The 56131-nt window shown below is 73.7% G+C and carries 49 protein-coding genes and 3 pseudogenes (1 of these 52 cut by a window edge); 22 read left to right on the top strand and 30 right to left on the bottom strand.

Features of this window, described 5'->3' with window-relative positions; genetic code table 11:
• Window positions 1-177, top strand: partial view of a MurR/RpiR family transcriptional regulator gene (locus tag ABD841_RS17375; RefSeq protein ID WP_344972627.1) — the 3' portion only. 723 nt of this gene lie to the left of the window's left edge; 177 of the gene's 900 nt are visible here — the last part of the coding sequence; its start codon lies off the left edge, out of view; it ends in the stop codon at window positions 175-177.
• Between the two features lie 152 nt (window positions 178-329).
• On the opposite strand, the gene ABD841_RS17370 is transcribed toward ABD841_RS17375, so the two are convergent.
• Window positions 330-1721: a nitronate monooxygenase gene (locus tag ABD841_RS17370; protein ID WP_344972625.1), complete on the bottom strand. Its 1392-nt coding sequence runs from the start codon at window positions 1719-1721 to the stop codon at window positions 330-332.
• Window positions 1722-1993: 272 nt separating this feature from the next.
• On the bottom strand, window positions 1994-2491 hold the full coding sequence (locus tag ABD841_RS17365; protein ID WP_344972624.1) for a hypothetical protein: 498 nt from the start codon (window positions 2489-2491) through the stop codon (window positions 1994-1996).
• Window positions 2492-2798: 307 nt separating this feature from the next.
• Between ABD841_RS17365 and ABD841_RS17360 the strand changes: the two genes are divergently transcribed.
• The 3 genes from ABD841_RS17360 to ABD841_RS17350 all read left to right on the top strand — a co-directional run bounded on the left by ABD841_RS17360 (window position 2799) and on the right by ABD841_RS17350 (window position 6464).
• A complete protein-coding gene (locus ABD841_RS17360) occupies window positions 2799-3287 on the top strand; it encodes a hemerythrin domain-containing protein (RefSeq protein ID WP_344972622.1) in 489 nt (162 codons plus the stop codon).
• Between the two features lie 169 nt (window positions 3288-3456).
• Window positions 3457-6030, top strand: coding sequence for a multicopper oxidase domain-containing protein (locus tag ABD841_RS17355; RefSeq protein ID WP_344972620.1), 2574 nt, complete (start codon window positions 3457-3459; stop codon window positions 6028-6030).
• Window positions 6027-6464, top strand: coding sequence for a hypothetical protein (locus ABD841_RS17350; protein ID WP_344972618.1), 438 nt, complete (start codon window positions 6027-6029; stop codon window positions 6462-6464). Before ABD841_RS17355 ends, ABD841_RS17350 begins: the two co-directional genes overlap by 4 nt.
• Before the next feature lie 38 nt (window positions 6465-6502).
• Here the strand turns inward: ABD841_RS17350 and ABD841_RS17345 are convergent, their stop codons facing one another.
• From ABD841_RS17345 to ABD841_RS17300, 10 genes and pseudogenes are all read right to left on the bottom strand, one after another.
• The gene (locus ABD841_RS17345; protein ID WP_344972616.1) at window positions 6503-7636 is read right to left on the bottom strand and encodes a serine hydrolase domain-containing protein; all 1134 of its coding nucleotides are present in this window, start codon (window positions 7634-7636) and stop codon (window positions 6503-6505) included.
• Entirely contained in the window at window positions 7629-8549 is a 921-nt protein-coding gene (murQ, locus tag ABD841_RS17340) for an N-acetylmuramic acid 6-phosphate etherase (protein ID WP_344972615.1), read from the bottom strand. Before murQ ends, ABD841_RS17345 begins: the two co-directional genes overlap by 8 nt.
• Window positions 8550-8657: 108 nt before the next feature.
• Window positions 8658-9536, bottom strand: coding sequence for a GNAT family N-acetyltransferase (locus ABD841_RS17335; RefSeq protein ID WP_344972613.1), 879 nt, complete (start codon window positions 9534-9536; stop codon window positions 8658-8660).
• The gene (locus ABD841_RS17330) at window positions 9533-9997 is read right to left on the bottom strand and encodes an oligopeptide/dipeptide ABC transporter ATP-binding protein (protein ID WP_344972747.1); all 465 of its coding nucleotides are present in this window, start codon (window positions 9995-9997) and stop codon (window positions 9533-9535) included. The genes ABD841_RS17335 and ABD841_RS17330 overlap by 4 nt, the downstream gene beginning before the upstream one ends.
• A gap of 15 nt (window positions 9998-10012) precedes the next feature.
• A pseudogene (locus tag ABD841_RS17325) lies at window positions 10013-10456 on the bottom strand (ATP-binding cassette domain-containing protein); the annotation flags it as partial.
• Between the two features lie 83 nt (window positions 10457-10539).
• Window positions 10540-10938 carry an oligopeptide/dipeptide ABC transporter ATP-binding protein gene (locus ABD841_RS17320; protein WP_344972745.1) on the bottom strand — a complete coding sequence of 133 codons (399 nt, stop codon included), beginning with the start codon at window positions 10936-10938 and terminating at the stop codon, window positions 10540-10542.
• A 196-nt stretch (window positions 10939-11134) separates the two neighbouring features.
• Window positions 11135-11665, bottom strand: a pseudogene (locus ABD841_RS17315) (ATP-binding cassette domain-containing protein); the annotation flags it as partial.
• A 33-nt stretch (window positions 11666-11698) separates the two neighbouring features.
• Window positions 11699-12601 carry an ABC transporter permease gene (locus ABD841_RS17310; protein WP_344972611.1) on the bottom strand — a complete coding sequence of 301 codons (903 nt, stop codon included), beginning with the start codon at window positions 12599-12601 and terminating at the stop codon, window positions 11699-11701.
• A gap of 64 nt (window positions 12602-12665) precedes the next feature.
• Window positions 12666-13673 (bottom strand): ABC transporter permease, encoded by a 1008-nt coding sequence (locus ABD841_RS17305; RefSeq protein WP_344972609.1) that lies wholly within the window; start codon window positions 13671-13673, stop codon window positions 12666-12668.
• A 6-nt stretch (window positions 13674-13679) separates the two neighbouring features.
• Window positions 13680-15491, bottom strand: a complete 1812-nt coding sequence (locus ABD841_RS17300; RefSeq protein WP_344972607.1) for an ABC transporter substrate-binding protein — start codon at window positions 15489-15491, stop codon at window positions 13680-13682.
• A 358-nt stretch (window positions 15492-15849) separates the two neighbouring features.
• Here ABD841_RS17300 and ABD841_RS17295 point away from each other — a divergent pair, with 358 nt between their 5' ends.
• The 3 genes from ABD841_RS17295 (at window position 15850) to menC (ending at window position 19059) form a co-directional block, all read left to right on the top strand.
• Complete coding sequence (locus tag ABD841_RS17295) at window positions 15850-17064, top strand: M20 family metallopeptidase (protein WP_344972605.1); 1215 nt, start codon at window positions 15850-15852, stop codon at window positions 17062-17064.
• Window positions 17065-17069: 5 nt separating this feature from the next.
• The gene (locus ABD841_RS17290; RefSeq protein WP_344972744.1) at window positions 17070-17840 is read left to right on the top strand and encodes a GNAT family N-acetyltransferase; all 771 of its coding nucleotides are present in this window, start codon (window positions 17070-17072) and stop codon (window positions 17838-17840) included.
• A 118-nt stretch (window positions 17841-17958) separates the two neighbouring features.
• A complete protein-coding gene (gene menC / locus ABD841_RS17285) occupies window positions 17959-19059 on the top strand; it encodes an o-succinylbenzoate synthase (RefSeq protein ID WP_344972603.1) in 1101 nt (366 codons plus the stop codon).
• A 174-nt stretch (window positions 19060-19233) separates the two neighbouring features.
• Here the strand turns inward: menC and ABD841_RS17280 are convergent, their stop codons facing one another.
• From ABD841_RS17280 to ABD841_RS17240, 9 genes and pseudogenes are all read right to left on the bottom strand, one after another.
• Window positions 19234-19926, bottom strand: a complete 693-nt coding sequence (locus tag ABD841_RS17280) for an ABC transporter ATP-binding protein (protein WP_344972601.1) — start codon at window positions 19924-19926, stop codon at window positions 19234-19236.
• Window positions 19923-21761, bottom strand: coding sequence for a dipeptide/oligopeptide/nickel ABC transporter permease/ATP-binding protein (locus ABD841_RS17275; RefSeq protein ID WP_344972742.1), 1839 nt, complete (start codon window positions 21759-21761; stop codon window positions 19923-19925). Before ABD841_RS17275 ends, ABD841_RS17280 begins: the two co-directional genes overlap by 4 nt.
• A complete protein-coding gene (locus tag ABD841_RS17270; protein WP_344972599.1) occupies window positions 21761-22687 on the bottom strand; it encodes an ABC transporter permease in 927 nt (308 codons plus the stop codon). Before ABD841_RS17270 ends, ABD841_RS17275 begins: the two co-directional genes overlap by 1 nt.
• A 111-nt stretch (window positions 22688-22798) precedes the next feature.
• Window positions 22799-23371: an ABC transporter substrate-binding protein gene (locus tag ABD841_RS17265; RefSeq protein WP_344972597.1), complete on the bottom strand. Its 573-nt coding sequence runs from the start codon at window positions 23369-23371 to the stop codon at window positions 22799-22801.
• A 73-nt stretch (window positions 23372-23444) separates the two neighbouring features.
• Window positions 23445-24413: pseudogene (locus ABD841_RS17260) on the bottom strand (ABC transporter substrate-binding protein); the annotation flags it as partial.
• A 139-nt stretch (window positions 24414-24552) separates the two neighbouring features.
• Window positions 24553-26136, bottom strand: a complete 1584-nt coding sequence (locus ABD841_RS17255; RefSeq protein WP_344972595.1) for a PucR family transcriptional regulator — start codon at window positions 26134-26136, stop codon at window positions 24553-24555.
• Between the two features lie 172 nt (window positions 26137-26308).
• The gene (locus ABD841_RS17250; protein ID WP_344972593.1) at window positions 26309-27634 is read right to left on the bottom strand and encodes a serine hydrolase; all 1326 of its coding nucleotides are present in this window, start codon (window positions 27632-27634) and stop codon (window positions 26309-26311) included.
• Window positions 27583-27921 (bottom strand): hypothetical protein, encoded by a 339-nt coding sequence (locus tag ABD841_RS17245; RefSeq protein WP_344972591.1) that lies wholly within the window; start codon window positions 27919-27921, stop codon window positions 27583-27585. The genes ABD841_RS17250 and ABD841_RS17245 overlap by 52 nt, the downstream gene beginning before the upstream one ends.
• Window positions 27922-28093: 172 nt before the next feature.
• Window positions 28094-28666, bottom strand: coding sequence for a ferritin-like domain-containing protein (locus ABD841_RS17240; RefSeq protein ID WP_344972590.1), 573 nt, complete (start codon window positions 28664-28666; stop codon window positions 28094-28096).
• A 70-nt stretch (window positions 28667-28736) separates the two neighbouring features.
• Here ABD841_RS17240 and ABD841_RS17235 point away from each other — a divergent pair, with 70 nt between their 5' ends.
• Together ABD841_RS17235 and ABD841_RS17230 are read left to right on the top strand one after the other, a co-directional pair.
• A complete protein-coding gene (locus ABD841_RS17235; protein WP_344972589.1) occupies window positions 28737-29849 on the top strand; it encodes a YihY/virulence factor BrkB family protein in 1113 nt (370 codons plus the stop codon).
• Window positions 29850-30057: 208 nt separating this feature from the next.
• Window positions 30058-32142 (top strand): hypothetical protein, encoded by a 2085-nt coding sequence (locus ABD841_RS17230; protein ID WP_344972588.1) that lies wholly within the window; start codon window positions 30058-30060, stop codon window positions 32140-32142.
• Between the two features lie 95 nt (window positions 32143-32237).
• Here ABD841_RS17230 and ABD841_RS17225 read toward each other — a convergent pair whose 3' ends face one another.
• Together ABD841_RS17225 and ABD841_RS17220 are read right to left on the bottom strand one after the other, a co-directional pair.
• Window positions 32238-33116, bottom strand: a complete 879-nt coding sequence (locus tag ABD841_RS17225; protein WP_344972586.1) for a hypothetical protein — start codon at window positions 33114-33116, stop codon at window positions 32238-32240.
• A gap of 154 nt (window positions 33117-33270) precedes the next feature.
• On the bottom strand, window positions 33271-35589 hold the full coding sequence (locus tag ABD841_RS17220) for a xanthine dehydrogenase family protein molybdopterin-binding subunit (protein ID WP_344972584.1): 2319 nt from the start codon (window positions 35587-35589) through the stop codon (window positions 33271-33273).
• A gap of 400 nt (window positions 35590-35989) precedes the next feature.
• Here ABD841_RS17220 and ABD841_RS17215 point away from each other — a divergent pair, with 400 nt between their 5' ends.
• Both ABD841_RS17215 and ABD841_RS17210 read left to right on the top strand, forming a co-directional pair.
• On the top strand, window positions 35990-36685 hold the full coding sequence (locus ABD841_RS17215; RefSeq protein WP_344972582.1) for a neutral zinc metallopeptidase: 696 nt from the start codon (window positions 35990-35992) through the stop codon (window positions 36683-36685).
• Window positions 36682-37137 carry a hypothetical protein gene (locus tag ABD841_RS17210; protein WP_344972580.1) on the top strand — a complete coding sequence of 152 codons (456 nt, stop codon included), beginning with the start codon at window positions 36682-36684 and terminating at the stop codon, window positions 37135-37137. Before ABD841_RS17215 ends, ABD841_RS17210 begins: the two co-directional genes overlap by 4 nt.
• A 67-nt stretch (window positions 37138-37204) precedes the next feature.
• On the opposite strand, the gene ABD841_RS17205 is transcribed toward ABD841_RS17210, so the two are convergent.
• Window positions 37205-39178, bottom strand: coding sequence for an AfsR/SARP family transcriptional regulator (locus tag ABD841_RS17205; RefSeq protein WP_344972578.1), 1974 nt, complete (start codon window positions 39176-39178; stop codon window positions 37205-37207).
• 120 nt (window positions 39179-39298) lie between these two features.
• Here ABD841_RS17205 and ABD841_RS17200 point away from each other — a divergent pair, with 120 nt between their 5' ends.
• The gene (locus ABD841_RS17200; RefSeq protein WP_344972576.1) at window positions 39299-40198 is read left to right on the top strand and encodes an alpha/beta fold hydrolase; all 900 of its coding nucleotides are present in this window, start codon (window positions 39299-39301) and stop codon (window positions 40196-40198) included.
• Window positions 40199-40281: 83 nt separating this feature from the next.
• Here the strand turns inward: ABD841_RS17200 and ABD841_RS17195 are convergent, their stop codons facing one another.
• The 3 genes from ABD841_RS17195 to ABD841_RS17185 all read right to left on the bottom strand — a co-directional run bounded on the left by ABD841_RS17195 (window position 40282) and on the right by ABD841_RS17185 (window position 41530).
• Complete coding sequence (locus ABD841_RS17195; protein ID WP_344972574.1) at window positions 40282-40710, bottom strand: hypothetical protein; 429 nt, start codon at window positions 40708-40710, stop codon at window positions 40282-40284.
• Window positions 40707-40943, bottom strand: a complete 237-nt coding sequence (locus tag ABD841_RS17190; protein ID WP_344972572.1) for a hypothetical protein — start codon at window positions 40941-40943, stop codon at window positions 40707-40709. The genes ABD841_RS17195 and ABD841_RS17190 overlap by 4 nt, the downstream gene beginning before the upstream one ends.
• A 269-nt stretch (window positions 40944-41212) precedes the next feature.
• Window positions 41213-41530 (bottom strand): L-rhamnose mutarotase, encoded by a 318-nt coding sequence (locus ABD841_RS17185; RefSeq protein WP_344972570.1) that lies wholly within the window; start codon window positions 41528-41530, stop codon window positions 41213-41215.
• 421 nt (window positions 41531-41951) lie between these two features.
• On the opposite strand from ABD841_RS17185, the gene ABD841_RS17180 reads away from it, so the two are divergent.
• From ABD841_RS17180 to ABD841_RS40855, 5 genes are all read left to right on the top strand, one after another.
• Complete coding sequence (locus ABD841_RS17180) at window positions 41952-42602, top strand: ArsR/SmtB family transcription factor (protein WP_344972568.1); 651 nt, start codon at window positions 41952-41954, stop codon at window positions 42600-42602.
• Window positions 42599-43966: an MFS transporter gene (locus ABD841_RS17175; protein ID WP_344972566.1), complete on the top strand. Its 1368-nt coding sequence runs from the start codon at window positions 42599-42601 to the stop codon at window positions 43964-43966. Before ABD841_RS17180 ends, ABD841_RS17175 begins: the two co-directional genes overlap by 4 nt.
• A 445-nt stretch (window positions 43967-44411) precedes the next feature.
• Window positions 44412-45521 carry a hypothetical protein gene (locus tag ABD841_RS17170; RefSeq protein ID WP_344972564.1) on the top strand — a complete coding sequence of 370 codons (1110 nt, stop codon included), beginning with the start codon at window positions 44412-44414 and terminating at the stop codon, window positions 45519-45521.
• A 92-nt stretch (window positions 45522-45613) separates the two neighbouring features.
• The gene (locus ABD841_RS17165) at window positions 45614-46234 is read left to right on the top strand and encodes an FG-GAP repeat domain-containing protein (protein ID WP_344972562.1); all 621 of its coding nucleotides are present in this window, start codon (window positions 45614-45616) and stop codon (window positions 46232-46234) included.
• 11 nt (window positions 46235-46245) lie between these two features.
• Window positions 46246-46671 carry an SMI1/KNR4 family protein gene (locus ABD841_RS40855; RefSeq protein WP_425581994.1) on the top strand — a complete coding sequence of 142 codons (426 nt, stop codon included), beginning with the start codon at window positions 46246-46248 and terminating at the stop codon, window positions 46669-46671.
• Here ABD841_RS40855 and ABD841_RS17160 read toward each other — a convergent pair.
• A complete protein-coding gene (locus ABD841_RS17160) occupies window positions 46574-47476 on the bottom strand; it encodes a serine hydrolase (RefSeq protein WP_344972560.1) in 903 nt (300 codons plus the stop codon). The genes ABD841_RS40855 and ABD841_RS17160 overlap by 98 nt on opposite strands.
• A gap of 328 nt (window positions 47477-47804) precedes the next feature.
• Here ABD841_RS17160 and ABD841_RS17155 point away from each other — a divergent pair, with 328 nt between their 5' ends.
• Window positions 47805-48809: a P1 family peptidase gene (locus tag ABD841_RS17155; RefSeq protein ID WP_344972558.1), complete on the top strand. Its 1005-nt coding sequence runs from the start codon at window positions 47805-47807 to the stop codon at window positions 48807-48809.
• Window positions 48806-49516, top strand: coding sequence for a cysteate racemase (cuyB, locus tag ABD841_RS17150; protein ID WP_344972556.1), 711 nt, complete (start codon window positions 48806-48808; stop codon window positions 49514-49516). Before ABD841_RS17155 ends, cuyB begins: the two co-directional genes overlap by 4 nt.
• On the opposite strand, the gene ABD841_RS17145 is transcribed toward cuyB, so the two are convergent.
• Window positions 49500-51137 carry a PucR family transcriptional regulator gene (locus ABD841_RS17145; RefSeq protein WP_344972554.1) on the bottom strand — a complete coding sequence of 546 codons (1638 nt, stop codon included), beginning with the start codon at window positions 51135-51137 and terminating at the stop codon, window positions 49500-49502. The genes cuyB and ABD841_RS17145 overlap by 17 nt on opposite strands.
• 598 nt (window positions 51138-51735) lie before the next feature.
• Window positions 51736-52320, bottom strand: coding sequence for a helix-turn-helix domain-containing protein (locus ABD841_RS17140; protein ID WP_344972553.1), 585 nt, complete (start codon window positions 52318-52320; stop codon window positions 51736-51738).
• 406 nt (window positions 52321-52726) lie between these two features.
• Between ABD841_RS17140 and aguA the strand changes: the two genes are divergently transcribed.
• The 3 genes from aguA to ABD841_RS17125 all read left to right on the top strand — a co-directional run.
• Window positions 52727-53836, top strand: a complete 1110-nt coding sequence (gene aguA, locus ABD841_RS17135; protein ID WP_344972551.1) for an agmatine deiminase — start codon at window positions 52727-52729, stop codon at window positions 53834-53836.
• Entirely contained in the window at window positions 53836-55452 is a 1617-nt protein-coding gene (locus ABD841_RS17130) for an ABC transporter substrate-binding protein (RefSeq protein ID WP_344972549.1), read from the top strand. The genes aguA and ABD841_RS17130 overlap by 1 nt, the downstream gene beginning before the upstream one ends.
• 3 nt (window positions 55453-55455) lie before the next feature.
• Window positions 55456-56131 (top strand): alpha/beta fold hydrolase (locus ABD841_RS17125; protein ID WP_344972547.1); only part of this gene is annotated, 676 nt, incomplete at its 3' end.

The raw sequence follows: 56131 nt of genomic DNA, 5'->3' as shown, positions 1-56131 counted from the left end.
ACGGCCTTCCGTCCCGGCGCGCTGGCCAGCCGAATCAGCCAGCTCCTGATCGTCGACTGCATCTTCGTCGGCATCGCCCAGCGCACCTTCGACACGTCCGACGCCGCCCTGCGGGCGACCCGCTCCGCCCTCGACGACTTCCTCGGCGAGGCCCGCCGCCGCCCCAAGTCGTCATGACACGGTGACCGCCCGCCGGTCACGCGCGGGCGGCCACCGGTCCTGCGGCGCCGGGAGCCCCCGCCCCCTCGAGAGCCGAGGTCCGGCCGGATGCGCGGTCCCGGTGCCGGGTCGTGAGCGCGTCCGGGGCGGGGCGTCCGCGCGACCGCGGGTCAGGGCGTCCGCGCGACCGCGGAGAGAAGGTGGTCGACGACGTCCGCCGCGGAGTAGTCGTCCGGCAGCCCGTCGAGGAACCCGAGGTCCTGGCCGAGGGTGAGCAGCGGGGGTTCCCGGTAGCCGTCCGGGCGGTGCTGCCCGAGACCGATGGCGGCGAGCAGCCCGTTGCACAGGCAGCGGCGCCCCAGGGTCTCCTCGGCGGGACGGCCCTTGCGGACGTAGGTGCCGACCGGCTCGGCGGGGCAGCGGTAGCCGACCGTCCCGTCGTCCTTGCGGTACGGCGTGCGCAGGTGGCCCAGGTCGCACAGGCGGGGGCGGTCGGCGTGGACGTCCGGATCCGACAGGGTGCCGGACAGGTCAGCGATCTTGAAGGGGAAGCCGGCCGGGGAGGCGTGCGGGTCGTTGCGGACCACCAGGGCGCCGCCGGCGGCGCGCGCGAGAAGGCGGCGCCTGAGCGTGGCGTCCAGTCCCGACTCCCGGCACAGCGCGAAGGCCGACCCGACCTGGATCCCGGCCGCCCCGGCCGCCCGCGCCCGCGCCAGCCCTTCCGGGGTGCCGTACCCCCCGGCCAGCCAGAACGGCAGGCCGAGCGCCGCGACCTTGCCGGTGTCGGCCTGGTCGCGCGGTCCGTAAACCGGCTCGCCGGCGGGGTCGAGACGCATCCTGCCCCTGGGCGGCGCGCTGTGCCCGCCCGCCGTCGGCGACTCCAGCACGAACCCGTCCGGCCGGGTCTCCGGGGAACGGGCGAGGTAGGCGGCCAGGACGTGGGAGGAGACGATGGCCAGCAGCCGGGGCCGCCGGAGCGGGCCGGGCGTACGGCCGAGCAGCGCCACCGGGTCGACGCCGACGGTGTGGCGGTCTCCGGCGGCGGCCTCGGCCACCGTGACCGATATCTCCGCCGGCCGGTGCGCCGCGAGCGCGTCGAGCAGCCGGGGGATCTCCGAGGGGATGCCCGCGCCCATCAGCACGTAGTCGACCCCGGCGAGCATCGCCCCGTAGACGGCGGCGGGCGTGGCCATCTGGATCTTCTCCAGGTAGTTGACCCCGATCGGACCGTCGTGCCCTTCCCGGGCGAGGAACACCTCGGCGAAGTTGGCGACCACGGTGAGCTCGTCCCGGGCGCGGTGCGGGCGCAGGCCGAGCCGGGGCACCGGCCGGTACGGCAGGCCGGGGCCGGCACCCCCGGGCACGAAGAACCGGGCCAGGACCCGCTCGGCGACCTCGGGGACCGGGAAGTGCGCCAGCGCCCGGCGCAGGTGGCCACCCGGGTCACCGTGCTGCAACCGCCTGGCCAGCACGAGGTCCAGCGCCGTCCCGGACACCACGCCGAGTTGTCCGGTCCGGGCGACGGCCCGCGCCAGCCGCCACCCGGACACGCCGACTCCCATCCCACCCTGGATGAGGAACGGGAGCCCGGCCTCAGACACGTCGGCCCCGGACCGTGCCGGCCCGGACGGGCAGGTCGCGGGTCTCCCCGCGCTCCTCGCGGAAGACGCAGGTGAACTCATCGGGGATCGCCAAGGAAACACCCTCCTGGGCCGTGGAGCGCCGGGGCTCCGTCGGGATCTGAACGCCTATGGGATTCAAGTGACCGGAGATCCGCGGTATCCAGTGACCAAAGTCCCGAACAGGAGGGTCTTACGGCCACGTCCCGGCACTGTCACCGGTCGTCGCCGGAGGCGAGCGCCGCGCCGGCGGCGACGAAGGCGGCCCCCGCCCCCGTCAGCAGCGCGCCCAGGCCGATGACGAGCGAGGTGAGCTGCCATGCCTGGTAGGAACCCATCAGCGAGGCGCGCAGCGTCTCGCCCATGAAGGCGGTCTGGCGCAGCGCCGCCAGGTTCTCGTCCTCGCCGCCCGCGGCCATGAACTCGGCGCTGATCTCGGAGTAGGTCCGCCCTCCCGTGGCCTGCCGCACGTTGTCGCCGATCACCTGGGCGTACGCTCTGGCCTGCGGCCCGGTCGTCACCGGCCGGCCTGCGTACGGGGTGAGCCCGGCGGGCAGCCCCTTGTCCGGAAAGGTGATCGTCTGGCGGCGAAGCTCGTCCCGGATCTCGTCCCGGCCCTCCTTGCCGCGGACCACCATGACGGGACCGGCCGCCAGCATGGCGACGCCGACCGCGCCCAGCAGCGCCACGGTCAGCCCGCGCATGTCACTCATCTGTCCTCCTCTGACGGGAAAAGGCCCGCTCGCTCGGGCCTCCGGTCGAGCCTGGGATCCGCGGCCGGGCACCGCACAGGGTCCCTCGTCCCCGGTGTCCGGGCTGAAAGTCCTCACCGCTCCCTCGCGGTGGCGCGGTCGCGTCCCCCGGCACCGGTGTCCCGCCCCCGGAAAGAGAAGCCCCGGAAGAGAAGCCCGGGACGGGGAGCCCGGGAAAGCGTCGGCTCCCCGGAAGGGGCCGGCTCCCGGGAAGGGACCAACGGCCCTATCCCGCCAAGCACCTGGACCCTGTCGCGCGGAGTCTCCGGTGACGATCCTGGAGCCCCATGTCGGCGTCGAGGAGTCGTGGATGTGCAACTACTGCGGGTGCCGGGAGTTCCCGTTGATCGGCCGGCTCACCGAGGAGCACGGCGAGATCGAGGAGACGGCCGGTTCGCTCCGCCGCGCCATCGGTGAGGGCCGGTACGGCGACGCCGTGCCGCTCCTGGAGGAGCTCCTCGCCCTGCTGGTCCCGCACACCGCCACCGAGGAGAGCGGGCTCTTCGCCGAACTGCGCGCCGAGGGGTCGCTGGCCGAGGAGGTGGACCGGCTCTGCGCCGAGCACGGCGACATCCACGGGGTGCTCGGCACGGTCGACCGCGCGGCGCCGGACTGGCCCGCCGTGCTGGCGGCGCTGCGGCGGCTGCGCCGGCACATCGACAAGGAAGAGCACGGGCTGTTCCCGGCGGCGGCCGTCATGCTGCCGATCCCCGCCTGGGACCGCATCACGCCGGAGCGACGGGCGGCCGGACGGTAGGAACCGGGCAGGAGCCGGAACCATCATCCCCGGCGCACGCCGAAGCCGCCCGGCCGATGCCCGACGGTGCGCGTCCGCCCAGACAGGCCGGACAAGTCACACGGACCGCACAGGCCGGACAGTCCAGGAAGCTGCACAAGCCGTACAAACCGATAGGAAGGTGACCCCGATGCCCCCGGTCGAGGTGACGATCGGTCCCCGGCCGCAGGCGAAGCCGTCCGGCGCGCCGCCCCGCCGCCGCGCGCGATGGCACCTGCGGGCGAACGCGGTCGTGGTGGGCTGGCTGGTCCTGACGGTCCTGGCCGCGCTCGCCCAGGGCGAGCTGCCCGCGCCCCGATGGTTGCTGATCCACGTCTTCCTGCTCGGCGCCGTCACCACCGCCGTCCTGATCTGGAGTGAGCACTTCGCCGTGGCGCTGCTGCGGGCGCCGGCCCCCGAGCCGCGCTGGAGCGTCACCCGGCTCGCGCTGCTCAACGCCGGAGCGGTGGCCGCGTTGTACGGCGTGGCCGCGGGGCCGTGGTGGATCGCGGCGGCCGGGGCGGGGACGGTCGTGGCGGCGGTCGTCTGGCACGCGGCCGTCCTGGTCCGGCTGGCCCGGCGGGCGCTGCCGGGCCGGTTCGGCCACGTCGTCCCCTGGTACGTCGCCGCGGTCGACGCGCTCGCGGTCGGCGGCGTCGTCGCCGGCCTGGCCGCCGCCCCCGCCGTCTCCGCCCCCGTGCACGAGCGCCTGCACGCCGCGCACGCCGAGGTGAACCTGCTCGGCTGGGTGGGCCTGACCGTACTCGGCACGCTGTTCACGCTGTGGCCGACGGTCCTGCGGACCCGGGTGTCCGCTCTGACCCGCCGGGCCTCCCTGGTGGCGCTGCGGCTGGCGGTGCCCGGACTCGCCCTGGCCGTGCTCGGCCTGCTGCTGGCCCTGCGCGCGCCGGCCGCCGGCGGGCTGGTGGTCTACGCGGCCGCCGTGGCCGTGGCGCTGGCGCCGCTGGCCGAGACGCTGCGCCGCCGCCGCCCGCGCACCGGGGCGGCCTGGATGCTCGGAGCGGGTGTCGTCTGGTTCGAGGTCGCGCTCGTCGCCGATGTGGTGATCGTGATCACCCGCCCGCCGGGGGAGGTCGGCCACGCGCTGGAGCCGTTGCTGCCGCTGCTGCTCGTCGGCTTCGTCGGGCAGGTGCTGCTCGGCTCGCTGTCGCATCTGCTGCCCGCGGTGCTGGGCGGCGGCCCCGCCCGGTTCAAGGAGAACACGGCGCTGCTCGGACGCGGCTGGCCGGTCCGGCTCGCGGCGGTCAACCTCGGGGTGCCGCTGCTGGCCCTGCCGGTGCCGGCGCCGCTCGGCCTGCTGGGCTGGGTCCTCGTCCTGGCCGCGGCGGCGGCGTTCGTCGTCCTGGCCGCGGCCCTCCTGCTCCGGGCGCGCCCGATGTCGCCCGCGCTCACCGGGACGGCCGCGGGCTGCCTGCTCACCGCCGCGGCGGTCGCGGTCGCGATGTCCGGCGGCCCGGGGTCCGCCCCGGCCGTCGTCGCCTCGGGCGCCCGGCAGACGGTGGAGGTGACCCTGACCGGGATGACGATCCGGCCCGGCGTGATCGAGGCGGCCCCGGGCACGGTCCTGACGCTCCGCGTCGTCAACAAGGACGCCCAGCGGCACGACCTGCGGCTCTCGACCGGCGAGCGCACCCCGCCGCTCGGCCCGGGTGAGAGCGCCACGCTGGAACTCGGCCCGCTCGGCGAGGCGGTCGACGGCTGGTGCACCGTGGCCGGGCACCGGGCCGCGGGCATGACGATGCGCGTCGTGCCCGCGGGGACGGGCGCGGGGGCCGGGACGGAGGCGGCGGCCCGGCCGGACGCGGGCGCGCACAGCTCCGGAGGTCCCGCCCGGCTGGATGTCGCCGCGCCGATGTCACCGGGGTGGAAGCCGTATGACGCGACGCTGCGCCCGGCTCCCGGCGGCACGGAGCACCGGATCGAGATCCGGGCGGCCGAGGTGGACCTGGAGGTGGCCCCCGGTGTGCGGCAGCGCATGTGGACGTTCAACGGGACCGTGCCCGGGCCGACGCTGCGCGGCAGGGTGGGCGACGTGTTCACGGTGACGTTCGTCAACACCGGCACGATGGGGCACGGCCTCGACTTCCACGCCGGCGCGGTGGCGCCCGACGGGCCGATGCGCACGATCGGACCCGGTGAACGGCTGACCTACCGGTTCCGGGCGGACTTCGCGGGGGCGTGGCTGTACCACTGCTCGACGATGCCGATGACCCAGCACATCGCGAACGGCATGTACGGCGCGGTGGTCGTCGATCCGCCGGACCTGCCGCGGGTGGACCGGGAGTACCTGCTGGTGCAGGGCGAGCTCCACCTCGGGCGGCCCGGCGACGAGGCCCAGGTCGCCAAGATCCGCGAGGGCCGCCCGGACGGGTGGATGTTCAACGGCACCGCGGCGGGCTATGATCACGCCCCGTTGACGGCCCGGACCGGCGAGCGGGTACGGATCTGGGCGGTGGCCGCCGGGCCGAGTTCGGGAACGGCGCTCCACGTGGTGGGTGTCCCGTTCGACACGGTCTACAAGGAGGGTGCCTACATGCTGAGGAAGGGCGGCCCCGGCGGCGCGCAGGTGCTGGACCTGGCCCCCGCCCAGGGCGGCTTCGCCGAGCTGGAGTTCCCCGAGCCGGGCCGTTACCCCCTGGTGGACCACGCCATGCGCCGCGCCGAGGCCGGCGCCCACGGGATCTTCGTGGTGGGCGCGCGATGACCTGGTGGTCGGTGGTCCGTTTCCTGCACGTGCTCTCGGCGGCGCTGTGGGTCGGCGGGCAGCTCACGGTCTCGCTGGTGGTGCTGCCGGCGGCCCGCCGCCTGCTGGGCGCCGGACGCCGCGCCCCGAGGGCGCGCGGGGGGGGCCGCCGGTTCGGCGTGTTCACCGGAGCGGTGTTCCTGCCGGTCCAGCTCGGCACCGGCGTGGCCATCGCCTGGCACAAGGGCGTCACCTGGGCCTCGCTGGCCGAGCCCGGCTACGGCCGCGTCCTCGCCGCCAAGCTCGGGCTGTTCTGCGCGGTCATGGCCGCCGCGGGCCTGCACGGATGGGCGACGGGCCGCGGCCGCCCGGCCTTCGCGCGGGCGATGGCGGTGGCCTCCCTCGTCGGCTCGGTCGGGATCGTCCTCCTCGCCGCCGCGCTGCCCGCCACCTGAGCCGCCCCGCTCCCCCCCGGGCGCGGGGCCGTACCCGGTCAGGACAGGCGCAGGGCCTCGGCGGCGACGGCGTGGCGGAGGTCGCGGATGCCCGGGCGGCCGCGCAGGGGGTGGACGTTGTTGGTCAGCAGGACGACGGTGAGGGCGCGTCCGGGGTCGACGACGAGCGAGGTGCCGGTGAAGCCGGAGTGGCCGTAGGCGTCGGCGAGCGGGCCGACGATCGCCGGGTCGCCGATGCGCACGCCCAGGCCGTGGCGGAAGGCGGCGCCCCGGACGCCGTGGTCGCGGGTGAGCTCGGCGACCGTGCCGGGCCGCAGGATCGGGGCGCCTCCGGTGCGCAGAGCCTCCGCGAAGCGGACCAGGTCGTCGGCGGTGGCGAAGATTCCGGCGTGCCCGGCGACCCCGCCCAGGCCGTGCGCGGTCTCGTCGTGGACCTCGCCGCGGACGCACCCGGTCCCCGGGCGCTCGGGCTTGTGCTCGGTCGCGACGATCCGCGGCAGCAGGGACGGGCCGGGGCGGTAGCCGGTGGCGGACAGGCCGAGCGGGGCGGTGACACGGGCGCGGACAAGCTCGTCCAGGGGCGCCTGCCCGGCGATCTCCGCCACCCGGCCCGCCGTGATCAGCCCGACGTCCGAGTAGAGGTAGCGCTCCCCGGCGGGGCCGAGCGGCGGGGTGGAGAGGATCCGCTCCAGGCGCGCCGCGTGGACGGCGGGGCCGTCCCCGGGGATCTCCTCGTGGGCCCTGCGGCCGGGGGGCAGGCCCGCGGTGTGGGTGAGCAGGTGCCGCAGGGTGGCCTCGGGGGCGCCACCGTAGCAGGCGGGCAGCCGGGCGGCGACGGGCTCGTCCAGTTCGAGGCGCCCCTCCTCGGCGAGTGACAGGATGACGACGGTCGTGAAGAGCTTGGTGACCGAGGCGAGGTCGAAGATCGAGTCGCGGGTCGCCGGCGGCCGGTCCTCGGCCGGTTCCTCCGGGGCCGCCGCGTAGCGCACGGCCTCCCCCACCGCCGCGGCGGCCACCGTGGTCCCGCCCGCCGAGATCACGGCGACCGCCGCCGAGCACACGCGCGGCACCGCCGCCGCCAGGATTCCCGCGAGGCGGGACCCGCCCCCGTCCCCCGGGCGCGGATCCGGATCGCGTACGGGGCCGGGGACGGCGCCGGGGGGTTCAGGCACCGGGGACTCTCCCCGCCGCCGCCAGGGCCGCCTCCAGGCGGTCGCCGTGGCGTTCCAGCAGGGCCCGCGCGCCGTCCGCGTCGAGGCCGCGCTCGACCATCAGCACGGCGACCTTCACCTGCCACCCGGCGGCCTCCAGCGCGGGGCGGGCGACGGAGAGGTCGGTGCCGGTGATGTCGCTGACCATCCGGGCGGCCCGGTCGGCCAGCTTGGAGTTCATCGCCGACACCTCGATCATGGCGTTGCCGTAGGTCCGGCCCAGCCTGACCATGGCGATCGTGGAGATCATGTTGAGGACCAGCTTCTGCGCGGTGCCCGCCTTCAGCCTGGTGGAGCCGGTCACCACCTCGGGACCGACGATCACCTCGATCGGGTGCAGCACCGCCGCCGAGAGCGGGGTGCCGGCGTTGCACGACAGCCCCACGGTCAAGGCGTCGCGGCGGCTGGCCTCGGTGAGCGCGCCGAGCACGAACGGCGCCCGGCCGCTGGCGGAGACGCCCACCACCGCGTCGCGGGCGCCCACCCCCCGCTCGGCCATGGCGGCGGCTCCCCCGGGGCGGTCGTCCTCGGCGCCCTCCACCGAGCGGGTCAGCGCGGGCTCCCCGCCCGCGATGACGCCCTGCACCAGTTCGGGGTCGGTGCCGAACGTCGGCGGGCACTCGGACGCGTCCAGCACCGCCAGCCGTCCCGACGTGCCGGCTCCCACGTAGATCAGGCGGCCGCCCGCCCTCATCCGTGCGACGACGGCGTCGACCGCGGCCGAGATCTCCGGGATCGCCCTGGCCACCGCCCCCGGAACCGTGGCGTCCGCCGCGTTCATCAGCCGGGCCACCTGCTCGGTCGAGAGCCGGTCGATCTGGCTGTAGCGGGGGTCGCTCTGCTCCGTGGACAGGCCGGCGAGTGGATCAATCATGTCGCCCCATGTCGCTAATCTTCATATCTCTTATCTGAAAAGTAAATAATCTTCTTATATCGGGGGGCCGCGCGTCCCGGTCGCCCGGACGGCCGCCCGTCCGGGCCGTCATGTGAGGCCGCGGCGGTAGAGCCAGAAGACCCGCTCGGCGCGCGCCCCCACGGCCCGGGAGTAGAAGCGCAGCGGCCCCACCCAGCCGATCTGCGCGCTCGTCATGCCCGCGGCCCGCTGCTCGGACAGGCAGCGGCGCAGGAGCACCCGGCCGACGCCCAGGCCCCGGGCGGCCGGCGCGGTGCCCATCGGGCCGAACCAGGCGGGTCGCGCGCCCCACGCGGCGAAGCCGAGGATCTCCCCCTCCCGGAGGGCGTACTGGCAGCCGGTCGCCTGTTCCGCCTCCCACGCCCAGTTGCCGTTCCAGTGCTCCCTGATGAAGGGCAGCAGGGCGCCGCGCTCTCCAGGACCGGCCGCGTGCACGGTGACGCCCGACCGGGCCAGCCGCGCGACGTCCGCGCCGGTGGACAGATCGCCGGTGAGGTCGGCGGTCATGTTCCAGGCGACGTCGTAACGCTCGTAGCCCAGGCTCTCGACCAGGCAGGCCGCCGGGGTGGCGCGCACGTCGACGCCGGGCCAGGCGTAACAGGGCGGGTTGCCGGCGAAACGCGCCTCGGTGGCCCCCCGGCCGCGCAGCCACTCCTCGGCCGCGGCGACCAGCGAGGGGCCGAGTCCCGCGCCCCGGGCCGTGGGATGGACCGCGAGCAGGTCGACGTGGCCCACGGACGGGTCGCGCGCCGACAGGGAGGCGAACGCCACGCCGTCGAGATCGCCCGTCACGAGCGCGGTCCAGCGCCGCTCCCCCGGCGGCCCGGCGAGCCGGGCGACCAGGTCCGGCGCCTCGGCCGCGTCCAGGGTGAGCGCGGCCCGCGCCAGCCCGGCGAGGGCCGGCCCGTCGGCCGCGGCGGCCTCGCGGATCCCGGCCCGCGGGTTCACGGCGCCCCCATCGGGGTGGCGACGACGCTGCGGCGTTCGGGGTGGAAGCAGGCGTGCTCCTGGGGCGTCTCCCCGGCGTGGCCGAGAACGGGGCGCTCCGACTCGCACCGGCCGGTGCGGAACGGGCAGCGCCGCGCGAACAGGCAGCCGTCGTCGGGGCGGCTCTCGTCGAGCGCCTCGGTCGGCACCACCCGCTGCTCGCCGGGCCGCTCCAGCCCGTGCAGCACGGGGATGGCCGAGAGCAGCGCCTGGGTGTAGGGGTGGACCGGCGCCGAGATGACCGTCTCCACCGGACCACGTTCGACGACCTGGCCCCGGTAGATGACGTACAGCTCGCCGTCGCCGCCGATGTACCGGGCGGTGGCCACGTCGTGGGTGATGAACAGCACGCCCACGCCGAGCCGCTCGCGCAGATCCTTCAGCAGGGACAGGATCCCCAGCCGGAGCGATACGTCGATCATGGAGACGGCCTCGTCCGCGACGAGCATCTCGGGGTCGACGGTGAGCGCGCGGGCGATGACGACCCGCTGGCGCATGCCGCCGGAGAGCTGGTGCGGGTAGCGGGGCAGCACGTAGCCGGGGTCGAGCCCGACCAGGCCGAGCAGTTCCTCGGCACGCTCGTCGGTCCACGACCGCGGGCGGCCGGTCTGCCGGGCCCGCAGCGCCAGCGGCGCGTCGAGCGTCTGGTGGATCGTGCGGGTCGGGTTGAGCGCCGAGTACGGGTCCTGGTGGATGAGCTGGATCCGGCGGAAGTACGGCCGGCGCCGCCGCGGGCGCAGCGACGACATGGGGACGCCGTCGATGGTGATCTCCCCGGAGTCGTGGCTCTCCAGCCCCGCGGCGATCCGCCCCAGCGTCGTCTTGCCGCAGCCCGACTCGCCGATGAACGAGACCGCCCCGCCCTTCGGGACGGCGAAGTCGACGCCGCGCAGTGCCGTGACCTCCCGCCCGCCGAGCACGCCGCCCCGCTGCCGGAAGGTCTTCGTGATTGCCTGCCCCGTGATCACGCCCGTTCCTCCCCCATGTCCTCTACCCCGGCGGGCCCGTGTCCTCCCGGTACGGCCGCGACCGGATGCCCCGGCCGCGCGGTCCCGGCCGGCCCGGGGTCCGGGCCGGCCGGCGGGCCGTCGGCGTGGCAGGCCACGATCCGCCCGCCGCGGGAGACGGCCGGCGGCTCCTCCGCCTCGCACACGTCCATGCGCAGGTCGCAGCGCTCCGCGAAGACGCATCCCCGCGCCGGGATCGTCCCGAGCGTCGGCGGGCGGCCGGGCAGCGCCCGGGTCTCGCCGAGGTCGCCGACCAGGCGCGGGATGGCCCGGATCAGGCCCCGGGTGTAGGGGTGGCGGGGCGCGCCGAGCACCTCGGCGGTCGGCCCCTGCTCCAGCACCCGCCCGGCGTACATGACGGCGACCCGGTCGGCGGGCGGCCTCGGCGACCACGCCGAGGTCGTGGGTGATGACGAGCGTGGTGAGCCCGCGCTCCCGGTGGACCTCGCGGACGATCCGGAGGATCGTGGCCTGGGTGATCATGTCGAGCGCGGTCGTCGGCTCGTCCAGCACGACGAGGTGGGCGTTGAGGACGAGCGCGAGCATGATGCCCACCCGCTGGCGCATGCCACCCGACAGCTCGTGCTGGTAGGAGTCGAGCACCCGGGCGCCGTCCAGGCCCATCCGGCCGAGCAGGTCCCTGGCCTCCCCGACCAGGGCGCGCAGGTCCCTGACCTGGTGGGAGCGGCCGAGGTCGAGCAGCTGCTTGCCGACCGTCTTGAGGGGGTTGAGGGAGTTCTGCGCGGCCTGGAAGACGTATCCGATGTGCCGTCCCCGCGCCCGGCGCAGCTCCTCGCCGCCCAGCTTCACGACGTCGCCGAGACCGTCGACCTCGACGCTGCCCGCGCTGATCCTGCCGGGCGGCTGCACCGCGTTGAGCAGTGACAGCGCCAGGGTGGACTTGCCGGAACCGGACTCGCCGACCAGACCGGTGATCGTCCCGGCCGGGAGCTCCAGATCGATCCCGGAGACGGCGGGAAGCTCTCCGGCGGGCGTGCGATAGACGACGGTCAGCCCGCTGACGCGTACGCCCGGTGCCCGGCGTTCCGCCGCGGGCGTCGTGTCCGGGAACTCCGGAGACACGGAATCGGGGGATCCAGGGGATACGGACACCCGTCACTCCTCCCGCAGCCGGGGGTTGAAGATCTCGTCCATGGCGTCGACGACGAGGACGATGCCCAGGGTGAGCAGCATGATCGCCAGGAGCGGGGCCATCATGTACGGCAGCGCGGCGGTCGTCGTCAGCGCGCCGCCGCCGAACACGGCGAGGTTGAGCATCACGCCCCAGTTGTTGGCGTCGAACGGCAGGACGCCCAGGAAGAACAGGCCCACCTGCGCGTAGACCGCGCCGGTCACCGCGATGAGCATGTTCATCGCGATGAAGGGGGCCATGCCGGGCAGCAGTTCCCTGCCGACGATGTGGGTGGTGGACAGGCCGAGCCCTCTGGCCGCCTCGATGAAGCCGCGCTCGCGCAGCGAGAGGGTCTGCGCCCGGACGGCGCGTGCCACGCCGCCCCAGCCCAGGAGCCCGAGCACGAGCCCCATCTCGAACGCGCCGGTGAACGTCCAGACGGTCGACAGGACCAGCAGCAACGGCAGACCGGGGATGGTCAGCTTCATGTCGGTGATCCGCATGAGGACGGTGTCCCAGCGCCCGCGCCTGAACCCGGCGAGCAGCCCGACGCCGGTGCCGAGGACGACCGTGATGACGGCGGTGACCAGGGCGGTCAGCAGGACGTACCGGGAACCGGTGATCACCAGGGCGAGCACGTCGGTGCCCTCGAAGTCGGTGCCGAAGGGGTGCTCCCAGCTCGGCGGGGCGTAGAGCGCGTCGTCGTCGCGCGGCAGCCGCTCGGGGTAGAGCAGCGGCCCGACGGCGCCCATGACCGCGAAACCGGCCAGGATGACCACGCCCAGCATCCGGCTGGGCTTGCGGCGCAGGACCCGCCAGACGCCGCGCCAGAAGTTGCGTCGCAGCGTCGCGCGGGTCCCGCCCGCGGCGACCACCGGCTCGCTCATGTGACCTCCTTCGCCGGCCGCGTGACCGGGGTGCCGTGCCCGCCGATCCCTCCGCTTCGCCCGGTCACGGCGCCTCCTCTCCGGAGCGGACCCGGGGGTCGATCACGGTGTAGAGCATGTCCGCGGCGATGTTGGCGACCACGATCGCCGCGGTGATCAGCAGGAAGGCCCCGCCCATCAGCGCGTAGTCGCGGTCGGCGATGCTGTTGAAGAGCAGCAGGCCCAGCCCCGGGTAGGTGAAGATCCGCTCGATGAAGATCGCGCCGCCGAAGAGCAGGCCCAGCGAGAGCGCCAGGATGGTGAAGAGCGGCAGGATCGCGTTGCGGGCCACATAGCGGAAGATGATCCCGCGCGTGAGGCCGCGCAGCTCGGCGGCCAGGATGAAGTCGTCGCCCAGCACGGTCACCACGCTCGACTTCATGGCCAGGATCCAGCCCCCGTAGCCCGCCAGCGCGTAGGTCAGCACCGGCAGCGTGGCGTACTCGATCAGCGAGCCGATGTAGGCGGCGCCGAAGCCCGGCTCGATCATGATGTCGGCGGTGCCGCTCCCCGGGAAGATCGGTAGCAGGGTGGCGAACGTCGCGCTCAGCAGCAGCGCGAGGACGTACTGCGGCAGGCCGTGCAGGAGCGAGCCCGAGATGGCCAGCAGGTCGCCCAGCGGGCCGGACCGCCTGATGGCGGCGTAGACGCCCATGATGACGCCGGCCAGGAAGCTGAGCAGGGTGCCGGCCAGGACGGGCAGGACCGTCCAGGTGGCCGCCGAGGCGAGCAGGGTGGTGACCGGGGTGCCGGGGGTGCTCGACGACTGGCCGAGGTCGAGGCGGAACAGGCCGGTCATGTAGTCGGCGTACTGCTCCCACAGGGTGCCGCTGGGCATGAAGCCGTACAGCGCCGCGGTGGCGCGCTCGGCCTGGTCGGGCGCCATGCCCTGCTCGACCAGCTTCTCGTAGCGGGCGAGCAGGGGGTCGCCGGGGACGTTCCTGATGATCACGAAACTGATCGTGGTCACCACGAGGATCATGACGAGCCCGCGGGCCAGGTGGCCCGCGAGCCGCCGTGCGATGAGCGCCATGGGCCGCTACTTCTTCTTGACCATGCCGAGCTGGATCCAGACGCCGGAGGTCAGGCGCAGCGCGTCGCTCTCGTTCTCCGGGAAGCCGGTGAATCGCGAGGTGTTGACGAACTGGGTGTTGACGTAGTCCCAGAGCTGGATGACCGGCAGGTCCTTGTTGGCGGCCTTGGCGAGGGTGGCGATGATCTCCTTCTGCTCCGCCTCGGGAGCGGAGTTGAGCTTGACCGTCAGCTCACCGGGGTTGACCTTGCCGACGCCCTCCACCTCGATGGTCTCGGCGCCGCCCATCCAGTTGCCCTCCTTGCCGGGGGCGACGTGCTTGAGCTTGCCGCCGAAGAGCTGCCAGCCGTTCGGGGTGCCGTACAGGCGCTGGTAGATGTTGTACGGCGCGGGGCCGAGCGCGACCAGCCAGAACCCTGCGTCGTACTTGCCGGCCGCCAGCTCCTCCAGGTAGAGGGGGTAGTCGGCGGTGGTGACGACCTCGGCGTCGATGCCGGCGTCGTTGAGCTGGCTGGTGATCGCCTTGGCGCCGGCGAGCCAGTCGGAGAACGGCGCGGGCACGTGGATGGTCATCTTCCAGGGCGAGCCGTCGGGCATCGCCCAGGTGCCGCCCTCCTTCCTCATGCCGGCGGCCTTCAGCTCCTCCTCGGCCTTGGCGGCGTCGACCCCGTAGGGCTCCAGGGCGGTGAAGTCGTCGCCCAGCCACGCCGCGGCGGCCTTCTGGTGCAGGCCGGAGGTGGTGACCGAGGCGGTGCCGCCCTCCGGTGAGGCGATCTTGGTGACCTGCTCACGGTCGATGAGGTGGGCCAGCGCCCGGCGGACGTGCACGTTGTCGTAGGGCTTCCTGGACTGGTTGAACGCCAGCGCGTTGCCGACCGGCGAGTAGCCCCTGACGACGGCGTTGCCGGGGGTCCGGGTGATGCGCTTCATCACGTCGGCCGGGACCGCGGTGAACGGCGCGTTGTCCAGCCTGCCGGCGATCAGGTAGTTCCAGATCTGCTCGTTGCCGGTGTAGTTGAGGATGCGCACCTGGTCGGGGGCGACGTTGGCGGCGTTGTGGAAGTGCTTGTTCTTGACCAGCAGCGCCTCGCCGGGGTTGACGCGTTCCAGGACGAACGGCCCGGCGGAGACGTCCTTGGGCGGGGAGAAGGCGATGACCTTCCCGGCGAGGCCGGTGATCTCGGCCCGCGCCGCCTCGGCCTCCGGGGCGTCGCTCCGCGCCACCTTGACCTTCTCCCAGAAGTCCGCGGGCAGCACGCCGGTCCAGACGTGCGCCGGGACGACGAAGGTCTCCATCACGCCGCGGACGAAGGTGACGCTCGGGTTCTCCGCCGCCTGGGTGATCTTGATGGTCCTGTCGTCCACGATCTCGATGTCGGAGGCCGCGCCGGCCGCCGCGGGGTCGAGGGCGTAGGCGGTGCCGCCCTGGGTGTAGGCCAGGCCGATGGAGAACTTCACGTCCTCGGCGGTGATCGGCCTGCCGTCGGACCACTTGCCGTCCGGGTGCAGCCTGATGGTGATCGAGGACTGGTCGGGGGCGATCTCCCAGCTCTCCGCGACGCCCGGGTAGAACTGGTTGGGGTCGGTGAGGTGGTTCTTGGTCCACCCGAGCCACTGGGCGTTGAACCCCCGGAAGGCGTTGCCCTTGGGGTTGTACGGGTTGATCGGCGCGTTCACGTCGATGCCCGGTTTGATCGCGTCGACCGTGGTGTAGACGCCACCGCCGCCGCCCGAGGCGGACCTGCCTCCCGTACCGCTGCTGCACGCCGTGACGGCGGCGAGGCCGAGCAACGCCAGTGCCGCTGCTAGTCGCTTCATGAACCGCTCCGTGGGGGGTCTTCCGGGGCCGGGGAACCGGGTTGTCCGGACCTTACGTGCACCGGAGCGAATGCGTCAATAATCTCCATACCTCGTGAGTGCTTTGTAACTTTCCTTCATCATTGGCCCGCCGGTTCCCGGCTCCGCCCGCGCACCGGCCACCGTCGGCGCCCCGGCCGGACGGCCTTGGCCGAATGCACGAACAACCTCGACGCTCTTCGGGAAGCCGGACGAATTCCCTCCCCCGTGGTCTGTCATACGGTCGCGGTAACCACGCATCGGAGGACTGACACGTGCTCGTTGAGCCCCACCACCGCGCCGTCGCGAACGCCCGGCGGCCGCGGTGAGCCTGGACACCATGCTTGAGGACCTGCAGGAGCTCGTCGTCTGCGAATCGTTCTCCGGCGACCACGCGGCGGTGGCCCGCAGCGCCGGGGTGGTCGCCGACCAGGGGCGCAGACGGCTCGGCGCGCGTCCCGAGACGATCGTCATCGACGGGGTCACCCACCTGCGGTGGAGCTTCGGCCCGCCCAGGGTGCTGCTGGTCGGCCACCACGACACGGTCTGGCCGACAGGCTCCCTGCGGACCCGTCCCTGGTCGGTCGCCGACGGGATCGCCCGGGGGCCGGGCGTGTTCGACATGAAGGCCGGGCTGGTCCAGATGTTCCACGCGCTGGCCGCGCTGCCGTCGCCGGACGGGGTGTGCGTGCTGGTCACCGGGGACGAGGAGGTCGGGTCGCCGTCCTCACGCGCGCTGATCGAGGAGTCGGCGCGCGGCTGCGCCGCCGCGTTCGTGCTGGAGGCGAGCGCCGACGGCGGCGCGCTCAAGACGGCCCGCAAGGGCACCTCCGCCTACGAGGTCACCGTGTACGGCAGGGCCGCGCACGCGGGCCTGGAACCGGAGAAGGGCGCGAACGCCGGGGTCGAACTGGCCCACCAGATCCTCGCCCTCGCCGGGATCGCCGACCGGGTGAACGGTGACGGCCCGCCCCCCACGGCGGTGGAGACGCCGCCCGGCACGGCGCACGGGCTGCCCGCTTCCCCCCGGCCGGTCTCCCCGGCGGCGCGGACACCGCCCGCCGGAGCGGCGCCGGAGACCGGCCCGCCGAACCTCCTGGGGCCGACCACCGTCACGCCCACGGTGCTGTCGGCCGGGGTCACGGTCAACACCGTGCCCGCGCTGGCCCGCGTGTCGGTGGACGTGCGGGTGCCCACCCTCGCCGCGCAGCAGCGGGTGCACGACCTGATGAAGGCCCTGTCCCCCCGGCTCGCCGGGACCCGGCTGGAGGTCCGGGGCGGCCCGAACCGCCCTCCCCTGGAGGAGACCTCGTCAGCCGGGCTGTTCGCGCTCGCCCGGCGGGTCGCCGCCGATCTCGGGCTCGGCCCCCTCCGCGGTGCCGGCGTGGGCGGAGCCTCCGACGGCAACTTCACCGCCGGAGTCGGCTGCCCCACCCTCGACGGGCTCGGCGCGGTGGGCGGCGGCGCCCACGCAGACGGCGAGCACGTGATCGTGGCCGAGATGCCCGGCCGGGCGGCGCTGCTGGCCGGCCTGGTCCGGGCGGTGCTCCGTTGAGCGGCGTGGTGGTGCGCGAGCTGTGCTCCATCGGGGAGTTCGAAGACGTCGTCCGGCTGTTCGACGGCATCTGGCACCCCAGTCCGGGCAGCGCGCCCGTCACGGTGGAGATACTGCGCGCGCTGTCGCACGCGGGCAACTACGTGACCGGCGCCTACCGGGACGACCGGATGGTCGGCGCGTCGGTCGGCTTCCTGGCCGCGCCGGCCGGGCGGGTGCTGCACTCGCACGTCACCGGCGCCGCGGCCGGGCACGGGATCGGCTTCGCCCTCAAGCTGCACCAGCGGACGTGGGCGCTGGCCCGCGGCCTGGAGCACATCACCTGGACCTACGACCCGCTGGTGCGGCGCAACGCCCACTTCAACCTGGCCAAGCTCGGCGCGCGGCCCGAGGAGTACCTGCCGTCCTTCTACGGGACCATGGACGACGCGATCAACGCCGGGGACGAGTCGGACCGGGTGCTCGCCGTCTGGCGGCTGTCCGAACCGCACGTGCTGGCCGCCGTCCGGGGCGAGCCGTACCGGGTGGAGATCCCGCCGGACGCGGTGGCCGGCCTGTCCGACGACGACGGTCGCCCGGTCCCGGGCCGGACCTGCGCCCGGACGGTGCTGGTCGCGGTCCCGCCCGACATCGAGGCGCTGCGCCGCGCCGATCCCGGCGCGGCCAGATCCTGGCGCCACGCCGTGCGCGACGTGCTCGGCGGCCTCCTGCAGGAGGGCGCCCAGGTCACCGGCTTCCACGACAGATCCTGCTACATCCTGGAGCGGAACGCCTGACCGCCCCGGCGGGCGGAGCTTTCCGCCAAGACACGGCGCGAGCCGTGTGACATCCTGCAACGGATCGCCTGACCGGCGACGACACGGAGGGAGACGCGGCGAAGGCCGCACCATCACCATGAAGATCACTGGGATCGAGCTGCGGCGGATCGCGATGCCGCTGGTGGCACCGTTCCGCACCTCCTTCGGCACCGAGACCGAACGCGACGTGCTGCTGGTCCGCGTCGTCACCCCCGACGCCGAGGGCTGGGGCGAGTGCGTGGCCATGACCGCGCCGCTCTACTCCGCCGAATACGTCGACGGCGCCGCCGACGTGCTGCGCCGCTTCCTGATCCCCGCGCTGCCCGCCGTCGTCGACGCCCACGCCGCCGGCCGCGCCCTGCACCCGATCAAGGGCCACCGCATGGCCAAGGCCGCCCTGGAGACCGCGATCCTGGACGCCCAGCTGCGCGCCGCCGACCAGTCGCTGGCCGCCTTCCTCGGCGCCGCCCGCGACCGGGTCCCGGCGGGGGTGTCCGTCGGCATCGCCGACTCCGTCCCCGCCCTGCTGGAGACCGTGGCCGGTTACCTGGACGAGGGCTACGCCCGGATCAAACTCAAGATCCAGCCCGGCTGGGACCTCGAACCGGTCCGTGCCGTGCGCGAACGCTTCGGCCCGGACGTGCTCCTGCAGGTCGACGCCAACGCCGCCTACACCCTCACCGACGCCCCCCACCTGGCCCGCCTCGACGCCTTCGGCCTGCTGCTCATCGAACAGCCGCTGGCCCACGACGACCTCGTCCAGCACGCCCGGCTGGCCCGCCGGATCGCCACCCCGATCTGCCTGGACGAGTCCATCGAATCGGCCGAGCACGCCGCCGCGGCCATCAGCCTGGGCGCCTGCGCCATCGTCAACGTCAAACCCGGGCGCGTCGGCGGCTACCTGGAGGCCCGCCGCATCCACGACCTGTGCCGCGCCCACGGCGTCGCCGTCTGGTGCGGCGGCATGCTGGAGACCGGCCTGGGTCGCGCCGCCAACCTCGCCCTGGCCGCCCTGCCCGGCTTCACCCTGCCCGGCGACACCTCCGCCTCCCGCCGCTACTACACCACCGACATCACCCCGCCCTTCGAGCTGCACGACGGCCACCTGACCGTGCCCACCGGCCCCGGCATCGGCGTCGACCCCGTCCCGGACATCCTGCGGGAGGTCACCGTCTCCACCGAGTGGATCGCCCTGTAGAACCGTAGAGATCGCCGCGCCGGACGTTCCCGGCGCCGCCGGGGCGCGGCGCCGGGAACGCGACCCGAGGCACCGTACGGCACGGCCGGGCCCCGCCCCCCCCGGAACGGGAGGGGTGGCGGGGCCCGGCCGTCGTCCGTCAGGCGTGCCCGGGGCGGGCGCCGTCCGGAACCGTCAGGCGCGCCCGAGGCGGGGTACCGCCCGGAGCAGGGAACGGGTGTAGTCGTCCTTGGGCGCCCCCACCACCTCCTCCGTCGCGCCCACCTCGACCAGCCTGCCCCGGTGCATCACCGCGACGACGTCGGAGACGTACCGGACCACGGCGAGGTTGTGCGAGATGAACAGCATCGACAGCCCGAGCTCCGCGCGCAGCGAGCGGACCAGGTTGAGCACCGCGCCCTGGACGGAGACGTCCAGGGCGGAGGTGATCTCGTCGGCGACCAGCAGCTCGGGTTCCGCGCCCAGCGCCCGGGCGATCGCCACCCGCTGGCGCTGGCCGCCGGACAGCTCGCGCGGGTAGCGCCCCGCCAGCGAGACGGGCAGCGACACCAGCGAGAGCAGCCGCTCCGCCTCCGCCCGGCGGGCGGCGCGGGGCACGCGGAGCCCCTCGGCCACCGACGCGCCCACGGTCATCCGCGGGTCGAGGGAGGCGTAGGGGTCCTGGAAGACCATCTGGATCCGGCGCGGATCGCCACCGGTGATCTCACCGGTGTACGGCACCAGCCCGGCCACCGCCCTGGCCAGGGTGGACTTGCCCGATCCGGACTCCCCCACCAGGCCGACGATCGCCCCCGGCGGGACCTCCAGCGTGACGTCGTCGACGGCGGTGAAGGCGCCGAACCGCACGGTCAGATTTTCGATGATCATGAAGCCTCCCAGCAGGCGACGCGGTGCGCCGTGCCGTACGGGGTCAGGGGCGGGCGCTCGGCGGCGCAGCGGTCGTTCGCCAGCCCGCAGCGGGCCGCGAAGGCGCAGCCCGCGCCGACCTCGGCGGGCGGGGGCTGGTGGCCGGGGATGCTGGCCAGCGGCAGGGACCTGTCGGTGTCCATGTCGGGCAGCGAGGCGACCAGCGCGCGGGTGTAGGGATGCGCGGCGCCCGAGGCCAGCTTCCCGACCGGCAGTTCCTCGATCACCCGGCCGGCGTACATCACCACGACCCGGTGGCACAGCTCCGCGACCACGGCGATGTCGTGGGAGATGAACAGGGTCGCCGCGCCGGTCTCGCCGGTCACCTCGCGCAGCAGGCGCAGGATCTGCCGCTGCACGGTCACGTCGAGGGCGGTGGTCGGCTCGTCGGCGATGATCAGCCGCGGTGTGCCCATCAGGCCCATCGCGATCACCGCGCGCTGCCGCATGCCGCCGGACAGCTCGTGCGGGTGCTGCCGGGCCCGCCTGCCGGGCTCCGGGATGTGCACGTGCCCGAGCCGGTCCACGGCCCGGGTCCCGGCCTCGGCGCGGCTCGCGCCCTGGTGCACGATCGCCACCTCCGCGAGCTGCCCGCCGATCCTGAGCGCCGGGTTGAGCGAGGCCATCGGGTCCTGGAAGACCATCGCCAGCGACGTGCCGAGCAGCTTGCGGCGCTCCCGCTCCGGCAGCTCGCCGAGGTCGGTGCCGCACAGCCGCAGCCGCGCCGCGCTCACCTCCCCGGGGTAGGGCACCAGGCCGCCGATCGCCGACGCGGTCAGGCTCTTGCCGCTCCCCGACTCCCCCACCAGGCCGACGATCTCGCCGGGCGCGACGGTCAGCGAGAGCCCGCGCACTGGGGTGACCCCGCCGGGGAAGGCGACGGTGAGGTCGCGCACCTCCAGGACCGCCCCGGGGCCGGGTTCGCCGGATCCGCCGGGTTCGCCGGGCGCGGCGGCGACCGGCGGGACGGCCCTCCCCGCCGGTGCGGCGGTGCGCGACGCGGCACGGGCCAGGGCGTCCCCCAGGAGGTTGAATCCGACGCCCGCGAGCGCCACCGCGACGGCCGGGCCGAGGGCGACGGCCGGGGTGGCGTAGATGCGGGCGAAGCCGTCGAAGAGCAACCGTCCCCAGTCGAACGAGGGCGGCTGCACGCCCAGGCCGAGGAAGGACATCCCGGCGAGCCCGAGCAGCGCGCCGCCCAGCGCCTGGGTGAGGTTGAGGATCAGCGGCTCGGCGATGTTGGGCAGCACGTGCCCCGTCATGATCCGCCACCGGGAGACCCCGAGCATCCGGGCGGCCGACACGTAGTCGGCTTCGGCGACCGAGGCGGCCAGCGTCTGGGTGAGCCGGGCGAAGCCGGGCGCGATGGCGGCGCCGATGCCCAGCACGGCTCCTCGCGCGCCGAGTCCCGCGACCACCGCGGTGAACATGGCCAGCAGCAGCCCGGGGAAGGCGACGAGCGCGTTCACCGTGCCGGTGACCAGGCGCGCGGCGCGGCGGGGCAGCACCGAGGGGAGCGCGCCGAGCGCGATCCCGGCGACCGCGCCGACGAGCGTGGCCAGCAGGGCCAGGGTGAGCGAGAGCCGGCCGGCGACCAGCACCCGGGCGAGGATGTCGCGGCCCAGGTTGTCGGTGCCGAGCGGGTGCGCGGCCGAGGCTCCCCGGAGGATGGCCGCAGAGTCGATGCGCTCGGCCTCGGCGCCCCAGATCGGCGGCCCGGCGATCGCCAGCACCACCATGAGCGCGACCAGCGCCGTCCCGGTGAGCCCGGCGGGGGTCCGCAGCAGATGCCGCATCAGCTCTCCTTCAGGGCGGACGTGGGGTCGAGCACGCCGAGCAGCAGGTCGACGAGGAGGTTCACCACGAGCACGATCACGCCGTAGACGAGGATCACGCCCTGGGCGACCGGGTAGTCCTTCTGGGTGATCGACTCCACGATCCGCAGGCCGAGACCCGGCCACGCGAAGACGTACTCGACCAGTACGCTCCCGGCGATCAGACCGGTGAGCAGCAGCCCGCCCATGGTGAGGGTGGCGGTGAGCGTGTTCGGCAGGACGTGCCGCACGTACAGCCGGGCGGCGGGCAGCCGCTTGGCGCGTGCCAGCCGCACGTAGTCGGTGCCCAGCTCGCGCAGCGTCTCCACCCGGGAGATCCGGGCGATCATCGCCGCGGGCGCGACCGCCAGGGCGAGGACCGGCAGCACGTAGGATTCGGGCCCGCCCTTGCCCGCGGGCGGGAACCAGCCGAGCCCGATCGCGAACACGGTCACCAGGGCGATCGCGTAGAGGAACTCGGGCACGGCGACGGCCGCGCCGGTGACCGAGGTGAAGGTCGCCTCGGTGCCCCGGTTGCGGCCGTTCTCGGTGCGGATCCCCGCCCACATGCCGAGCGGCACGGCGACGAGCAGGGCGACCGTGGTCGCGAGCAGGGCGAGGGCGAGGGTGTTGGGGAGCCGGGCGGCGCCGACCTCGCCGACCGGCTCGCCGCGGCGGGACGGCGTGCCGAACTCGCCGCCCAGCACGTTGCGGACGTACGACGCCAGCTGGGACGGGATCGGCTGGTCCAGTCCGAGCGCCGCGCGCCGGGCGGTGACCAGCTCGACCGGGGCGGCGGGGCCGAGCGCGGCGCGCACCGGGTCGCCCGGGATCAGGTGGATCATCGCAAACGACGCGACGAGCAGCGCGGCCAGTGAGATCGCGAACCGGACGAGGTGCCGCAGCACGAACGCCCCGCGCGCGCGGCCGGCCGGCGCCCGGCCCGGGACCGCCGGTTTCGGGAGCGCGCGGCCGGCGGGCGGGCGCCCGCCGGCCGGGGGACGGGAGGCGCCGGCCACTCAGCTCGCCCCGGTCATCCGGATGGAGGTCGGGGAGAACAGGTCCGCCGGCATGTCGAACGTCGCGTTCCTGGCGGCGATCAGCACGGTGTTCTCCACGACCGGCACCAGGTCGGCGTTCTCGAACAGCGCGGACTCCGCCTCCAGCCAGAGCTTGCAGCCCTCCGCGCCGGGCTTCAGCGCCGCCTCGGCCACGAGCTTGTCGTAGCGGGCGTTGGCCAGGTGGGCGAAGTTGCCGCCCTTGGGCGCCCCCGGACCGGACAGGAACCCGACGAGCTGCGAGGGGAGCGTGACGCCGATCGGCAGCCAGACCACGTCCCAGTCCTGGGCGGTGCTGAGCGACTCCGACATCTTGGTGTCGATGACGCCGTTCAGCGTGACGTCGACGCCGGCCTTCTTCCACGCGGCGGCCAGGTACTCGGCCGCGGCCTGCACACCCGCCCCCCGGGTGGTGTAGTAGAGCAGGCGCAGCGCCAGCTTCCGGCCGTCCTTGGCGCGGACGCCGTCGGCGCCCGCCTTCCAGCCGGCGGCGTCCAGCGCGGCGGCCGCGGCCGGCGCCCCGCGCCGCGCCACCCCCGGCCGCCGGGTCGAACGCCGGGACGTGACCGGTGACGGTGTCGCCCGGGCACGGCCGCGGGTCCAGCACCAGCCCGGTGGCCGGGCGGCCGGTGCCGCCGGTGGCGATCCCGGCGAGCTCGGTGAGGTTGATCGCCTGGGTGAGCGCCCTGCGCACCGCCGGGTCCTTGGCGGGGCGGTCGTCGCCCTGGTGGTAGAAGAACTGCCCGTTGCCGTAGGGCTGGACGGTCTTGCCGATGCCCGGGGTGGCCTCCAGGCGGGCGCGGTCGGCGCCGTAGATCTTCGCGCCGTTGATGCCGCCGGAGATCAGCAGGTTGGCGGCGGTCTGCTCGTTCGGCACGACCTTCAGCACGACCGTGTCGGGCTGGCCGGGTGTCTTCGTGGTGGCGCCGCCCGGCCCCCAGGCGTAGTCCTTCCGGACCCGGAAGGTGTAGTGGTCGCCGGGCACCGCCTCGGTGAGCGTGTAGGGGCCGGAGCCCGAGGTGGCGCGGGCCAGCGCGGAGCGGTCCTCGACCCCCTTGCCGCAGACGATGAAGATGAGGGGGGTGCTCTCCAGGATGAAGCTGAAGGGTTTCGGCGTGGAGAGCGTCACCGTCCCGGCCGCGTCGTCCGCCTCGGCCTTCATCCCGGCCGGGACGAGCACCCCGTAGATCGGCGACTTGGTGGCCGGGTCGGCGATGTGGTTGACGTTGGCGGCCACGTCGGCGGGGGTGAGCTTGGAACCGTCGGAGCAGGTGACGTCCTTGCGGAGGGTGAAGGTCACCGCGTCGGGGGTGACGTCCCACTTCTCGGCCAGTCCGGGGATGATCTTCCCCTCGGGGCCGATGGAGGTCAGCGTGTCGTAGGCCAGTGAGAGCACCGTGTTGGTGATCGAGAGCTGGCCCGTGGCCGGGTCGAGCGTTCCGGGGTCGCTGCCGATCGCGAACGTGAAGGTGCCGCCGGCGGCGGATCCGGCGGGCGGAGAACCCGCGGTGCCGCCGCACGCGGCCGCGAGGAGGCTGAGGGCGCCGAGCGCGGCCGCCGCTCCTGTGTTTCTCATCGGGACTCCAGGGAGGTGGGGGTGATGCCCCACATTCGCCTTTTCCCGGCGGCCCTTCTTCGTCCCCGGCCACGAAAAGCCCGCGCGCCGTCGTGCTACCGTCCGAAAATTCTCGCTTTACCGGCCCAAAACTCTCCCGTTACCGCCCGAAAATCCGCATCTGGAGCATCACGGACAGTCGCGCGTCGGGGTCGGCCAGGTCCAGGCCGCTGATCTCGGTGAGCCGCTTCAACCGGTAGCGGAAGGTGTTGGCGTGCACGTGCACCCTGGCCGCGGCGGCGTTGACGTCGCCGAACGCGTCCAGGTAGGCCCGCAGGGTGGTGACCAGCTCGCTGCCGTGCTCGGCGTCGTGGGCCACGAGCCGTTCGTAGGGGCCGGTGGGCGTCTGCTCCTCGGCCTTGACCAGGTCCGCGAGCTGCAGCAGCAGCGCCTCGAAGTGCACACCGGTGTAGCCGGCGACCGCGCCGGACGTCCCGCGGGCGCGCAGCACCCGCAGCGCCCGGTCGGCGTCGGCCCGGGACCTGGCCACCTCGGACAGGTCACCCGCCAGGCGCCCCACGCCGATGTTGGCGGCGTGCCGGGGGCCCACCCGGGCGAGGAAGCTCTCGGCGACCCGCACGGCCCGCGCCTCCTCGTCGCCGCCGGCGTGCAACGGCAGCACGGCGTAGGCGACCGACCCGACGAGCGCGGCGGCGGCCTTGGGATGGATGGCCCCGACATGCAGGGCGAGCGCGTCGCAGAATCGCTGCCGGTCGCTCTCCCGCCGCGCGGCGTCGGCCTGGGCCCCGTCGCTGAGCTGGGCGGCGAGCACACACAGCCGCTCACTGGCGACGCCGAGCCGGCCGGCCGCCTCGGCCGCGTCCCGGCCACCCGCCAGCACGGTGGAGAGCAGGTCGGCGTGGAGCCGCCGCCTGGTGTCCGCCCCGGCCCGCTGGCGGAGCAGCTGCAGTGCGACGATCTTGGCGGCGTCGGCCAGGGCGCGCTGCCGCTGGTCGCTCAGCGGCTCCCGCACCGCGGCCCAGATGGAGCCGAGGATCTCGTCCCCGGACCGGACGGCCACCGCCGCCCGGTTGATGCTGCCGTCACCCAGCTCTATGTAGATCGGCTCGCGGCTCTGGTAGAGCCGCCGCAGGAATCCGCGCTCCACCAGCATCCGCCGGTACCGTTCCGGCACCTGGCGGCCGAGCACCGTCTCGACCCTGCCGGCGTCGGCCTCGTCCTGCCGCCCGGAGTACGCCAGCACCCGCGACGACCGGTCCTCGATGGTGACCGGCGCGTCCAGCAGCGCGCACACCGCGTTGGCCAGCGCGAACAGGTCGTCCGGCGAGGTGTCGCCGGGTTCCGTGAGGTCGCCCTCCGCCAGCAGGGAGCGCAGCAGCGCGGCGACCTGCGCCCACGAGGCGGCGCGGGTGAGGCCCAGCACCGCCACCCCGGTCTCCAGGGCCTTCACGCGGACGGACCCGTCGACGTCCACCGGTTGCTTGACGACGACGCCCGCCGCGGTGCGCGCCGCGTCGAGCAGGGCGCAGATCTGCTCCGCGCGGTCGACCCCCACGGCGAGCAGGACGCCCCCCTCCGGGATCAGCAACTCGTCGAGGGGGTCGTAGATGTGCACCCCGGTGACCTCGGCGTCCAGCTCCCCGGGAGAGGCCGCGACGTCCAGGACGGTGCTGCCCAGATCCTCCAGGATCCGCCGTAGGCTGGCCCGTGGCCGGTTCGTCATCTGCTCACGATAACGGTCATACACTGCCATCATTCGCATAACCGGTCAGCGGCCGGGCACCGCGGCGGCGGGCTCACCGCCCGCCCGCACCGCGACGGCGGCCGCGGGGCACGCCGTGCCCGGCGGCCGCGTCGTCACGGCGTTCCGGCGGACCCTCGCGCAGCGTGACCCCTCAGGCGATCCTGGGCGTGGCCCGCGCGCCGAAGTGGACGTACGGGGAGCCGTCGGCCAGCTCGTAGAAGACCGCCGAGAGCCACTGGCGCTGCCCTTCCGGACGGCCGACGAAGGTGGTGTCGTCCACGGGGACGAGGTCGAACTCCATGGGCGGCTGCATCCCGGCGAGGGCTCCGATGGCCTCGAAGTACAGCGAGAGCCGGCCGTCGCGGGCCGTCAGCGTCATCCGGGCGCCCGCCCGTTCGTAGACTCCGGCGTACCGCTCGACGTCGGTCTCGAACGGCTCGGCCGGCGGTCCCAGCACGGGCGGCACGGCCAGGCCGAGCAGCTCGTCGAAGAGCTCGGTGGCCAGGGCGTGCTGGAAGGCGGCGCTGTCGCCCCCGTTGGCCAGCACGCACACCGCCGTGTCCGCGTCGGGTACGGCCCACAGCATGGCCGCCTGGCCGACGGTGTTGCCCCCGTGGGAGACGATTCGGCGGCCCTGCCACTCGTCGAGGATCCAGCCCAGGCCCCACTGCCTGCCGAGGGTGTGCGGGTTGGGGATGTCGACCTGCGGCTCCCACATCACCCGGGGGTCGGCGAGCAGCCCGGTGTCCAGGTGGGCGCGGGCGAAGGCGACGACGTCCGCGGGGCGGGCGCAGATCAGCCCGGCCGGGCCGGCGGAGCGCATCAGGCCCCAGACGGGAGCGGGCGCGCCGTCCAGGTGCCCCATGGCGGCGCGGAAGCGCAGGACGTCCTCCGGCAGGGTCCAGGTGTGGGTCAGGCCGAGCGGTTCGACGATCTGCTCGCGCAGCGCGGCGTCCCACACCTTGCCGGTGAGGCGCTCGACGACGCGCCCGGCGATGGTGAAACCGGAGTTGCAGTACGACTGGGTGGCGCCGAGCGGGTGGTTCTGCGCGAGATCCGCGCAGGCCGCGACGTACTTCTCCACGCAGTCGTCACCCCGGCCGGTGTCGAGGAACAGGTCCCCGTCGATGCCGGAGGTGTGCGTGAGCAGGTGCCTGACGGTGACGACCTTGGTCACCTCCGGGTCGGCGACCCGGAACTCCGGCAGGACCTCGACGACCGGGGTGTCGAGCGTCACCCGGCCCTGCTCGGCGAGGAGCACGATCTGGGTCGCGGTCCACACCTTGGTGACCGAGCCGATCTGGAAGAGCGAGTCGGTGGTCGTCTCCACCCCGGTGGCCGCGTTGAGCACGCCCGCGGCGAACTCGTGCACCTCTCCCCCGTGCAGGAAGGCGAGGCTCACACCCGGAACTCCGTACTCGGCGCTCAGCTCGCCGAGCCGGACGTGCCATCGACCGGGATCCACTGCTCCAGCCACTGCGTGGTCCTTTCGTTGTGGCCCGCCCGGTGGGACGGGCGGCCGTTGCGGATGAACAGGTGGGGACCACCCGGGCGGCGGACCGGCCGGATCGGTGCGCTCCGCTCGCGCGGGGCGGCGAACCGCCGCCCGGCCTGACCGGCCGGGCACCGGCCGCCGTTCTCACCGGGATCGGGCCGCCGGCCGGTGGTGGTGGCCGCGTGCGCCCCCGCGCTTCCGCCGGGGCGCGGCCAGGGGTCTCCCGGTGCCGCGATGCGGTGGAGGTCGCCGGGGGAGAGACGGGGCATGTCCGAACGTTAGGCCCCGCTCGCCGCCGCTTCTTCGGCCGCCACGACGAACCGGGCCCGATCGGTTGTGCGGTCGTCCAATTCCCGGCCGGGCGGGCGGCGGAACCGCCGCGGGGACGGACGCGGCGGGCGGCTGAAAGTTGCACCCCCGCGCTCGCCCGCGCCGCCACGCTCAGGGTGCGACGCCGGGCTCCGGCCGGTCGGCGCCCAGCGCGCCGGGGAGCCGTTCCAGCAGGTTCTTCAGGTCGTCGGCGTGCTCCTCCTCCTGCGCGAGCAGGTCCTCGAAGATCCGCCGGGTGGTCACATCGCCGTCACCGAGCCACTTGACGATCTCGGTGTAGGAGGCGATCGCGATGCGCTCGGCGACCAGGTCCTCCTTGACCATCTCGATCAGGTCCAGGCTGTCGTCGTACTCGGCGTGGGCGCGGGTCGTCAACGTGCTGGGGTTGAAGTCCGGCTCCCCGCCGAGCTGCACGATGCGCTGGGCGATCCGGTCGGCGTGCTCCTGCTCCTCCGCGGCGTGCTCCAGGAACTCCGCGGCCACCGTCCCGGCGTGGATGCCGGTGGCGGTGTAGTAGTGGCGCTTGTACCGCAGCACGCAGACGATCTCGGTCGCGAGCGCCTCGTTGCACACCTGGATCACCCGGGGCAGGTCGGCACCGTAGGCGGCCGTGATCGGGCCCTTGTCGATCTCTTCCCGCGCACGCGCGCGGATCTCCTTGATGTCTGTCAGGAATTCGGCCATGCACCTGCCCCTACCCCGAATCGCGGGTTCAACTGGTGTTCTGGGCCACAGTTGACGACCGTGTCCGTTCATGACGTCGCTTTCCGGGTATCCCGCGGGCGACATGGGCACAGCGACGAAGGTCCCGCAGACGCGGAGCATGAACGGCGAGGAGCTCTCCGCCGACCACGCATGGGGCACCCTGCGCGAGTACGGCCGCTGGCACCTCGTCCGTGACTCGTTCACGAGGTTCAGGTACGGCGACGGCATGACCAACTCGCGTGCCCTGGCCTTCCAGATCTGCCTGTCGATCATTCCCGGGGCCATCGCCCTGGTCGGGCTGAGCTCGGTGGTCGACCAGGAGGAACTCGGCCGGGTGCTGGAGCTGACCCTGAGCCACCTGGCGCCGGGCGCGGGGGCCGAGGCGGTCGAGGACGTACTCGCCGAGAGCCACCGCCGGGCGGGCCGGACCGGCGGCGGCCTCGCGCTCTGGCTCGGGCTCGGCACCGCCCTGGTCTCGCTGACCAGCGCCATGGCCCAGGTGGAGCGGGGGGCCAACCGCATCTACGGCGTCGAGCGGGACCGCCCGTTCCACCGCAAGTACGGCAGGGCCCTGGTGATGGCGCTGACCTCGGGGGCGTTCATGACGGTCGGCTTCGTGGTGATGGTCGGCGGCGGCGCGATCGGGCGGGCCCTGGCCCAGGTCTACGACTGGGACGCCGCGACGATGCGGGCCTTCACCCTGGTGCGCTGGCCGCTCGGGTTCCTGCTGGCGCTGATGTCGACCTCGGTGCTGTTCCGCGCCGCTCCCCGCCGCAGGCAGCCGGGCCACAGCTGGCTGGCCTTCGGCGCGCTGGCCGCCCTGTGCCTGTGGACGTTCTTCACGTTGCTGCTGGCCCTGTACACCGAGAGCAGCGGGACGTTCGGCGCCACGTACGGTCCGCTCACCGCCGTCATGGCGCTGCTGCTGTGGTCGTTCCTCAGCTCGATGGCGCTCTTCCTCGGCCTGTCCTTCGCCGCGCAGCTGGAGGCGGTCCGCGCCGGGCAGGCCGGACCGGTCACGCCGGACCCCGGCCCGACCGCCGAGGAGGAGCGGGAACCGCTGGTCGGGGCGGTCGGCACGGCGGCCGTCACCGCCGCCCGCTCGCTGGCCGGGCTCTGGGACAGACGGCGGGACTCCGGGCAGGAGAGGCAGGCCGGCTGACGTTCCCGGCCGCCCCGGGCCCGGGGCGGGGCCCGGCAGCCCGCCGTCACGGGCGCGCAGGCGCCCCGCGCGTTCTCACGGGTGGCTCTCGACGGCGATGCGGCGTCCCGCGGGCCCGGCCGCTTTTCGAATAGCCGGCTCATCTCGCCAGAGATCACCAAGCCATAGTGAGATATATTCACATATCTCGTCATAAGGGGGGCGAAAGGTGCTGGCGCAGGAACGCAGGTTCGCCGCCATCGCGGCCGCGTCAGCCGACGCCTTCCGGCACGGCGACTACCACCAGGTGCGGGCGGAGGACGTCGCGGAGCGGGTCCGGCTGCCGCGCGGCGGGGAGGGCGACCGGGGCCGCAGCGCGGTCTGGCTGTACAACGAGGTGCGCAGCCGCCGCGTGCTGGTCGCCCTGGCGGTCAAGCACGCCTTCGACGAGTTCACCGCGGACGACCCCGTACCGCCGCCCCCGCGCTCCCTTCCGGAGGCGCGGCGCCTGGTCGTCGCGGCGCTGCGCAGGGTGGCGCGCTTCCACCGGGTGGAGCGCTTCATGCTCGCCCAGGTGCGCCTGGGCATCGGTGACATCTCCACCTCGGAGAAACGCCTGCCGGCGGGGCAGAGCCGGCCCGTGTGGGAGACGGCCGGGGTGTACGGCGCCACGGCGGCGGCCGGGTGGGAGGGCCGGATCACCGCGTACGCGCACTACCTGGCGCCCCGCCTGGAGCTCGCCGCGCTCACGGTCGGCCCGCCGCCCGCGGGGTGGGCCGCGGCGAGCGCGGAACGCCTGTCGGAGCTGGCCTTCCGGTCGATCGCCGACGACCCGGAGGGAGCGGTCGACCACCAGGCCGCGGCGCTGGCCGCGCACTGGTTCGCCCGCGACCTGTTCCCGCTGGCCGGGGAGTGGGCCGAGCGCCTGGACACCGCCGAGCGGGCGGCCGAGCAGGCCGGGCCGGAGGGCACCGCCCGTGCCCTGGAGACGGTGGTGCAGGTCCTGCTGGACGGCAGCCCCCTGCTGGCGCGGGCGGCGGAGGCCGGCGGTGAGCTCGCCGCCCTGCTGGCGGCCGACCCCGCCGATCGGCGGACCCTGTGCGACGTGACCGGCAGGCAGGGCATCGCGCTGCTCCGGCTGGGCGACCTGCCGGCGGCGCGGGCGGCCTTCCAGCGGTCGCTGGCGGTGGCGCGCGAGCTCGCCTCGCCCGACGAGGCGGCGGCGTGCGCGGTACGGGCCGAGCACAACCTGGCCGAGGTGCTCGTCGAGGCCGGCCGGCCGGGCGAGGGCCTGCGCAGGCTCGGGGAGATCGGCGAACGACGGGCCAGGGGCGTGTCCGCCACCGGGACCGGCCCGGCCTGGCGGGGGCTCACGCTCACCCGGCAGGCGACGGCCAGGGCCGCGGTCCGGGCGGGCCGGACCGTCACCGGGGTGACGCTCGCCGAGGAGGTGCTGGCCGACCGCGAGCGGCGCCTCGGCGCGGACAACGTCAACACCGCGTCGGCGAGGGTGACGCTCGCCGAGGCGCTGCTCGCCGCGGGTCATCCGGCGCAGGCCCGCCACCACCTGACCGAGGCGATGCGGCTGCGCGTCCAGCACCTGCCGCCCGAGGGCTACTGGCCCCAGTACGACATCGTGCGCCTGGCGGAGATCGAACTGGCCGAGGGCTTCCCCGGCCAGGCCGCGCGGCTGCTGACGGCGGCGACGGTCGGCACCGGGTGGTTCGCGCGGCAGGTCTCCCCCGGACTGCACGCCGAGGCGGCGCTGGTCCGGTGCGCGGCGCTCACCGCGTCGGGGGAGCCCGCCCGGGCGCTCGACGGCCTGCGGGAACTCCCCGACGACCGGGCGGTCCGGCGGGCCCGCGCCGCGGCCCTGCTGGCCCTGGGCGACGCGGCCGGCGCAGCGCGGGTTCTCACGGACCTCGCCGAGGCCGAGCAGGGCCTGGACGACGACCTCCCCGGCCGGGCGGAGCGGCTGCTGCTGACCGGCCGTGCCATGCGCGCCCTGGGGCGGGAGGACGAGTCGGAGGCAGCGGGCGCGGCGCTCGCCGCGATGGGCGGGGGATCCCTGGACGCCGCGCACCCGCTGGTCCTGACCGGCCGGTTGGACCTCGCGCTGCTGCGCGTGGCGGCGGGCCGGATCGAGGAGGTACCGGAGCTCCTGGGGCCGCTGCTCGACCGGCGGCCCCTCGCCCACGGCCGTCCGCCGCTGGGCGAGGGGCACCCGCTGCTGGCCGAGGCCCGGTCGGTCGCCGTCCGGGTGGGCGAGCCCCCGTCGAGCGCCCCCAGGGACCGTCTCTGGGAGGACGCCTGACCGGGAGGGCCCCGGAAGGGCGCCCGGCGCGAGAAGCGCCGGAGGGCGCCCGGTCACGAGGACGGCGAGGCCATGCCCCCGCCGGCCCGTCCGGCCTATCGGGCCGGTCCGGCCTCGCGCTCCGGACGGTCCGCCTTCACCGGTGGCCGGAGCGGGTCTCCCGGAGCGGTCCACCCGGCGGCCCGGGTGGGATGACGGGCGACTCCGCGGAGGCGCGCCCCTCCCCCCGGGCATCGGGCGCGGGCCGCGCTGGCGCACGCCCGCGCCAGGGCGAGGACCCAGGCGGCCGGCGGCTTCCGGCTCGCGGCCCGGTGACCGGCCGGTCCCCGCGTTCGCAGGAGCCTGCCCAGGACCACCGCGGTCTCGTGAGCGACCGGGTCGCCCGCGGGCAGCTCGGGAAGCACCCCGCCGAGCACGTCGGCCGCCTCGCCGAGGTCCGCCGCGCCCGCCCGCGGGCCGGCGGATCTCACGGCCAGCGCCATGCCCAGCCGGTAGCGCAGGTAGAGCCCGGACACCCGGTCGTCGCACCCGTCCAGGGCCGCCCGGAGCCGGTCGATGGCCGCGTCCAGGTCGTACGGGAGCCCCCGGTCGGCGTGACGGCCGAGCAGCAGCTCGGCGAGGGCCGCGTGGTCGGCCGTGCTGAACCAGCCGTCCTCCGCGCGGAGATCGTCCGCTTCGGAGAGCATGGTGATGGCGACGTCGCGATCAGCGGGATCGCCGAAGAGCTCCCAGCGGATCTCGTGCACTCGCCCCACGGAGGAGAAGGACTCCCGGTCGCAGTCGCGGGCGAGGAGCCAGGCCGCGTGCTCCGCCGCCTCGTCGAGGTCGGCCCGGCTCGTGGCCCCGGGGACGTCCTGGTCGGCGCACCGGCTCAGCAGGGCGTCGAGAAGGGTCCGGCGCCACTCGGGCTCACGGCCCGCCCCGATCGCCGCCGCGCGCAGGGCACGCAGCCGCGCGACCTCTTCCCCACCCATGCCCGCTCTCCCTCCCCGACTGCATAAAACTATATAGAAGCAACCTTCATCTCCTTGTGCTGAATAAAGAACTTTCCCGGAAGAGGGGAAGAGAGCCGGGCACGTCCCCGCGTGGGGGACGTTCGGCGCCGGACCGGACGCGCGGGTCGGATGTTCAGGAGGAGCGAGGGCTGCGCGGTCGGCCGTCCCAGGCGGACCACAGGGTCTGCGGGGTGAGCGGGGTGGCCACGATGCGGTCGGCGATCTCGGGCAGGGCCGCGGCGACCGCGTTGCCGACGGCGGCGGGCGGGCCGATGGTGCCCGCCTCACCCGCGCCCTTCATCCCGCCGGGCGTCAGCGGCGAGGGGGTCTGGAGCAGGACGACCTCGATGTCGGGGACCTCCCGCACCGTCGGCAGAAGGTACTCGGCGAGCGGCTGCCCCTCCGGGGAGTAGGCGATCTCCTCGGTCAGCGCCATGCCGATGCCCTGGGCCGTTCCCCCCTTCAGCTGCCCCTCCACGATCGCCGGGTTGACCAGCACCCCCGAGTCGTTGACCACCCAGTAGCCCTCGACCTCCACGGCCCCGGTCTCCGGGTCGACGGCCACGGCGGCGGCCTGCGCGCCGTAGGCGTAGGTGTAGCCGTCGGGGTCGTAGGAGACCCGCTCCTCCAGACCGGGCGGGACGCCCTCGGGCAGGTCCCAGCCGCGCCAGGCGGAGACGGCGATCTCCCGCAGGGTCCTGAACGCTCCCGGGTCGCCCTTGACCCGCACGGCGTCGCCGGTGAGCTCCAGGTCCCCGGGCGCCGCCTCCAGCTGGTGGGCGGCGATGGCGGTGATCCTGTCCCGCAGGCGGGCGGCCGCCCGGGTCAGGGCGCCACCGCCGATCGTGAGGGAGCGGCTGGCGATGGAGCCGATCGAGGAGTACGGCGTGGCCGCGGTGTCGCCGAGGACCACCTCGACCCGCTCCAGCGGCACGCCCAGCCGGTCGGCGGCGAGCTGGGCGAGCGCCGTCTCGATGCCCTGCCCGATGCCGGCCACCCCGGCGGAGACGACCACCGAGGCGTCGGGCTCCATCCGCACGACCGCGGTCTCGAACCCGCCGGCCTGGATGCCGCCGACCTTCATCGCCATCGACGGTCCCATGCCGGTGGACTGCACGTGGCAGGAGAACCCGACGCCGCGCCTGCGCCCGTCGTCCCGCGGCCGGACGCGTACGAGGTCGCGCACCGCGCGCAGGGCGCGGGGGTAGTCACCCGAGTCGTACGTCTGCCCGGTCCGGGTGGTGCACGGCAGCTCCCCGGGGCCGATCATGTTGCGCAGCCGCAGCTCCACCGGGTCCAGCCCGAGGCGCCTGGCCGCCTCGTCGACGAGCCGCTCGCGGGTCCAGGTGGCCTCGGGCTGGCCGAAACCCCGGTAGGAACCGGTCGGCGTGGTCGTGGTGACCGCGGCGCGCACGCGCACTCCGGCCTTCTCGAAGCGGTACGGGCCGGGTGCCATGACGGCCGAGACGGTGATCGGGGAGACGCCGACGTTCGAGGGGTGGGCGCCCAGATCGCCGAGGACGTCGCAGTGCAACGCGACGAAGCGGCCGTCCGCGTCGAGCGCCAGGCGGCCCCGGTGCACGGCGTCGCGCGCGGCGAGGGCCGCGGTCAGGTGGTCGGCGCGCGTCTCGATCCAGCGGACCGGCCGCCCCGACCGGATCGCCGCCAGGCAGACGAGCACCTCGTCGGGGTAGAGGTGCTCCTTGGCCCCGAACCCGCCGCCGACGTCGCACCCGATGACACGCACCCGGTGGTGGGCGACGCCGAGCGACTCGGCGGCGTGGTCGCGCACGTGGTGCGGCGCCTGGGTCGAGGCCCAGACGGTCAGCTCACCGTCCCGCCAGGAGGCCACGATCCCGCGCGGCTCGACGGGACTGGGCGCCGCCCGGCCGAGCCGGAAGGTCATCTCCACGACGTGGTCGGCGCGCGCGACGGCCGCGTCGCAGTCGGCGCCGGAGTCGCCGACCTCGAAGTCGGCGACCAGGTTGGTGCCCCACTCGGGATACAGCAGCGGGGCGCCGGGGTCCAGTGCCCGGTCCACCCCGATGACGGCGGGCAGTTCGTCGAACTCCAGGCCGACCAGGTCGGCGGCGTCCCGGGCGGCCTCCGCGGTGAGCGCCACGACGACGGCGAGCGGCTGGCCGGCGTAGTGGACCGCCTCACCCAGCACCGGGTACGAGGTCTCCCGCTGACCCGGCGCGAGGGACACGCAGGGCAACCGGACTCCGGACGCGTCACCGGGCCCGATGACGTCCAGCACCCCGGGCGCGGTCCGGGCGGCGTCGAGCTCGCAGCGCGTCACCCGCCCGTGCGCCACCGGGCTGCGGACGACCACCGCGTGCGCCATGCCCGGCGGGCGCAGGTCGGCGACGAAACACGCCCGCCCGGTCAGCAGCCGCGCGTCCTCGCGTCGGGGAGTACGGGCGCCGATGTACGCAAAGTGATCGCTCATGACCTGATTGTGAGCGTCGTGGCCACCCACGCCAAGGGCGCCTCGCCGCGCGGGGGCGGCCCGCCACGGGGAACGACCCGGAGGTCCGGAGGCGGCGCCCGGACGGACCCGCCGCCCGTTCGCCCGCCGGCGACCGGGCCCGTTCCCGGTCCGGTAAAGGCGGGCCCGGCCCGGCCCGCACCGGCGGAACGCGTTACAGCAAGCCCCTTTTTCCTGCCATTAAGCACCCTAATTCATTATCGGCACCGGACCCTAGATGAATTCATTGGATACTTCGCATGACTTCGCGTTCCAGTTTCCCGGCGAAGCTTTTCCCCATATGGTGATGATGCCCTACGAACTAACGGTCATATATGCCGATTTGACCGATATGTAGCCACCAGTTACAGGGGAGGAAGCCGTGACTGTCTCACGGTGGAAAACAGCTCACCTGGCCTTCGTCGCGTTACTCGCCCTCGCCCTGACCGCCGGCACGCGGGACACCGCGACCGCCTCCACGGGCGGCGGCGCCCCGGTGAGCGCCCCGGCGGGGAGCCTGGACGACATCAACGAGGACATCCGCACCGCCCGGTACGTCGTGAACCGTTTCTGGGCCACGCACTGGCCGGAGTTCTTTCCGGGGAGATACACCTCGCCGCGGGTTCTCGGAGCCTACGACGGCGCGTCCCGAAATGCCCCCACGTGCTTCGGATATCGCATCCCCGACGACAACGCGCTGTACTGCAACTGGCCCTACGACTACATCGCCTGGGACGCCGACCTGATGCGGATGGGATACCTCCGGGGAGACGCCTGGGTCTATCTGGTCGTCGCGCACGAATGGGGCCACGCCGTTCAGGCGCGCATTCCCGGCGGGATGCTGCTGCCCCAGCTCGAACTGCAGGCCGACTGCTTCGCCGGGGCGGCCCTCGCCGGCGCGGCCGCGGACGGGACGCTCCTGTTCGAGGCCGGTGACACCGCCGAGATCGCGGCGGCCCTGCGGCAGTACGCCGACGACACCCCCTGGACCGACGTGAGTGACCACGGCAGCGCGAGCGAGCGCGTGAACGCCTTCCGCGCCGGCGCCCACTACGGCGTGGCGGGCTGCCTCCCATGACGCGCACGTTCGACGAGCTCGCCAGGGCGGTGATCGCCGAGGTGGCGCCCGAGGAGGCCGCCTTCTACGCGGTCATCTCCGCCGCGGTGCGCCGGGACCCCGGCCGGGTCTTCCCGGCCCGCGACGACCTGCCCGGCCCCGGGCCCGCCGGCGCCGCGGCGCTCGTGACGCCGATCGTGATCACGGTACTCGGCGGGGTGGTCTCCGGCCACCTCACCGGGGTGGCCGGGCAGCACACCCGGCGACTCTCCGGGCGGCTCGGGAACCGGTCCGGTCACCGCCCGGAGGACGGGATCGCGACTCCCGCGATCGAGGTCCCCGTGCTGGACCACGCCACCGCGGAAGAGGCCGGACGCGCCGTCGAGCGGATGGCGCTGGACATGGGGATCGAGCCCGGCGCGGCCCTGAGGCTCCGCCAGGCGATGCACGGACACCTGTCGGGACAGCGTTGAACACCCGCGCCGGCGCGGGCCCCGTCGCGGCGCGGGCGATCACGACGTGGCCGAACGCGGGACCCGCTCACCGAGGACGCCGCAGGGCGGTGGCGAGGTCGTCCAGGTGCTTCGAGACCGGGCCCACGGTGAGCAGACCGCTGCCCGCCCCCGCCAGCTCCGCCGCCGCGGGGGTGAGCGCGGTGGCGGCGCGCTCCATCGTCTCCCGGTCGCCGACGGCGACGGCCGCGCGCGCGGCGAGGCACCACAGGACCTCGAACAGCAGGTCGGGAGGCGGGTCCGGGATCCCGCGCAGCGCCGCCGCGGCCGCGCCGCGGCGGTCCCGGGCCAGCAGCACCAGGGGGCGGGCCCAGGGCTCGTAGGGCCCCCAGTCGGTGCGCTCGTCGGCCTGGACGGGCTGTGCCCGCTGCACGCGCAGGCACAGCGACGCGAGCGGCGGCAGGCCGCGCTCCAGTCCGGGCATGCCGACGCCGTCCAGCCGCGCGGCGGCGTCCCGGTAGGCCGCCTCCACCTCGTCCGCCGGTGCCCGGCCGGTCGCGGCGAGCCGCAGCGCCCGGTACCACCGGGTGAACACGCCCACCAGCGGCAGCTCGTTGCGCTCGGCCAGGCGGTCCGCGGCCGCCGCGTGACGGTCGGCCGCCGGGAAGTCCGCGAGCGCGCTGCGGGCCTGGAGGCGGATGAGGTGTCCGAGCACCTCGAAGGTGACCAGGCCGTGCCGGGCGGACAGGGCGACCAGCTCGGCGCCGATCCCGTCCCGGCACGGGGCCAGGCCCGCCCGGTGGAAGGTCTGCATGAACACGCCGTTGAGGGCGAACGCCAGCAGCGCGGGATCGTCCAGGCCGCGGGCGAGCCGCTCCGCCTCGCGGGCGGCCCGGAGCCCGCGCGGCGAGCGGGTGCCGCGCGACTCCAGGGCGATCGTGGCCAGCAGTCGCGCCCGCGCGGCCTCGTGTCCGCCGGGTGGGAGAGCGGTCAGGGTACGCTCGGCCGCCGCGAGCACCTGCGCGGCCTGCTGCGGGTCGTCGACCCGGGTCCAGATCGCCGGGACGTCGTACGCGCCGATCACACGGGCGGTCAGTTCCGCGTCGCCCAGCTCCTCGGCCGCCGCGACGGCCGCCACGCGGTGCCGGCGGGCCGCTTCCAGGCCGCCACCCCCGGTCACCGCGAGATTGCGCAGCAGCCCCACCGTCGACTCCAGTCGCGCCCGGGCACCGGGTGCCACGGCGCGGTCGTAGGCGGCGGCCGCCCGTGCCCACACCCGGGCCGCGTCGGCCGGTCCGGAGGCGGGGTCGAGGTGGCGGGCGTGGTCGAGGATGTCCGCCTCCAGGCGGCGCAGCCGCGGGCCCGGATCCACCCCCAGCTGCTCGACCAGGAGCGCCCGTGCCCGGCGCAGCACGGCGAGGGCGTCGCCCTGGCGGCCGGCTCGGTACAGCGCGAGGGCCAGCAGGCGCCAGGCGTCCTCGCGCCACGGGTGCTCGGCCACGTGCGCGTCCAGATCCGGCACCGCCTCGGCCGCCAGGCCCAGAGCCAGCCGGGCCTCGGCCCGGCGCTCGACGGCGTGCAGCCGCAGCTCCGTCAGGCGGGAGCGCTCCGCGTGGGCCCAGCCCTCGCCGGCGAACTCGGCGTAGGCGGGCCCGCGCCACCACCCCAGCGCCTCCTCCAGCCGCGCCAGCCCCTCGGCCGACGGCAGCGTCGCGGCGGCGGACACCGCCTGTTCGAAGCGCCAGGCGTCCACCGCGCCGTGCTCGGCGCGCAGCGCGTACCCCGGCCCCTCGGTGACCAGCAGCCGAGCCGCGGTGCGGGGCGGGCGCTCGGGTTCCAGGGCGCGGCGCAGCGCGGCCACGAAGGTGCGTACCGCGCCCACCGCGTCGGGGGGCGGATCCGCCCACAGATCCTCGACGAGTCGGGTGACCGGGACGACGCGGCGGCGGGCGATGATCAGCCGGGCCAGCACCGCTCGGTGCCGCGGCCCCTTCAGGGCGACCGTGTCCCCGGCCCCGTCCCAGGCCGTCACCGGCCCCAGCACCCCGAATGCGACCCGCACCCCTCGACCGTCCTTCCCGGACCTCTCCCCCGGCCACGCTAGCGCGTGCTCACCGGATGCTCATCCGCGCCCGGCAGGCTTCAGGGCGTCCCCGGTCACCTACGGAAGAGAGCGGAAACCATGGCACCTGCCATCGCCGGCTTCGACTACCGGCGCGTCCCCGTCGCCGACGGCGTGTCCCTGAACGTCGCCGTCGCGGGCTCGGGCAGCCCGGTCGTGCTGCTGCACGGCTTCCCGCAGACCCACCTGATGTGGCGGCACGTCGCCGCCGACCTCGCGGCCGACCACACCGTGATCTGCCCGGACCTGCGCGGCTACGGCGCCAGCGACAAACCCGCCGAGACCGGCCCCGCGGTCTACGCCAAGCGGACCATGGCCGCCGACATCGTCGCCCTGGCCCGCGCGCTGGGGCACGAGCGCTTCGCGCTGGCCGGGCACGACCGCGGCGCCCTGGTCGCCTTCCGCGCCGGCCTCGACCACCCTCGGGCGATCACCCACCTCGCCTGCCTCGACGTGCTGCCCACCGTGGACATGTGGGAGGTGATGCACGGCGCCACCGCCGCCGTCGGCTTCCACCTCTACCTGATGGCCCAGCCGCCCGGCCTGCCCGAGCGGCTGATCGCCGCCGCCGCGGACGTCTTCTTCGGCCACTTCCTCGACGGCTGGACCGACGACCCGCAGGCCGTCCCCGCCGGCATCCGCGCCGCCTACCTGGCCGCCTGCCGCGACGCGGTGCCCTCGATCGTCGCCGACTACCGCGCCTCCGCCGGCATCGACGTCGACCACGACCGGGCCGACCGGGACGCCGGAAACCGGCTGCGGATGCCGGTCGCCGTGCTCCAGCAGGACTGGGGAGCCGCCCTCGGCTACGACGCCGCCGCGCTGTGGAGCGCCTGGGCCCCGGATCTGCGGCACACCACCGTCACCTGCGGCCACTTCATGGCCGAGGAGGCCCCCGCCGACGTCGCCAGGGCCCTGCGAGACCTTCTCGCCCGCCGGGCGGCGGGCGCACCCGTCTGACGGCCGGTCACACCGGGCCGTCCGCGTAGCCGGAGAACCCGGGCCGCGGCCGGGCTCTGCGGCGGGCCGCGCGGTGCCCGGCCTCAGCGCCAGCCGGTCGGCACCCCGGGGACGACCTTGACATACACCTCGGGGTGCTCGGTCACGATCGCCCAGTCGTACAGCGGGTCGGGCTGGTTGCGACGCTCGACGGCGGCCCACAGCGCGTGGCCGATCGACAGGTCCTCCACGCCCGCGAGCTGGCACACGGTGCCGATGTCCCGGGCGGTGACGCGGCTGATCTCGTCGAACGGCTCGGGCTCGGCGGCGATGGAGGCCAGCCCGATCAGGCGCTCGCGGGCCGGGCCGGGCACGGCCTCGCGGTAGGCCTGGGCCAGCACCAGGGCGGGGATGACGATCGGACGCTCGCCCTCCAGCGCCATGCCGATCATCGCGGCGGTGTAGACGTCGCCCGACAGGTGGAGCCGGACCGTGCTCGTGTCCAGCACGAGCCCCCGGCCCAGGACGCTCACGCGGTCTCGGGCAGTTGGAGGAACGATCTGATCCGGGCCACGGCCGCCCGGTCCTCCTCGCTGTCGCCGAGCCGGGGCTTGCCCCCGATGCTGGCGTGGTAGGCGCGGACCTTCAGATCCCTGTCCACCCGTGCTCGCACGGCCTCCAGGATGTAGGCGGACATGTTGCCCCCGGCGAGCTCCCGGACGTGGGCCTCGAGATCCTCCGGCATGGCGACGCTGATCCTGTTCATACGATCACCCTACTCGGTGCATACCGATTGCCGCGGCATGATCGATGATCCTTTCGGGGGTCCCTGAGGAACGGCGCGGGCGGGCGCCGGGCCGGGCGGCCGGGGGCGGGAGGGCCGGCAGGACGGCGACCGGGCGGGTCTGCCGTCGCGCCGGCGCGCGCCCTGCCCGACGACGGTCATCAGGCCCGTCTCCGTTCCGCGGCGGCGCCCGGCACGTGCAGGCACGGGTCCGGGCGCCTTCGGGCGGACGCTTCTCCGCGTTCCCGCCGTCAGTCGAGGTGGAAGACCTCCTCCAGCGCCACCATGCCCTCGTCGGGGCGGCCGTCGAGGCTCTCGAAGAACGGCGCCATCTCCGCCTGCCAGCGCGCGTTGACGTCGGTTCCGGCCATGGCCGCGCGCGCCGCCTCGAAGTCCTCGGTCTCCAGGTAGCCGACGAGGAGGCCGTCCTCGCGCAGGAACAGCGAGTAGTTGTGCCAGCCGGTGGCGCTCAGGGCCTCCTGCATCTCCGGCCACACCTCGCGGTGGCGCCTGCGGTACTCGTCCAGGTGCTCGGCTCGGACCTTCAGCAGGAAGCAGACACGCTGCATGGGGATCGCCTTCTTTCCCGTGCCGCCTGTCCCCGGACGGGGACGCCGACCACACGCCGGATTCTTCCAAAAACGATTTAAAACTGAGCTGGACAGTAGGACCAGCCCGGGGAAGGTGTCAATGGCACATGAACATGCCGTTTCCCGAGCGTTACCCGGGTGACGTCAGCGCCCCGGGCAAGCCGGCACCCCGAGCGCCTCCCCTCCCCCACCCCAGCCGGGCGGCCGGGCGCCGCCTGCTGATTGTCACGTTTTAAAGCCCGCTCAGCTCGCGGCGTCGCGGTCGGGCCCTCCGCCCGGTCCGGCCACGCGATCCGGGCGACGACGAGCCGGACGAGGCCCGGACTCGGGCGCCCACTTCCCAAAACAATTTTTGCAAAAATTCTTTTGGAAAGTGCCCGTGTGACCCTACGCTCCCGTCATGATCAGCGAAGAGCACGAGCGTGTACTCGACCCCGATCGGGACGCGGCAGCCCTGAAGGCCCTCGCGCACCCCTTGCGCGTCCGGCTGCTCGGGCTGCTGCGGCAGGACGGCCCGGCCACCGCGAGCGAACTCGCGGCCGTCACCGGGGAGTCGTCCGCTTCCACCAGTTACCACCTGCGGGTTCTGGCGAAGTACGCGTTCGTCGTGGAGGCCGAGCACCGTGACGGGCGGGAGCGCCGCTGGCAGGCAGTGCACTCCGTGACCTCCTGGGACAACAAGGCCATGGAAGCCTCACCGGCCGGCCGCGCCTTCGTCGGCTTCCTGCACAGGCGCCAGATCGAGCACCTGACGGCGTCTCTCCTCCGGCATGAGGCGGACATCGCCGAGGGGAGGCTGGGCCGGGAGTGGGTGGAGCCGTCAGGGATCAGCGACCTGATGCCCCGCCTGACGCCGGAGTCGCTGACCGAGCTCTGGGAGGTGCTTGAGCGGAAGCTGGAGGAACTGACCGCCCGTGACGCGGGGAGTCCGCGTGCCGTTCAGGTCGTGCTCCTGGCCGCCGGGCTGCCCCTGGCACCGCGCGGCCCCGGTGCGGATCCGGACGCCTCCGCCCCCGCCGAGGCCGATGCCGATGCCGGGGACGCGTCATGACCAAGCCGCTGGACGCACGCGCCATACGCCGCCGCTACGTCACGGTCTGCGTTCTCTTCTGGCTGCCGCTGGGGCTGACCATCGCTCCCCTGATCCTGCTGTTCACCGAGCGCGGCATGGCCATGGCGGCCATCGCGGGCTTCTTCGCCGCGCACTCCCTCACCACCGCCGCACTGGAACTGCCCACCGGAGGACTCTCCGATGTTCTCGGACGTCGCGCCGTCCTGGCCGCCGGCGGCCTGCTGAACCTGACCGCCTTGACCCTCCAGGCCCTGGGCACCACCGCCTGGGCGCTCACCCTCGGCATGGCTCTGATGGGCGCGGGCCGCGCCCTGTCCAGTGGCCCGGCCGAAGCCTGGTACGTCGACGCCGTCCAGGCGCACTCCGGTCCCGGCGCCGAACTGCGCACCGGGCTGGCCCGCGGCAGCTCCGCGACATCCGCCGCGCTCGCCACGGGCACCCTGGTCGGCGGTGCCCTGCCGTGGCTGCTCGGGCTCGGCCCCGACGTCGGGGCCCGGCTCAGCGAGGCAACCTCCGGGCTGGTACTGCCTCTTTCCGTTCCGCCTCTGCTGGGCGCGGCGATCGAACTGGTCTTCGTGCTGTACGTTCTGACCACACTGCGCGAGCCGCCCCGGCCGGTTGCCACCGTGCGGGATGCACTTCGCGGCATCCCGGCCACCGTCGCGGACGGACTGCGGCTGGGGGGACGCGACGCGCTGGTGCGTCGGGTGCTGATCGGCGCGGGAGCCGCCGGCGGTGCCCTGGCCACGGTCGAACTGCTCACGCCGGGCCGGGCCGCGGCCCTCACGGGCGCGTCGGAGTCGGGGGCCGTGCTCTTCGCCGCCCTCGCCTGCGCGGGCTTCGTCTGCTCCGGCATCGGCAGTCACCTCGCGCCGCTCACCGCCCGGCTCGCGGGCAGCGGCGAGCGCGCGGTCCTGGCAGGCCTCGGCACCGGCGTGAGCGGCCTGCTCCTGCTCGGCGGCACGGCAGCCTCCACGGGCGCGGTCTCCCCGGTCCTCGCGGCCACCGGCTACGGCCTGGTCTACCTGGGGCTCGGCGCAGCGGGGCCGAACGAGAACGACCTCCTGCACCGCCGGGTCACACGTGCGGGCCGCGCCACCGCGCTGTCCGTGCAGTCTCTCGCTCTCCAGCTGGTGGGCGCCCTCACCGGCTTGATCGTCGGGGTCCTGCCGCCGGGCCCGGCGCCCTGGCTGCTCGCGGCCACCGTGCTGCTGGCGGGAACCCTCCTGTGGGTCCGCCGCGGTGAGCGCACGTCCCCGGCCGTCACCGGCCCGCATCGGCCGGAGGCCGATCGATCACACCACGACCGGCGGCCCGAGGACCGCCCGAGCACCCGGAAGTGAGTGCAAGGGCACCTTGCGTATCCGCGAGCCCACGGCCCGCGCGGGGTGCCCATCTCCGTGGAGGGCCTCAGAAGGCGTTGACAGGGTGGGGCCGGACAGCGACTGGGGCGTCGCCGCGTCCGGGGCGACCCTCACCTCGCGTGTCGGCGCGGAGCTGCCCGGGCAGGCCGCGCCGGTGACCGGCGGCCGGTTGACCTGGTGAGCGGGCCCGCCCCGGAGACGGCCAGGAGCGCCTTCACCGGCGCGCTGTCCACCACCTGCCCGGTGGCGGACGCCGCCGGGGCGCCCGGTGACACGGATCGGTCCTGCTCAGGCGTCGGCGGTCCGGGCACCGTTCGGCCAGGAGTCAAGTTCGCCGGTCAAGTTGGGCCTTCCCAGCGGCCCGGCCGGCGGGTTATCAAGAACCGGAGAGCGCGCGCCCTCCCCGCTCACGACCACCACTCCGATGCGGACGAAGGATGCCATGCGCCGGTTATGGACAGCGATCACACGAACGCTCTGCGTTGCGCTCCTGGTCGCGGCCGGGCTCGCCGCGGCCGCCACGGACGCCACGGCGGCCGAGCCTCCCCGCTGGGGGTTCGCCGTCGTCAGGAGCGGCGCCGTCGTGGACTCCCTGCGCCAGGCGGGCTCGTGGCCGGACGGTCTCAAGGTCGAGGCCACCCCGGGCGGCCCCGGCCAGGTGTTCGTGAAGTTCCCGCAGATCGGCATGGCCGCCGGGGGAGTCGCCCACGTCACGGCGATCTCCCAGTCCGCCGACTGGTGCCAGGTCCAGGACTGGTGGCAGTCGGGCGCCGACGAGATCGTGGCGGTGCAGTGCCACCGGCACGGCGTGGGCCCGATCGCCTCGTGGTTCTCCCTCACCTTCGGGCACAGCTCCCAGTACCTGCCCGCGCCCCAGGCGTTCGGGTACGTGCACTGGGACGGCTCCGCCGTGGCCGCGCAGTTCAACTCCTCGGCGCCGGCCGCCGTGAACACCGTCGAGCCGTGGACGGCCCCGGGATCGTGGCGGGTCACCCTGCCCGGGCTCGGCTCGGCGGGCCACGCCGGGAACATCCAGGTCACCGCGGTCGACCCTGCCGTACCGGCGCGCTGCAAACTGGGCGGATGGATCGCGACGACGGCCGCGCAGAGCATCCTGGTGCGCTGCCACGACGCCACCGGCACGCCGCTGAACACCGGGTGGAGCCTGACCTACCACCGCGAGCGGGCCATCACGTGGACTCCCCCGTCGTACCGCTTCGCCTACACCTTCGACAACGCCCCCGACACCCCGGGCACCTACGTGCCGACGCCGTACCCGGTCAGCTACAACTCGCGGTCCGCGGGCGTGCAGCTCAACAGGTACGGGGTCGCCAGGAAGCAGGTGACGTTCGGCGACGCCGGCGGATACCGGAGCAACGTCCAGGTCACCGCGTTCGGCTACGGCTCCGAGTTCTGCAACCTGTTCGCCCCCTGGGAGCCGTCCTCGACGTTCGTGAGCATCCGGTACGTCACCTGCTACGACGGCGCCGTCCAGGTCGACCACCCGGCGATGATCACATACGTGGCCCGCTAGCCGGTGTCACGGCGGCACGCCGTCGTTCTCAGCCGGCGCCGCCGGAAGTGGCTGCTGCGTCCGCAGGCCCGGCAGGCCCGGCAGGCGCGACCGTGCAGGCGGCCGCCGGGCCGAACACCGACTTCAACGGCGACGGCTACAACGACCTGGCCTTCGGTATCCCCCACTACCCCGGCTACCTGGGAGCCGACACCACCGGCCTGGTCGGTGTGCTGTACGGCGGGCCCGACGGGCTGGGCCGCCACCAGATCATCCGCCCCCAGTCCGGTTGCGTCAGCACCAACTACCCCGACGGCAGCCCCGCGCCGTGCTACCTGCGGGGCCGGGGCCTGAGTGCGACGGATGTCGACGCTGACGGCAGGACCGACCTCGTCTTTGCCGGCGGCTCGGACATGCAGGTCATGGCGTGGAAGCCGACAGGGATCCACTCGATCGTGCGGCGCACGCACGTGTCCCTCGACACCGCGAACCGGAGCGGGCATCTGGTGGCCGGGCAGATCGACGGCCAGCCCGGAGTTGACATCGTCTCCGCGCACAGCGATCAACGAAAGCTCATCGGGTGGTACAACGGCGCGCAGGCGTCTTCCTACACCGGGCCGTCACTGCCGGGCGTCGGCCAGGGTGCTTTCCACTCGCTGGACACCGCCGACCTCGACGGCGACGGCAAGCTGGAGGCGGTGACCGTTTTCGAGGCCGGCTGGAATGGTGACTAGGGGAGCGCCGCGTGGACCGTGCCGGTTGGAAGCCGTTCCTGAAGCGCTGGAGTGAGGAATGGCAGATCGCCAACCCGGCCGAGGAACCGGACGCCGATCCGTGGCTCGGTTTTTCCTCCGCATCTCCTGAGGAGATGAAGCCTCTTGAGAGGCGTCTGGGGTGCACGCTCCCGCCCTCGTTCCGGGAGTTCCTCCTGGTCACCAACGGCTGGCGGAACGCGGGTAACTTCGTGTGGCAGTTGCGCAACATCGACGAGATCGGGTGGATGCGTGATCTGGCCTCCTTCATGGCCGAGCGCTACGACGACACGGACGACTACGCCGACGAGGGTGCGGTTCTCACAGAGAGCGGAGGTAGTCGACCGCCAGCCGCCCCGCACGGCCGATCGACGCGTCCACGGCCGGTTGCCGGTCGGCGTATGAGTGAGCCCTGGTGAAGACGGTCACCGCATAGCTGCGACCGTCGGCGTAGGTGACCACTCCGGCCTCGTTCCTGATGCCGGGAAGCGTTCCGGTCTTGGCGGCGACCTCGATGCCGGACTCGAAGCCCGAGGATAACCGGTGGGCGTAGATCTGCCGGCGCATCATGGAGCGCACCTGCTCGCAGGCCGGTGGTTCGGCGGCCTGGTCGGTCCAGACGGCCTCGAGGAGCCGGGCGATCTCCCTGGGTGTGGAGGCGTTGGCCCGCGCGGGGTCGATCGCCGCCAGCGTGGCGAGGTCTTCCGTGGACGCCTGCCTGATGAGCTCTTCCAGGTCGGACAGGGACGCGCCCGGGGACAGGTCGCGTACGATGCCGAGGAAGAGATCTTCGCAGGACTCGGTGATGCGGGTCCGGGTCAGGCCCAGATCGTCGATGACGCTCTGGATGGCGGGCTGGCCGAGCCGGTACCAGAGGGCGTCGGTCGTGGCGTTGTCGCTCATCGTCATCATCACCAGCGCCTGGTCGCGCCGGCTCAGCTCGGTGTCGTCGGAGTAACCGGCTGTACCGATGCCGCCGATCCGGAAGCGGGCGCCGATCGTCGCCCGCTCGGCCGGGTCGAGCCGACCTGCCGCAACGGCCCTCGCGAAGGCCACCGCCACCGCGATTTTGAAGACCGAGGCGAGGACGACCGGCTCGTCGGCCTCCACTTCGACCTGGGGACCGTCGGACATGCCTATCTCACGGGCATACAGGTAGCCCCGTGCCCCAGCGGCGGCGAAGACGTCCCTGATCTGGCGGGCCGTTTCGGTTGAGTTACTCATGATCCCTCCACGCGCTGGGAGGCGCGCTCTTATTCGCGACGCGCGTGTGGCCCGTGCCCTGATACCAAAGAAGGAAGAAATATAATTCATTCCACTTTTTAGCGTTTCTTAGGGCACTGCTACGTGGCGTTGTGGATTTCGAGTGAGAGTACAACCCTCATACGGGGTGCACTTCGTACCGGCGGACAACATAGCGGGTGCCCGTTGGTCGGCCGGTACGGAACCGTCCGCGCGTCCGAACCGGCCCTGCCTTCCTTGGCCGGTGCGACAGTGCCGTGACCTCGTGCGATCCACAGAGTGGACGGCGTACACGAGGAAGGCTGAGGCAGTGAGTGAGTTGCGGATCCGGGAAGCCGGAGAAGTCATCGGCCGGCTCGACCCCGGCCCCTGGAATGCCCTTACCGACGTCCAGGGCGTCCGCGTCGGCCACACGACCCTCTGCGAACCGGCGCGGGGCGTCCACTCCGGTGTGACAGCGATCGTCCCGGAAGGGAAGGTGCTCCCGGCGGGGCTCAGCGTGGCCAACGGCTACGGCAAGTTCGTCGGCGCCACCCAGGTCATGGAGCTCGGCGAGGTGGAGACACCGATCCTGCTGACCTCCACGCTGTCCACCTTCCGGGCCGCCGACGCGTTGCTGACGTGGGTACTCGACCGGGCGGAGCGACCGGTGCGGTCGATGAACCCGGTGGTGGGTGAGATCAACGACTCCTGGTTGTCGCACACCGTCCTGAGGCCCGTCACCGCTGATCACGTATGGAACGCACTGGACACGGCCACCAGCGGACCGGTGGCGATGGGGAACGTGGGCGGCGGGACGGGAGCCTGCGCTCTCGGGTACAAGGCCGGTATCGGCACCTCTTCCCGCCGGGTGACCGTCGGCGGTCAGGAAGCAGTTGTCGGTGTGCTCGTCCAGGCGAACATGAACGGCGACCTCCGGGTCCGCGGCACCATGCTCACGCCGCACAGCCTGGGCCTACCGGTGGCGGGATCGTCGTCCGCCGAGGGATCCTGCGTGGTGGTCATCGCCGTCGACTTCGCCTGCCCGGCGCGACAGCTCTCCCGCATCGCCAACCGGGGCGTCCTCGCCCTGGGCAGGACGGGAGCGGCCTACAGCCACGGCAGCGGGGACTACGCGCTGGCATTCTCGACCCGGCCGGACCCGCCCCGGGCCGAGCTTCGTCCGGCGGAACTGGACCTCGTTTTCACCGCCGTGATGGACTCGGTCGAGGAGGCCGTCCTCGATTCGCTGCTCGCAGCCACGACGGTGATCGCGCCTGGTGGTCGCAAGGCGGCGGCTCTGCCGCATTCCGCGCTCCTGAAGGTGCTCGCATGAGCCGCCCGCTGCTGGGAGTCCTCGGCGGCATGGGGCCGCTCGCCACGGCGCACTTCTACCGGATGCTCATCGAGGCGACCCCCGCGGAGACGGACCAGGAGCACGTGCGGGTCGCCATATGGGCGGATCCCAGCGTCCCGGACCGCACCAAGTCCCTGCTCGGCGAAGGCCCCTCACCGGTCCCGGTGATGCTGGACGGCCTGCGCTGGCTCCAGGCAGCCGGCGCGGACTGCGTGGTGATCCCCTGCAACACCGCCCATGCCTATGTCGAAGAGCTGGTGGCCTCCACCGGGGTGCTGGTGCTCGACATGGTGACCGCCGCGTTGCAGTCCTGCCAGGCCGTACGGCCGGGCGTCCGCCGAGTGGGCGTCCTGGCGACCCGCGGCACGCGAGCCGCTCAGCTCTACGAACGAGCGGCCTCGCGACTGGGTATCGAGGTGGTCCAGGTTCCGTTCGCCGTACAGCGGGAGCATGTGGACACCGCCATTCGGACCGTCAAGGCAGGTGGTGACCTCGCCAAGGCCGCGCGGTCGATCGAGACGGCCGCCCGCGTGCTCCACGCGCTGGGCGCGGAGGTCGGGGTGGCCGCCTGCACGGAGATCCCACTCGTGATCGCAGGCGCCGGACGGGTGCTGCCCATGGTCGATTCAACGGCCAGCCTGGTGGAAACGGCTCTCGTACGGCTGGCGGTCAGGACTGGGCCATGAGCCGCAGCTGCAACATCGCCGCGAAGCGGGCATCCGGATCGGCGAGGTCGATCTCCCCGACCTCGACCACACGTCGCAGGCGGTATCTGAACGTGTTGGGGTGCACACACATCGCCGCGGAGGCCCTGACCACGTCGCCGAAGGCCTCCAGCCAGGCCCGCAGGGTGTCCACCAGCCGCATGTCGTTGTCGGCATCGTAGGCGGCCAGACGCGCCACCGGTCCCGTCAGGATGTCGCCACGGGTGGCCACCAGATCGCCCAGCTCCAGCAACATCGCCTGGACGCTGACCTCCTCGATGGCGGCCACCCGTCGCGAACCGCCGCTCAGGCGCAGGACGCGGAGAGCTCGATCAGCACCGAGACGGGACGTCGCGAGGCCGCGCACATCGGTCGCGGACGGGCCGATACCGATCAACGCCTGCACCCTGCCGCTGACCCGGTCGAGGAAATCCTCCGCCAGTTGGACGGCGCGCTTCCCCGCTGCGGACGGATCATGTGGTACCGGGATGATGCCGTAAGCCGTCTCCCCGACCAGCGCGGCCGCCGAGCGGGGGTGCGCCGCGGTCAGGTGCATGGCGAAGGCGTCCGCCGCCCGCTGGCGATCGGCTGCCCTCCGGGTGTGCGCCGCGGTGCTGAGAGCGTTCCCGGGGGCCGGCAAGGCCAGGGCGAGGACGACCGCGGGCTGATCCAGCAGGCCGAGGCGACTCGCCGCTTCACCGGCGCCCGATCCTCCTTCGAGAGCGGTGCCCACGAGATCGGCTCGCAGCCGCCGCTCGACGTCCGCGCCGGCTCGCATTCTCAGCATGTGGAGGGCGACCAGCTTCGCGGCGTCCTGGAAAGCCGCAGCGCGGTTCTCCGACAGGGCTCTGGGCACCGCCGCCCAGATCGACCCGAGGAACTCATCGCCCGCCCGGACGGCCAGGGCCACCCGGGGCAGGATGAAGCCGTCCTCCCCATTCGGCCGCACGAAGACCGGCCGGTCGGAGCGGTACAGTTCCCGGAAAACGCCGTTCCTCTCCAGGTACCGGGTCGTGGACGCAGGCACCTGCCGGCCCAGGATGGTGTCGACTCGTGACTTGTCAGCCTGGTCCTGCTGGCCGGAGAAGGCCAGTACGCGGGAGTTGCGATCCTCGATCGTCACGGGCGCGTCCAGCAGAGCCGCCACCGCGTTGGCCAGCGCGAAAAGATCGCCGGACATGGCCTGGTCCACGGCTTCCACGCCTGCTTCACGCACCTGGCCGTCCGCGAGCAGCGAGCGCAGCATGGCCGCCACCTGTGCCCACGTCGCCCCGCGGGTGAGGCCCAGCACGGCGACGCCCGCCTGCTCGGCCATCTCCCCGATGGCCGGATCCGCGGGGACGGGCGCGCGGAGCACCAGCCCCGCAGCGCCCTGCTTACCGAGATCGGCCAGCAGATCGACGATCTGCTCCGCGCAGACGACGCCCACGCCCAGGACCAGGGCCTGGTGAGGGAGGTGGAGTTCGTCATGGGGATCGTAGATCACGACGCCGCCGATGTCACCGACGGCATCCGGGGCACCGTGCACCAGGTCGAGCAGCGTGGCACCCAGGTCTTCCAGGACGCGGCCGAGGCTGGCCCGTGGGCGCGCTGTCACTGTCATCAGCACCCCTCCAGGCTAGGGACCCCACGTGCGGTCTCGTTCGTTCCCGGCGACGAACTGTCCTGGGCTCATTGGTGCGTCAGAACTTATCCGGCACACCACCCAGGGATTTTGTCCGTTTTGGGGAGATTTCTTGACCGGTTCGCACGGTCCGTTTCCCAGCCGGCCGCACATCGGCTTGCCCGGCCGGCGCCACCGCCGTACGCTGCATTGCCTCGACCGGAGCCGCGTCCCACGCCCGTATCGGACCGCCGTGCGGGCACCTGCCCGGCGGAGGTCCGGCGCCCGCACCGGACCCGGCGCGCACCGGTCGTCGAGCCCGCGGCGCCGTCATCACCCGCGGGCCGCTCACCGCGGTGTCGTCCGGCCAGCCGGACCCGGTCACCGCACGGATGCCGTGGCCGGGGATCGGGCTCGTCACCCCCGCACGACCCCATAGTCCGGTGCCGCTGCGAGAGAGGAAATACGATCATGAAAGTCGGGTGGACCGGCTACCACGACCATCGGAGCGAGACCCTTGACGCCCGGTTCGCGTGGGCCCGCCGAATGCCACGGGGCCGGCTCGGCCGCACGAACGAGTCCCGGGACCGATCGCCGATCACAGTCCTGTTCCGTCACGTCCGACGCCGCCGACGATCAGGCAGGGGACGTCGTGAGGGTTGTGCCACGCGTGCGCCTTCTGGGGAGGTACGTAGACCGTGTCGCCTGCGGCGACCGCGTGTCGTACGCCGTCGATCGTCACGATCGCGGCCCCCTCGACACAGTGATGGAACTCCTCGGTCGCGTGCGAGAGCCCTCGCATCGTTCCGCCCGGTCGCAGCAGCAGCCGGAAGGGCTGCAACCCCCTGACCGGGACGGGCAGGTAGGAGATGGTGACGCGCCCGTCGTCGTCGTCGACCGTACGCGCCTCGGAGAGCGGGACGCAGTGCCGGCTGCGGAGCTCCTGCAGGTCACCGAGCAGGTCACCGACGGTCACGCCGTAGACGTCGGCGAGCCGCATCAGACGGGTGACCGCGATCTCCGACTCGCCCCGTTCGACGAGCCCGATGAAGGAGGCGGACAGCCGGCTGCGGCGGGCGACGTCACGGACCGACCAGCCGCGTTGCTCGCGCAGCCGCCGCAGCCGGTCGCCGATCGTGCGGATCGCGTCGTCGCCGGAGGTCGCGGTGGGGCCTGCCGTCATGGTGATCAGGGTACGGCTCATCGCACGGTCCCGGCGCGCTCGAGCAAGGTACACCGCGGGACGACGTCGGAGCGTCCCCGCGCGGCCCGCGTGCCGGGGTGTCCGCAGGAGGCGGCCGGCGGCACCGAGGCGCCGCGCGGCCTGATCACGCCGGCGTGCGAAGAAGTCACGCACAGCGTCGCACGGGTCGCCGCGTGCCGGGCGGCCGGGGTCGCGAGCGTGCCCTGAAGGTGCTCGGAGCACAGTGGGAGAGCGGTTTTAGTCACCGACATAGTGTGCATTATTTTGAGCACAAATCGCGAAGTTTTCATCTTCCTGCCACGACTTATCGCATGTATGCTGCGGCAACTGATCGATATATCGATCACTCGGTGAAAGGAGCGTGTGTGGTGGGAAGAGGAGCGCGATGCCTACGCTGACGGGAACACCGGCAGACGACGGCTTCCGCATGCCGGCCGAGTGGGAACCCCACGAGGGCTGTTGGATGCTGTGGCCCGAGCGGCCCGACAACTGGCGGGCGGGAGCCAAGCCCGCGCAGGCGGCCTTCGCCGCGGTCGCCCACGCGGTCGCCGACGCCGGCGACCCGGTCACCGTCGGGGTCTCGGCAGCGCAGTTCCGCCATGCGCGTGCGTCGCTCTCGGCGGCGGTCCGCGTCGTCGAGCTCAGCTTCGACGACGCCTGGATCCGCGACACCGGGCCCACGTTCGTCGTCGACGGCAGAGGCGGTCGCCGCGGCGTCGATTGGATCTTCAACGCCTGGGGCGGGCTGGAGGGCGGCCTCTACTTCCCGTGGGACGCCGACGACCAGGTCGCCGGCAAGGTGCTGGAGATCGAGCGCAGCGATCGCTACCGCGCGCCGTTCGTGCTCGAGGGGGGATCGGTCCATGTCGACGGGGAGGGCACCTGCCTGACGACCGAGCAGTGCCTGCTCAACCCCAACCGCAACCCCGGACGCTCACGCGAACAGCTCGAGCGGCTGCTGTCGGACTACCTCGGGATCGAGCGCGTGATCTGGCTCGGCGCCGGGGTCCACGCGGACGAGACCAACGGCCACATCGACAACCTCGCCTGCTTCGTGCGGCCCGGCGTTGTCTGCCTCACCTGGACCGACGACGAGCAGGACCCGCAGCACGCGATCAGCCGCGACGCGCTCGAGCGGCTGGAGCGCGCGACCGACGCGCGCGGCCGCCCGCTCGAAGTGCACAAGGTCCCGCTGCCCGGCCCGTTGCACTACAGCGAGGAGGAGGCGCGCGGGACCGACCGGCGCGGCGACGGCGAGCCGTGGCGGCTCGGGCGGCGGATGCCCGGCTCCTACGTGAACTTCTATGTCGCCAACCGTGGCGTCGTCGTACCGCTGCTCGATCCGCTCCACGACGAGCAGGTGCTCGCGCAGCTCGGCGATCTGTTCCCCGGACGCGACGTGATCGGCGTCCCCGCCCGCGAGGTGCTGCTGGGCGGCGGCAACGTGCACTGCATCACCCAGCAGGTTCCCGCCCCCCTCTCATGGAGCAACTGATGCGTCCTCGTATGTCCGTCCTTCTGCTGGCCTGCGCCGGGACCTTCGCCGCCGCCACCGGCTGCGGCGGCTCCGGCCCGGACGACGTCGGCGCGCGGAAGGGGTCCGGCCCCGTCGTCTCGGGTGGCACGTTCCACTACGCGATCGCGGGCGATCCCGGTGATCTCGACCCGGCCAGAACGGTCACCGACAACGCGTACCGGATCTTCGCGTTCGCCTACGACAGCCTGCTCGACAGCTCCCCTGACGGCGAAGTCGTGTCCAACCTCGCCACCAGCTGGGAGATCACACCGACGGTCGCGAAGTTCACGCTGCGCAAAGACGTCACCTGCTCCGACGGGAGCCCCGTCACCGCGACGACGATCGCGCAGAACCTGAACGCCCTGAAGGATCCGAAGATGCAGTCGCCGCGGCTGCCGATAACGATGTCGACCGGCGACTACACCGTCGCCGCCGACGACGCCCGCGCCACGGTGACGGTCCGCTTCAAGGCGCCGGTCAGCTTCCTCTCCTACACGATCCAGGCACTTCCGATCGTCTGCGGCGAGGGCCTGCGCGACCGCAGCCTCCTCGCACGGGGCACCAGCGGAACCGGCCCCTACGTGCTGAAGGAAGCGGTCTCCGGCGACCACTACACGCTGACCCGCCGCAAGGACTACAGATGGGGTCCCGACGGCGCCACCAACGACGAGCCCGGCCAGCCGGAGACGGTCGTGATCAAAGTGGTGCCGAACCCGACCACGATCGCCAACCTGCTGCTCGCCGGAGAGCTGTCCGGCGCGCGCGTCAACAGCGCTGACGCCAAGCGGCTGGAGCAGCGCGGGCTCGCCGAGCAGAAGCACGCCTCGGGCCTGACGCAGATGCTGTTCAACCAGGCGAAGGGGCGGCCGGCGGCCGACCCGGCTGTCCGGCGCGCGCTGACGATGGCGGTCGACCGCGGGCAACTGGCGAAGATCGTCTCCGGGCCGGACGGGCGCGTCGGCCAGAGCGTCGTGCCCGAGGCCTCGACACCCTGCCCGGTGTCCGGCGTCAACGCCGCGATCCCGGCCTTCGACGCCGCCGCCGCGGCGGCCGTACTCGACGACGCCGGCTGGGCCAAGGGCGCCGACGGCGTGCGGGAGAAGGACGGGACACGACTGCAGCTGAACGTGATCAGCAACTCCGACTTCGGCCCGACATTCGTCTCGGCGACCGAACTGGTTGCGAAGGCGTGGCGTGAGCTCGGTGCCGACGTCAAAATCGCCGGCGGCAATGCCCAGGTCACGATACAGGCGCTCGCGAGCGGCAACTGGGATGTCGTTCCGCTGCTCGGCATCAGCGTCGCGGTGCCCTCCCAGTTCGTCCCGCTGGTGAGCGGCCCGGTGCCGCCGCAGGGGATCAACTACGGCGCGATCGACAATCCGGATTACCTGGCGCTCGTCGGCAAAGCGGTCACAACGGCCGATCAGCAGGCGGCGTGCAAGGACTGGAACGCGGCCGAGGCCGCGCTGTTCGAGGCGGCCGACGTGGTCCCGATGGTCGCGCTGTACGAGCGCTGGTGGGCGGCGAAGACCGCGACGTTCGAGACGACGGCGTTCGACATCATCCCGACGAGCATCCGAATGCGTCAGGGCTGAGTCGTGACACGCTTTCCCGCCACTGGATGGACCGTCGCGGCGCTGGCCGGCGCCGGTGTCGGTGTCGGTGTCGCCGCGCAGCGACGGTACGAGGCGACGGCCCGCCGGCGGCACCCGGCTCCGGGCCGAACAGTCGAGGCCGACGGCGTCGCGTTGCACGCGCTCACCGAGGGGCGTGGGCCGGCGATCGTGATCGAGTGCGGCCTCGGCGGGTCGCAGCTGGAGTGGGAGGAGGTCGCCGACGGCTTGCGCGGTCGCGCGACGGTCGTGCGCTACGACCGGCCCGGCTTCGGTTGGAGCCCCGGCGCCCGCTGCGACCGCCGTTCGGCCGCGACGGCGGCACGGTTGCGCGCACTGCTGCACGCGCTCGACGTGCCGCCGCCGTACGTGCTCGTCGGTCACTCGTTCGGCGGCCTGCACGTGCGGGCGTTCGCGGCTGCCGAGCCGTCCGCGGTCGCGGGCATGGTGCTCGTCGACCCGGCCCACGAGCGGATGCGGGAGGCGCTGACGCCCGCGACGAAGGTCGCGGAGCGGGTGGTGCGACACGGCGCCGCCGTCGCGGCCGCGCTGGCCCCACTCGGGCTGGGCGTGCCGCTCGGGCGGTTGCGCGCGACGCTGACGCGCGCGGAGCTGGCCGGGCCGCCCACGCCGGCGGCGCTGCGCGCCGTCGAGCTGAGCG

Source organism: Streptosporangium fragile, from assembly GCF_039534445.1.
Classification (GTDB): Bacteria; Actinomycetota; Actinomycetes; order Streptosporangiales; family Streptosporangiaceae; genus Streptosporangium; species Streptosporangium fragile.
The sequence above is the reverse complement of the archived record's forward strand: the minus strand, read 5'-3'. Positions and strand labels throughout refer to the sequence as shown.

What these genes read in the sequence shown, in the direction of transcription:
- ABD841_RS17350 (WP_344972618.1), top strand. Translation starts at nt 6,027, where the DNA reads ATGACCTGGTGGTCGGTGGTCCGTTTCCTGCACGTGCTCTCGGCGGCG.
- ABD841_RS17280 (WP_344972601.1), bottom strand. Translation starts at nt 19,926, where the DNA reads ATGATCATCGAAAATCTGACCGTGCGGTTCGGCGCCTTCACCGCCGTC.
- ABD841_RS17225 (WP_344972586.1), bottom strand. Translation starts at nt 33,116, where the DNA reads ATGGGTGGGGAAGAGGTCGCGCGGCTGCGTGCCCTGCGCGCGGCGGCG.
- ABD841_RS17255 (WP_344972595.1), bottom strand. Translation starts at nt 26,136, where the DNA reads ATGACGAACCGGCCACGGGCCAGCCTACGGCGGATCCTGGAGGATCTG.
- ABD841_RS17305 (WP_344972609.1), bottom strand. Translation starts at nt 13,673, where the DNA reads ATGGCGCTCATCGCACGGCGGCTCGCGGGCCACCTGGCCCGCGGGCTC.
- cuyB (WP_344972556.1), top strand. Translation starts at nt 48,806, where the DNA reads ATGAGCCGCCCGCTGCTGGGAGTCCTCGGCGGCATGGGGCCGCTCGCC.
- ABD841_RS17140 (WP_344972553.1), bottom strand. Translation starts at nt 52,320, where the DNA reads ATGACGGCAGGCCCCACCGCGACCTCCGGCGACGACGCGATCCGCACG.
- ABD841_RS17145 (WP_344972554.1), bottom strand. Translation starts at nt 51,137, where the DNA reads ATGACAGTGACAGCGCGCCCACGGGCCAGCCTCGGCCGCGTCCTGGAA.
- menC (WP_344972603.1), top strand. Translation starts at nt 17,959, where the DNA reads ATGAAGATCACTGGGATCGAGCTGCGGCGGATCGCGATGCCGCTGGTG.
- ABD841_RS17300 (WP_344972607.1), bottom strand. Translation starts at nt 15,491, where the DNA reads ATGAAGCGACTAGCAGCGGCACTGGCGTTGCTCGGCCTCGCCGCCGTC.
- murQ (WP_344972615.1), bottom strand. Translation starts at nt 8,549, where the DNA reads ATGATTGATCCACTCGCCGGCCTGTCCACGGAGCAGAGCGACCCCCGC.
- ABD841_RS17365 (WP_344972624.1), bottom strand. Translation starts at nt 2,491, where the DNA reads ATGAGTGACATGCGCGGGCTGACCGTGGCGCTGCTGGGCGCGGTCGGC.
- ABD841_RS17130 (WP_344972549.1), top strand. Translation starts at nt 53,836, where the DNA reads ATGCGTCCTCGTATGTCCGTCCTTCTGCTGGCCTGCGCCGGGACCTTC.
- ABD841_RS17355 (WP_344972620.1), top strand. Translation starts at nt 3,457, where the DNA reads ATGCCCCCGGTCGAGGTGACGATCGGTCCCCGGCCGCAGGCGAAGCCG.
- ABD841_RS17175 (WP_344972566.1), top strand. Translation starts at nt 42,599, where the DNA reads ATGACCAAGCCGCTGGACGCACGCGCCATACGCCGCCGCTACGTCACG.
- ABD841_RS17295 (WP_344972605.1), top strand. Translation starts at nt 15,850, where the DNA reads ATGCTTGAGGACCTGCAGGAGCTCGTCGTCTGCGAATCGTTCTCCGGC.
- ABD841_RS17245 (WP_344972591.1), bottom strand. Translation starts at nt 27,921, where the DNA reads ATGCCCCGTCTCTCCCCCGGCGACCTCCACCGCATCGCGGCACCGGGA.
- ABD841_RS17200 (WP_344972576.1), top strand. Translation starts at nt 39,299, where the DNA reads ATGGCACCTGCCATCGCCGGCTTCGACTACCGGCGCGTCCCCGTCGCC.
- ABD841_RS17310 (WP_344972611.1), bottom strand. Translation starts at nt 12,601, where the DNA reads ATGAGCGAGCCGGTGGTCGCCGCGGGCGGGACCCGCGCGACGCTGCGA.
- aguA (WP_344972551.1), top strand. Translation starts at nt 52,727, where the DNA reads ATGCCTACGCTGACGGGAACACCGGCAGACGACGGCTTCCGCATGCCG.
- ABD841_RS17320 (WP_344972745.1), bottom strand. Translation starts at nt 10,938, where the DNA reads ATGTACGCCGGGCGGGTGCTGGAGCAGGGGCCGACCGCCGAGGTGCTC.
- ABD841_RS17370 (WP_344972625.1), bottom strand. Translation starts at nt 1,721, where the DNA reads ATGGGAGTCGGCGTGTCCGGGTGGCGGCTGGCGCGGGCCGTCGCCCGG.
- ABD841_RS17275 (WP_344972742.1), bottom strand. Translation starts at nt 21,761, where the DNA reads ATGCGGCATCTGCTGCGGACCCCCGCCGGGCTCACCGGGACGGCGCTG.
- ABD841_RS17160 (WP_344972560.1), bottom strand. Translation starts at nt 47,476, where the DNA reads ATGAGTAACTCAACCGAAACGGCCCGCCAGATCAGGGACGTCTTCGCC.
- ABD841_RS17235 (WP_344972589.1), top strand. Translation starts at nt 28,737, where the DNA reads ATGACGTCGCTTTCCGGGTATCCCGCGGGCGACATGGGCACAGCGACG.
- ABD841_RS17210 (WP_344972580.1), top strand. Translation starts at nt 36,682, where the DNA reads ATGACGCGCACGTTCGACGAGCTCGCCAGGGCGGTGATCGCCGAGGTG.
- ABD841_RS17240 (WP_344972590.1), bottom strand. Translation starts at nt 28,666, where the DNA reads ATGGCCGAATTCCTGACAGACATCAAGGAGATCCGCGCGCGTGCGCGG.
- ABD841_RS17170 (WP_344972564.1), top strand. Translation starts at nt 44,412, where the DNA reads ATGCGGACGAAGGATGCCATGCGCCGGTTATGGACAGCGATCACACGA.
- ABD841_RS17220 (WP_344972584.1), bottom strand. Translation starts at nt 35,589, where the DNA reads ATGAGCGATCACTTTGCGTACATCGGCGCCCGTACTCCCCGACGCGAG.
- ABD841_RS17180 (WP_344972568.1), top strand. Translation starts at nt 41,952, where the DNA reads ATGATCAGCGAAGAGCACGAGCGTGTACTCGACCCCGATCGGGACGCG.
- ABD841_RS17190 (WP_344972572.1), bottom strand. Translation starts at nt 40,943, where the DNA reads ATGAACAGGATCAGCGTCGCCATGCCGGAGGATCTCGAGGCCCACGTC.
- ABD841_RS17330 (WP_344972747.1), bottom strand. Translation starts at nt 9,997, where the DNA reads ATGATCGACGTATCGCTCCGGCTGGGGATCCTGTCCCTGCTGAAGGAT.
- ABD841_RS17185 (WP_344972570.1), bottom strand. Translation starts at nt 41,530, where the DNA reads ATGCAGCGTGTCTGCTTCCTGCTGAAGGTCCGAGCCGAGCACCTGGAC.